General features: G+C 63.7%; 59 protein-coding genes, 1 tRNA gene and 1 pseudogene (2 of these 61 only partly in view). 36 read left to right on the top strand and 25 right to left on the bottom strand.

What is annotated here, in order from left to right:
• The 5 genes in view from AB2B41_RS03945 to AB2B41_RS03925 are tightly spaced (at most 5 nt apart) and all read left to right on the top strand, a layout consistent with a single transcriptional unit that may run on beyond the window.
• A protein-coding gene (locus tag AB2B41_RS03945) for an LPS-assembly protein LptD (RefSeq protein ID WP_367876441.1) crosses the window boundary here: on the top strand, positions 1-748 show its end. 1,400 nt of this gene lie to the left of the window's left edge; the window shows 748 of its 2,148 coding nt (coding positions 1,401-2,148); its start codon lies beyond the left edge, outside the window; it ends in the stop codon at positions 746-748.
• 5 nt (positions 749-753) lie between these two features.
• Positions 754-1,977, top strand: coding sequence for a peptidylprolyl isomerase (locus tag AB2B41_RS03940; protein WP_367876440.1), 1,224 nt, complete (start codon positions 754-756; stop codon positions 1,975-1,977).
• On the top strand, positions 1,974-2,945 hold the full coding sequence (pdxA, locus tag AB2B41_RS03935) for a 4-hydroxythreonine-4-phosphate dehydrogenase PdxA (protein WP_367876439.1): 972 nt from the start codon (positions 1,974-1,976) through the stop codon (positions 2,943-2,945). The genes AB2B41_RS03940 and pdxA overlap by 4 nt, the downstream gene beginning before the upstream one ends.
• A complete protein-coding gene (gene rsmA, locus AB2B41_RS03930; protein WP_367876438.1) occupies positions 2,945-3,787 on the top strand; it encodes a 16S rRNA (adenine(1518)-N(6)/adenine(1519)-N(6))-dimethyltransferase RsmA in 843 nt (280 codons plus the stop codon). The genes pdxA and rsmA overlap by 1 nt, the downstream gene beginning before the upstream one ends.
• A complete protein-coding gene (locus tag AB2B41_RS03925; RefSeq protein WP_367876437.1) occupies positions 3,784-4,365 on the top strand; it encodes a hypothetical protein in 582 nt (193 codons plus the stop codon). Before rsmA ends, AB2B41_RS03925 begins: the two co-directional genes overlap by 4 nt.
• A 63-nt stretch (positions 4,366-4,428) precedes the next feature.
• Here the strand turns inward: AB2B41_RS03925 and AB2B41_RS03920 are convergent, their stop codons facing one another.
• From AB2B41_RS03920 to prfA, 3 genes are all read right to left on the bottom strand, one after another.
• Positions 4,429-4,968: a DUF4167 domain-containing protein gene (locus AB2B41_RS03920; protein WP_367876436.1), complete on the bottom strand. Its 540-nt coding sequence runs from the start codon at positions 4,966-4,968 to the stop codon at positions 4,429-4,431.
• A gap of 210 nt (positions 4,969-5,178) precedes the next feature.
• Positions 5,179-6,015: a peptide chain release factor N(5)-glutamine methyltransferase gene (prmC, locus tag AB2B41_RS03915; protein WP_367876435.1), complete on the bottom strand. Its 837-nt coding sequence runs from the start codon at positions 6,013-6,015 to the stop codon at positions 5,179-5,181.
• Complete coding sequence (gene prfA, locus AB2B41_RS03910; RefSeq protein WP_367876434.1) at positions 6,012-7,067, bottom strand: peptide chain release factor 1; 1,056 nt, start codon at positions 7,065-7,067, stop codon at positions 6,012-6,014. Before prfA ends, prmC begins: the two co-directional genes overlap by 4 nt.
• Positions 7,068-7,130: 63 nt before the next feature.
• Between prfA and AB2B41_RS03905 the strand changes: the two genes are divergently transcribed.
• Positions 7,131-7,418, top strand: a complete 288-nt coding sequence (locus tag AB2B41_RS03905) for a hypothetical protein (protein WP_367876433.1) — start codon at positions 7,131-7,133, stop codon at positions 7,416-7,418.
• On the opposite strand, the gene AB2B41_RS03900 is transcribed toward AB2B41_RS03905, so the two are convergent.
• Genes AB2B41_RS03900 through AB2B41_RS03885 form a run of 4 tightly spaced genes read right to left on the bottom strand, consistent with a single transcriptional unit; the run spans position 7,359 to position 10,906 of the window.
• Positions 7,359-7,784 carry a DUF1499 domain-containing protein gene (locus AB2B41_RS03900; RefSeq protein WP_367876432.1) on the bottom strand — a complete coding sequence of 142 codons (426 nt, stop codon included), beginning with the start codon at positions 7,782-7,784 and terminating at the stop codon, positions 7,359-7,361. The genes AB2B41_RS03905 and AB2B41_RS03900 overlap by 60 nt on opposite strands.
• Before the next feature lie 39 nt (positions 7,785-7,823).
• The gene (gene speB, locus AB2B41_RS03895) at positions 7,824-8,771 is read right to left on the bottom strand and encodes an agmatinase (RefSeq protein ID WP_367876431.1); all 948 of its coding nucleotides are present in this window, start codon (positions 8,769-8,771) and stop codon (positions 7,824-7,826) included.
• Positions 8,768-9,733: an agmatinase gene (speB, locus tag AB2B41_RS03890; protein ID WP_367876430.1), complete on the bottom strand. Its 966-nt coding sequence runs from the start codon at positions 9,731-9,733 to the stop codon at positions 8,768-8,770. The genes speB (AB2B41_RS03895) and speB (AB2B41_RS03890) overlap by 4 nt, the downstream gene beginning before the upstream one ends.
• Before the next feature lie 3 nt (positions 9,734-9,736).
• Positions 9,737-10,906: a M20 aminoacylase family protein gene (locus tag AB2B41_RS03885; protein ID WP_367876429.1), complete on the bottom strand. Its 1,170-nt coding sequence runs from the start codon at positions 10,904-10,906 to the stop codon at positions 9,737-9,739.
• 63 nt (positions 10,907-10,969) lie between these two features.
• Here AB2B41_RS03885 and mazG point away from each other — a divergent pair, with 63 nt between their 5' ends.
• The 4 genes from mazG to AB2B41_RS03865 are packed head-to-tail and all read left to right on the top strand — an operon-like array spanning position 10,970 to position 14,653.
• Positions 10,970-11,797, top strand: coding sequence for a nucleoside triphosphate pyrophosphohydrolase (mazG, locus tag AB2B41_RS03880; protein ID WP_367876428.1), 828 nt, complete (start codon positions 10,970-10,972; stop codon positions 11,795-11,797).
• 56 nt (positions 11,798-11,853) lie between these two features.
• Positions 11,854-12,795: a nucleoside hydrolase gene (locus tag AB2B41_RS03875; protein WP_367876427.1), complete on the top strand. Its 942-nt coding sequence runs from the start codon at positions 11,854-11,856 to the stop codon at positions 12,793-12,795.
• Positions 12,792-13,244 carry a GNAT family N-acetyltransferase gene (locus AB2B41_RS03870; protein ID WP_367876426.1) on the top strand — a complete coding sequence of 151 codons (453 nt, stop codon included), beginning with the start codon at positions 12,792-12,794 and terminating at the stop codon, positions 13,242-13,244. The genes AB2B41_RS03875 and AB2B41_RS03870 overlap by 4 nt, the downstream gene beginning before the upstream one ends.
• A complete protein-coding gene (locus AB2B41_RS03865; RefSeq protein ID WP_367876425.1) occupies positions 13,244-14,653 on the top strand; it encodes a protein adenylyltransferase SelO in 1,410 nt (469 codons plus the stop codon). Before AB2B41_RS03870 ends, AB2B41_RS03865 begins: the two co-directional genes overlap by 1 nt.
• Before the next feature lie 3 nt (positions 14,654-14,656).
• Here the strand turns inward: AB2B41_RS03865 and AB2B41_RS03860 are convergent, their stop codons facing one another.
• Positions 14,657-15,547, bottom strand: a complete 891-nt coding sequence (locus AB2B41_RS03860; RefSeq protein ID WP_367876424.1) for a DMT family transporter — start codon at positions 15,545-15,547, stop codon at positions 14,657-14,659.
• 136 nt (positions 15,548-15,683) lie between these two features.
• Here AB2B41_RS03860 and AB2B41_RS03855 point away from each other — a divergent pair, with 136 nt between their 5' ends.
• Positions 15,684-16,508, top strand: coding sequence for a DUF533 domain-containing protein (locus AB2B41_RS03855; protein WP_367876423.1), 825 nt, complete (start codon positions 15,684-15,686; stop codon positions 16,506-16,508).
• Positions 16,509-16,561: 53 nt separating this feature from the next.
• Here AB2B41_RS03855 and AB2B41_RS03850 read toward each other — a convergent pair whose 3' ends face one another.
• Positions 16,562-17,878 (bottom strand): DEAD/DEAH box helicase, encoded by a 1,317-nt coding sequence (locus tag AB2B41_RS03850; RefSeq protein ID WP_367876422.1) that lies wholly within the window; start codon positions 17,876-17,878, stop codon positions 16,562-16,564.
• Between the two features lie 341 nt (positions 17,879-18,219).
• On the opposite strand from AB2B41_RS03850, the gene AB2B41_RS03845 reads away from it, so the two are divergent.
• Both AB2B41_RS03845 and AB2B41_RS03840 read left to right on the top strand, forming a co-directional pair.
• The gene (locus AB2B41_RS03845; protein ID WP_367876421.1) at positions 18,220-18,645 is read left to right on the top strand and encodes a Fur family transcriptional regulator; all 426 of its coding nucleotides are present in this window, start codon (positions 18,220-18,222) and stop codon (positions 18,643-18,645) included.
• Positions 18,642-19,346 carry an NYN domain-containing protein gene (locus AB2B41_RS03840; RefSeq protein ID WP_367876420.1) on the top strand — a complete coding sequence of 235 codons (705 nt, stop codon included), beginning with the start codon at positions 18,642-18,644 and terminating at the stop codon, positions 19,344-19,346. The genes AB2B41_RS03845 and AB2B41_RS03840 overlap by 4 nt, the downstream gene beginning before the upstream one ends.
• Positions 19,347-19,364: 18 nt before the next feature.
• Here the strand turns inward: AB2B41_RS03840 and AB2B41_RS03835 are convergent, their stop codons facing one another.
• On the bottom strand, positions 19,365-20,420 hold the full coding sequence (locus AB2B41_RS03835; RefSeq protein ID WP_367876419.1) for an AbrB family transcriptional regulator: 1,056 nt from the start codon (positions 20,418-20,420) through the stop codon (positions 19,365-19,367).
• A gap of 82 nt (positions 20,421-20,502) precedes the next feature.
• Here AB2B41_RS03835 and AB2B41_RS03830 point away from each other — a divergent pair, with 82 nt between their 5' ends.
• From AB2B41_RS03830 to AB2B41_RS03815, 4 genes are all read left to right on the top strand, one after another.
• Complete coding sequence (locus AB2B41_RS03830; RefSeq protein WP_367876418.1) at positions 20,503-21,372, top strand: DMT family transporter; 870 nt, start codon at positions 20,503-20,505, stop codon at positions 21,370-21,372.
• 87 nt (positions 21,373-21,459) lie between these two features.
• Positions 21,460-22,734, top strand: coding sequence for a phosphopyruvate hydratase (gene eno, locus AB2B41_RS03825; protein WP_367876417.1), 1,275 nt, complete (start codon positions 21,460-21,462; stop codon positions 22,732-22,734).
• Positions 22,735-22,804: 70 nt separating this feature from the next.
• Positions 22,805-23,320 (top strand): GNAT family N-acetyltransferase, encoded by a 516-nt coding sequence (locus AB2B41_RS03820; RefSeq protein ID WP_367876416.1) that lies wholly within the window; start codon positions 22,805-22,807, stop codon positions 23,318-23,320.
• A complete protein-coding gene (locus tag AB2B41_RS03815; protein WP_367876415.1) occupies positions 23,317-23,736 on the top strand; it encodes a cupin domain-containing protein in 420 nt (139 codons plus the stop codon). The genes AB2B41_RS03820 and AB2B41_RS03815 overlap by 4 nt, the downstream gene beginning before the upstream one ends.
• On the opposite strand, the gene AB2B41_RS03810 is transcribed toward AB2B41_RS03815, so the two are convergent.
• On the bottom strand, positions 23,733-24,848 hold the full coding sequence (locus AB2B41_RS03810) for an anhydro-N-acetylmuramic acid kinase (protein ID WP_367876414.1): 1,116 nt from the start codon (positions 24,846-24,848) through the stop codon (positions 23,733-23,735). The genes AB2B41_RS03815 and AB2B41_RS03810 overlap by 4 nt on opposite strands.
• Positions 24,849-24,935: 87 nt before the next feature.
• Between AB2B41_RS03810 and tyrS the strand changes: the two genes are divergently transcribed.
• A complete protein-coding gene (gene tyrS, locus AB2B41_RS03805) occupies positions 24,936-26,186 on the top strand; it encodes a tyrosine--tRNA ligase (RefSeq protein ID WP_367876544.1) in 1,251 nt (416 codons plus the stop codon).
• Between the two features lie 53 nt (positions 26,187-26,239).
• Positions 26,240-27,067 (top strand): GNAT family N-acetyltransferase, encoded by an 828-nt coding sequence (locus AB2B41_RS03800; RefSeq protein WP_367876413.1) that lies wholly within the window; start codon positions 26,240-26,242, stop codon positions 27,065-27,067.
• Here AB2B41_RS03800 and AB2B41_RS03795 read toward each other — a convergent pair.
• The 3 genes from AB2B41_RS03795 to AB2B41_RS03785 all read right to left on the bottom strand — a co-directional run bounded on the left by AB2B41_RS03795 (position 27,064) and on the right by AB2B41_RS03785 (position 30,193).
• A complete protein-coding gene (locus tag AB2B41_RS03795; RefSeq protein WP_367876412.1) occupies positions 27,064-28,875 on the bottom strand; it encodes an ABC-F family ATP-binding cassette domain-containing protein in 1,812 nt (603 codons plus the stop codon). The genes AB2B41_RS03800 and AB2B41_RS03795 overlap by 4 nt on opposite strands.
• Positions 28,876-28,939: 64 nt before the next feature.
• A complete protein-coding gene (locus tag AB2B41_RS03790; RefSeq protein WP_367876411.1) occupies positions 28,940-29,680 on the bottom strand; it encodes a GNAT family N-acetyltransferase in 741 nt (246 codons plus the stop codon).
• Positions 29,681-29,728: 48 nt separating this feature from the next.
• Positions 29,729-30,193: an outer membrane protein assembly factor BamE gene (locus AB2B41_RS03785; RefSeq protein WP_367876410.1), complete on the bottom strand. Its 465-nt coding sequence runs from the start codon at positions 30,191-30,193 to the stop codon at positions 29,729-29,731.
• A gap of 91 nt (positions 30,194-30,284) precedes the next feature.
• Between AB2B41_RS03785 and AB2B41_RS03780 the strand changes: the two genes are divergently transcribed.
• The 8 genes from AB2B41_RS03780 (at position 30,285) to AB2B41_RS03745 (ending at position 35,965) form a co-directional block, all read left to right on the top strand.
• A complete protein-coding gene (locus tag AB2B41_RS03780; RefSeq protein WP_367876409.1) occupies positions 30,285-30,836 on the top strand; it encodes a YceD family protein in 552 nt (183 codons plus the stop codon).
• 193 nt (positions 30,837-31,029) lie between these two features.
• The gene (gene rpmF / locus AB2B41_RS03775) at positions 31,030-31,236 is read left to right on the top strand and encodes a 50S ribosomal protein L32 (protein ID WP_367876408.1); all 207 of its coding nucleotides are present in this window, start codon (positions 31,030-31,032) and stop codon (positions 31,234-31,236) included.
• Between the two features lie 45 nt (positions 31,237-31,281).
• On the top strand, positions 31,282-32,373 hold the full coding sequence (gene plsX / locus AB2B41_RS03770) for a phosphate acyltransferase PlsX (protein ID WP_367876407.1): 1,092 nt from the start codon (positions 31,282-31,284) through the stop codon (positions 32,371-32,373).
• Positions 32,370-33,341, top strand: coding sequence for a beta-ketoacyl-ACP synthase III (locus AB2B41_RS03765; protein ID WP_367876406.1), 972 nt, complete (start codon positions 32,370-32,372; stop codon positions 33,339-33,341). Before plsX ends, AB2B41_RS03765 begins: the two co-directional genes overlap by 4 nt.
• Before the next feature lie 100 nt (positions 33,342-33,441).
• Complete coding sequence (ihfA, locus tag AB2B41_RS03760; RefSeq protein WP_367876405.1) at positions 33,442-33,744, top strand: integration host factor subunit alpha; 303 nt, start codon at positions 33,442-33,444, stop codon at positions 33,742-33,744.
• 4 nt (positions 33,745-33,748) lie between these two features.
• A complete protein-coding gene (locus AB2B41_RS03755; RefSeq protein ID WP_367876404.1) occupies positions 33,749-34,678 on the top strand; it encodes a MerR family transcriptional regulator in 930 nt (309 codons plus the stop codon).
• 66 nt (positions 34,679-34,744) lie between these two features.
• Positions 34,745-34,821, top strand: a tRNA-Pro gene (locus AB2B41_RS03750).
• A 70-nt stretch (positions 34,822-34,891) separates the two neighbouring features.
• Positions 34,892-35,965, top strand: a complete 1,074-nt coding sequence (locus AB2B41_RS03745) for a 2'-deoxycytidine 5'-triphosphate deaminase (RefSeq protein WP_367876543.1) — start codon at positions 34,892-34,894, stop codon at positions 35,963-35,965.
• 9 nt (positions 35,966-35,974) lie between these two features.
• On the opposite strand, the gene AB2B41_RS03740 is transcribed toward AB2B41_RS03745, so the two are convergent.
• From AB2B41_RS03740 to AB2B41_RS03710, 7 genes are all read right to left on the bottom strand, one after another.
• The gene (locus tag AB2B41_RS03740; RefSeq protein WP_367876403.1) at positions 35,975-36,238 is read right to left on the bottom strand and encodes a hypothetical protein; all 264 of its coding nucleotides are present in this window, start codon (positions 36,236-36,238) and stop codon (positions 35,975-35,977) included.
• A 78-nt stretch (positions 36,239-36,316) separates the two neighbouring features.
• Complete coding sequence (gene scpB, locus AB2B41_RS03735; protein WP_367876402.1) at positions 36,317-36,982, bottom strand: SMC-Scp complex subunit ScpB; 666 nt, start codon at positions 36,980-36,982, stop codon at positions 36,317-36,319.
• Positions 36,966-37,760 (bottom strand): segregation and condensation protein A, encoded by a 795-nt coding sequence (locus AB2B41_RS03730; protein ID WP_367876401.1) that lies wholly within the window; start codon positions 37,758-37,760, stop codon positions 36,966-36,968. The genes scpB and AB2B41_RS03730 overlap by 17 nt, the downstream gene beginning before the upstream one ends.
• Positions 37,753-38,757, bottom strand: a complete 1,005-nt coding sequence (gene nagZ / locus AB2B41_RS03725; RefSeq protein ID WP_367876400.1) for a beta-N-acetylhexosaminidase — start codon at positions 38,755-38,757, stop codon at positions 37,753-37,755. The genes AB2B41_RS03730 and nagZ overlap by 8 nt, the downstream gene beginning before the upstream one ends.
• Entirely contained in the window at positions 38,757-39,650 is an 894-nt protein-coding gene (locus AB2B41_RS03720; RefSeq protein ID WP_367876399.1) for an SPOR domain-containing protein, read from the bottom strand. Before AB2B41_RS03720 ends, nagZ begins: the two co-directional genes overlap by 1 nt.
• A gap of 173 nt (positions 39,651-39,823) precedes the next feature.
• Positions 39,824-41,569, bottom strand: a complete 1,746-nt coding sequence (gene argS / locus AB2B41_RS03715; RefSeq protein WP_367876398.1) for an arginine--tRNA ligase — start codon at positions 41,567-41,569, stop codon at positions 39,824-39,826.
• Positions 41,570-41,640: 71 nt separating this feature from the next.
• Entirely contained in the window at positions 41,641-42,801 is a 1,161-nt protein-coding gene (locus AB2B41_RS03710) for a deoxyguanosinetriphosphate triphosphohydrolase (RefSeq protein ID WP_367876397.1), read from the bottom strand.
• Positions 42,802-42,883: 82 nt separating this feature from the next.
• Between AB2B41_RS03710 and AB2B41_RS03705 the strand changes: the two genes are divergently transcribed.
• Positions 42,884-43,207: a HesB/IscA family protein gene (locus AB2B41_RS03705; protein ID WP_367876396.1), complete on the top strand. Its 324-nt coding sequence runs from the start codon at positions 42,884-42,886 to the stop codon at positions 43,205-43,207.
• 16 nt (positions 43,208-43,223) lie between these two features.
• Here AB2B41_RS03705 and AB2B41_RS03695 read toward each other — a convergent pair.
• Both AB2B41_RS03695 and AB2B41_RS03690 read right to left on the bottom strand, forming a co-directional pair.
• Positions 43,224-44,288, bottom strand: a pseudogene (locus AB2B41_RS03695) (DUF6902 family protein).
• A 73-nt stretch (positions 44,289-44,361) separates the two neighbouring features.
• Positions 44,362-44,649: a hypothetical protein gene (locus AB2B41_RS03690; protein WP_367876393.1), complete on the bottom strand. Its 288-nt coding sequence runs from the start codon at positions 44,647-44,649 to the stop codon at positions 44,362-44,364.
• Positions 44,650-45,014: 365 nt separating this feature from the next.
• On the opposite strand from AB2B41_RS03690, the gene xth reads away from it, so the two are divergent.
• Complete coding sequence (xth, locus tag AB2B41_RS03685; RefSeq protein WP_367876392.1) at positions 45,015-45,797, top strand: exodeoxyribonuclease III; 783 nt, start codon at positions 45,015-45,017, stop codon at positions 45,795-45,797.
• A gap of 59 nt (positions 45,798-45,856) precedes the next feature.
• On the opposite strand, the gene AB2B41_RS03680 is transcribed toward xth, so the two are convergent.
• Together AB2B41_RS03680 and dksA are read right to left on the bottom strand one after the other, a co-directional pair.
• A complete protein-coding gene (locus AB2B41_RS03680) occupies positions 45,857-47,041 on the bottom strand; it encodes an FAD-dependent monooxygenase (protein ID WP_367876391.1) in 1,185 nt (394 codons plus the stop codon).
• 154 nt (positions 47,042-47,195) lie between these two features.
• Positions 47,196-47,618, bottom strand: coding sequence for an RNA polymerase-binding protein DksA (dksA, locus tag AB2B41_RS03675; protein WP_367876390.1), 423 nt, complete (start codon positions 47,616-47,618; stop codon positions 47,196-47,198).
• Between the two features lie 180 nt (positions 47,619-47,798).
• Between dksA and AB2B41_RS03670 the strand changes: the two genes are divergently transcribed.
• The 7 genes from AB2B41_RS03670 to AB2B41_RS03640 all read left to right on the top strand — a co-directional run.
• A complete protein-coding gene (locus tag AB2B41_RS03670; RefSeq protein WP_367876389.1) occupies positions 47,799-48,638 on the top strand; it encodes an AAA family ATPase in 840 nt (279 codons plus the stop codon).
• 273 nt (positions 48,639-48,911) lie between these two features.
• Positions 48,912-50,270: a DUF2927 domain-containing protein gene (locus AB2B41_RS03665; RefSeq protein WP_367876388.1), complete on the top strand. Its 1,359-nt coding sequence runs from the start codon at positions 48,912-48,914 to the stop codon at positions 50,268-50,270.
• Positions 50,271-50,288: 18 nt separating this feature from the next.
• On the top strand, positions 50,289-50,468 hold the full coding sequence (locus AB2B41_RS03660) for an apolipoprotein acyltransferase (RefSeq protein WP_367876387.1): 180 nt from the start codon (positions 50,289-50,291) through the stop codon (positions 50,466-50,468).
• Complete coding sequence (locus tag AB2B41_RS03655; protein WP_367876386.1) at positions 50,468-51,655, top strand: vWA domain-containing protein; 1,188 nt, start codon at positions 50,468-50,470, stop codon at positions 51,653-51,655. Before AB2B41_RS03660 ends, AB2B41_RS03655 begins: the two co-directional genes overlap by 1 nt.
• A gap of 116 nt (positions 51,656-51,771) precedes the next feature.
• A complete protein-coding gene (locus AB2B41_RS03650) occupies positions 51,772-52,605 on the top strand; it encodes a HalD/BesD family halogenase (protein WP_367876385.1) in 834 nt (277 codons plus the stop codon).
• Between the two features lie 70 nt (positions 52,606-52,675).
• Positions 52,676-53,833 carry a cytochrome P450 gene (locus tag AB2B41_RS03645; RefSeq protein WP_367876384.1) on the top strand — a complete coding sequence of 386 codons (1,158 nt, stop codon included), beginning with the start codon at positions 52,676-52,678 and terminating at the stop codon, positions 53,831-53,833.
• A 26-nt stretch (positions 53,834-53,859) separates the two neighbouring features.
• On the top strand, positions 53,860-54,214 hold the 5' portion of the coding sequence (locus AB2B41_RS03640; RefSeq protein ID WP_367876383.1) for a M48 family metallopeptidase. Its footprint extends 335 nt past the window's final position; the window shows 355 of its 690 coding nt (coding positions 1-355); its start codon is at positions 53,860-53,862; the stop codon falls past the right edge of the window.

The following is a 54,214-nucleotide window of genomic DNA, read 5'->3' as shown; positions in this document are numbered from 1 at the left end:
GCAGGTGATCGAGCCTATCGCGCAGGTTGCCTGGACACGCGGTGAGAGACTGCTTGTGCCCAACGACGAAAGCACCAGGGTGGAATTCGACGAGGGCAACCTGCTGTCCTTGTCCCGGTTTCCGCGCCCCGACCGGCGCGAACGCGGCACCGTCTACGCGCTTGGCGTGAACTGGTCGCGCGTCAACCCCAACGGCTGGGACGCGAACGTGAGCCTTGGGCAGGTGTTCCGCAGCGATCCTGACGACGCCTTCTCGGCCTCTTCGGGACTGCAGGGCACGACCTCGAACTTCCTGCTTGCCGCACAGGTCGAAAGCAACAACGGCGTGTCGCTGACCGGCCGCAGCCTGTTTGACAAGGAACTCCGCTTTGCCAAGGCCGAGTTGCGCGGCAACTGGGGCTTCCGGCGCGGCAGTCTGGGCGGGTCCTACGTCTGGCTCGACGAGGATCTGGCTGAGGACCGGGCCGAGGCGGTCTCCGAAATCCTGCTCGACGGGCGCTATGACATCAACCGCCACTGGGCGGTGCGCGCGGACTGGCGTTTCAACGTCGCCGACGACCGGTCCGCGACAGCGGGCGTCGGGCTGAGCTACAACAACGAATGCCTTGCCGTCGATCTCACCGTCGCGCGCAGCTATTCTTCCTCCACGGCTGTTGAGCCCACCACCAATTTCGGCTTTAACGTGGGGCTGAGGGGTTTTGCCGCCTCATCGGGCAGTCAACGATACATTCGCTCATGTCAAAGGTGATCCAGATGAAAATTTCCGCCGTGATCCGTGGCCTAGCCGCCGCCTGCGTGATCGCCGTGACAGGGCAAATGGCCCAGGCCCAGAACCTCTTTGCCCCCGTCGCCCGCGTCGATGACGCGGTCGTCACGGAGTTCGAGGTGCAGGAGCGGCAGCGCTTCCTCCAGCTTCTGAATGCTCCGGATGCGGACCGCGAAAGCGTCATCGAAACCCTGATCGACGACCGCCTGCGCAACAGGGCGGTAGCGCAGGCCGGGATCGAACTGACCAGCGAAGGGCTGCAGAGCGGGCTGGAGGACTTCGCTTCCCGTGCCAATCTGTCGGTTGAGGAATTCTCCCAGGCGCTTGAGCAGTCCGGCGTCTCGCGCGAAACCTTCCGCGATTTCGTCGCCAACTCGTTGGGGTGGCGCGAACTGGTTCGGGGCCTCTACCTTAACCGCGTGCAGATCGGCCAGGACGAGATCAACCGCGCGCTGGCCGACACCGCCGCTTCGGGGTCCGGCATTCGCGTGCTCCTGTCCGAAATCATCATCCCCGCACCGCCCCAGAACCGCGCCCGTGTGAATGCGCTGGCGGACCGTATATCGCAGTCCCGAAGCGAGGCGGAATTCTCCGGCTATGCCCGCCAATACTCCGCCACCGCCTCGCGCGGACGCGGCGGCCGCATGCCATGGACACCGCTTGAGAACCTTCCTCCGCAGCTGCGCCCGCTCATTCTGGCGCTCGCCCCCGGCGAGGTGACATCGCCGCTCCCGATCCCCAATGCGGTGGCCCTGTTCCAATTGCGCGGGATCGAAGAGACCGGCACGCCGGCGAAGACCTACGCCGAGATCGAGTACGCGACCTACTACATCCCCGGCGGTCGGAGCGAGGCCGCTTTGGCCACAGCGGCCAGGGTCCGCGATAATGTCGACGTCTGCGACGACCTCTACGGCATCGCAAAAGGCCAGCCCGAGGAAGTGCTTGAGCGCGCGACCAGGAAGCCAGGCGAGATCCCGCAGGATATCGCTATCGAACTGGCGAAACTCGACGCAGGGGAAAGCTCCGTCGCGCTGACCCGCAACAACGGCGAAACGCTGGTCTTCCTGATGCTGTGTGGCCGCAAGGCCGAAGCCAATGCCGAAGCGACCCGCGAGGAAGTCGTGAACGCCCTGCGCCAGCGCAAACTGCAGGGCTATGCGGACGTGCTGATGACCCAGTTGCGCGCCAACGCCCGCATCATCAGGCAATGAGCCTGACCGCCCGGCCCGTCGCCATCTCCTGCGGGGAGCCTGCGGGCATCGGTCCCGAGGTCGCCGCGCGCGCCTGGACGGTTCTGGCGGGGGAAGTGCCGATGGTCTGGCTCGGCGATCCGCAACACCTTCCCGAGGGTACAGCCTACAAAGTCATCGAGAGGCCGGATGAGGCCGCTGCGCTCGACACCGACGTGTTGCCCGTCATCGCCCGCGACTTCGGCAGCCCGGCCGTGCCCGGCACGCCCGATCCCGGCCACGCACAGCACGTCATCGACATGATCGCCCTCGGGGTGTCCCTTGTCCGCGACGGCGCGGCCTCGGCCCTCTGCACCGCGCCCCTCAACAAGAAGGCGCTGAAGGACGGCGCGGATTTCCCCTACCCCGGTCACACCGAGTACCTCGCGGCCCTTGGCGGGGTCGAGGACGTGGTCATGATGCTGGCCTCCGATCAACTCCGCGTCGTGCCTGCGACGATCCACATCCCGCTCGAACAGGTTCCCTTGCAGCTGACACCCGCTCATCTGAGGCGTGTGATCGAGACCACGCACGAGGGACTGCGCGACCATTTTGGCATCGCCAGGCCGCGCCTTTCCATCGCCGGTCTGAACCCCCACGCTGGCGAAGGCGGGACAATGGGCACGCAGGAAGAGGAATGGATTGCCCCCCTGATCGACATGATGCGGGACGAAGGCTATGACCTTACCGGGCCCCTGCCCGCTGACACGATGTTCCACGCCGCCGCCCGCGCCCGCTACGATGCGGCTGTGGCGATGTATCACGACCAGGCACTGATCCCGATCAAGACGCTGGACTTTGACCGCGGGGTGAACGTGACGCTTGGCCTGCCTTTTATCCGGACGTCGCCAGACCACGGTACCGCCTTCGACATCGCGGGCAAAGGGCTGGCCAATCCCGGCAGCATGATAGAAGCGATCCGCCTCGCGCACCGAATGGCACGGGGCTGATGAGCGCCATCGACAGCCTGCCGCCCCTGCGCGAGGTGATCGCCCGGCACGGGCTGTCGGCACGGAAATCGCTGGGGCAGAACTTCCTCCTCGATCTCAATCTAACCGCCAAGATCGCCCGGCAGGCCGGCGACCTGGAGAATTGCGACGTACTTGAGATTGGCCCCGGACCGGGTGGGTTGACGCGGGGCCTTCTCGCGGAAGGAGCGCGGCACGTGCTGGCAATCGAGAAAGACAGCCGCTGCCTGCCGGCACTGGCCGAGATCGCCGAGGCCTATCCCGGGAGGCTCACGGTCATCGAGGGCGATGCGCTTGAGATCGACCCGCTGGCGCATCTGACGCCGCCCATCCGCGTGGCCGCGAACTTGCCTTACAACGTCGGTACCGAACTGCTGGTACGATGGCTGACGCCGCGGGACTGGCCGCCCTTCTGGGAAAGCCTGACGCTGATGTTCCAACGCGAAGTGGCCGAGCGGATCGTGGCGCAGCCCGGCTCTAAGGCCTACGGGCGTCTGGCGATTCTCGCGCAATGGCGCGCCGAAGCCCGCATCGCCATGCAACTGCCGCCCGGGGCCTTCACGCCGCCGCCCAAGGTATCCTCCAGTGTCGTGCACCTTACCGCTTTGCCCGAACCCCGCTTTCCCGCCGACCCCGACGTGCTTTCGCGGGTCGTCGCCGCCGCTTTCAATCAGCGGCGCAAGATGCTGCGCGCCTCGCTCAAGGGAGTCGCCCCGGACATCGAGGACCGGCTGATCGCCGCCGGGATTGCCCCTACCGACCGGGCCGAACAGGTGCCGCTTGAGGGTTTCTGCGCGCTCGCACGCCAGGTCGCCACCAGATGAGGCTTAGCTGGGTTCTCGCCCTGATGGCCGCGCTGCTTTTCGGCTGCGGAGCAAGAGCACCCACGCGCGGCACCGAGGCCGAGATCGCCGCCCTGGCGGCGGCATTGCAGCAAATGTCACCGGACATAGCCGCTGCAGAGGCAGCTGAAGCCGCGCGATTGTCCTTCCAGTCCACCTATGACCTGGCACTGGCCTACCAGATCACCGATCCCCCGCTGGTCCATAACGCCAAGGTCAACGCCGGGCGCAAACCGCGCGGTCTGTGCTATCACTGGGCCGAAGACATGCAGGCGCGGCTGGAGGCGGCGGGGTTCGCCACGCTTGGGACCGCGCGGGCCAATGCCGACAATCCCATCCTGATCGATCACAGCACCACCGTGATCGTGCCAAGGGGCGCGCCGATGGAGACAGGGGTGGTCGTCGATCCCTGGCGGTATGGTGGGCGGCTTTTCTGGGCACCCGTGGTAAAGGACAGCCGCTATGACTGGCGTCCGCGTGAAGACGTTTTGCGCAGGCACGGGCGCATCAGGTACATGCAAAGGCCCGAAGGGTCGCGGGCACCGCCGCCTGTCGAGTGAGGCATCCTCGCCCAGGGCCGCCTGTCCGAAAATGAAAAAGCCCCGCCATCTCGGGGCTTCCCATCACTCGGCCGCTTCCGGCTGGTCGCCGCCGCCGCCGTCGCTCTCTGCCTTCGGCTTGGGCTTGCGCCGGGGTGCGCGCTTGGGCTTGGCCTTGCTTTCCGGTGTTTCGACGAGGCCGCTGTCGCTGTCTTCGTCCTTGGCCTCTGCCGGGATATCGGGCTGCGGTGCACTCCCGGGATCGCCAGCGCTCTGGTTGCTTTCGCGCTCCTGACGCTCCGCGCGTTCGCGATCCCGCTCGGCCTGGCGCTCGCGGTTCTGGCGCTCCTGCTCCTCGCGGCGCTGCTCCTGCTCGCGCTGCGCCTCAGAGAGAAGCCTCAGGTAGTGCTCGGCATGCTGCTGGAAGTTCTCGGCGGCGACGCGGTCGTTCGCCAGCTGCGCATCGCGGGCCAGCTGGTTGTATTTCTCGATGACCTGCTGCGGCGTGCCGCGCACCTTGCCTTCGGGGCCGGAGCTGTCGAAGACGCGATTGACGACATTGCCGCCTTGCTGATTGCGGTTGCGGTTACTCTTCGACCGGGACCGTGATCTCGTGGATTTCATGAAAGGATATCAGCCTTCAGTGCTGGTTAGCTTTGATGAACCGATGCGCGACGCGCTGAAAGGGTATTCGGTTACCTGGATTGTTGGGCATAACGCCGCGCGGGACCGCCAAAGCATCCACCGCTGCAACGCCCCTGAATATGCACGCTTAGACCGTCACGGCAAGGGCAAATGCGCAATTTCCGGGCAAAAATGGTACAACTTGCAGATTTACGCTGGTTGTCCCGCGCAAACCACGCGCGCACGGCCGTCAAGATCATGGGCAAGTTCGACGCTGGCCCATCCCGCGGCGCGGAAGATGCCACACACCGCCTCACCCTGCTGCCAGCCGATCTCGACCAGCACGCGGCCCTGCGCAGTCAGGTAACCCTGAGCCTCTGACGCGATGATACGGTACGCGGAGAGCCCGTCGAAGCCGTCCGTCAGGGCCATATGGGGTTCGTGGTCGCGAAGTTCAGGTGCGACATCGGCCATTTCAGACTGGGCAAGGTAGGGCGGGTTGGACAGGATGAGATCAAAGCGGCCCTCCACCCTCTCGAACCAGTCAGATTGGAGGATCTCTGCCCGCCCGCCAACGCCCAGATGCACCGCATTGGCGCTGGCCTGAAGACAGGCATCCTCGGACAAATCGACCCCCGTGCCCCGCGCATCGGGCCGCTCTGCCAGCAGCGTCACGAGAATGCAGCCGGAGCCGGTTCCGAGATCGAGCACCGTGTTGAACGGCTGGCTCAGGGCCAGCTCGACAAGCGTCTCTGTTTCCGGTCTGGGATCAAGCACATGGCGGCTGATCTTGAAGTCGCGCCCGTAGAAGGCCCTGCTTCCGACCAGCTGCGAAACCGGTACGCGCACCGCCCGCAGCGCGATCAGGTGCTCGAAGCGTTCCGCGATCTCCGGTGCGATCTCCTCGGGCGCGATCAGCGTGACCCGCGCCGCATCGACCGAGGCCGCATGCGCCAGCAACAGCCGCGCATCGCGCGCGGGATCGGGCACCCCTGCCGCCCGCAGGCGTGCGGCGGCAGCGGCCATCGCTTCTCCAGCGGTGCTCATGACGCGATCTCGGCCATCTGCCGGGCCTGCGCGTCGGCGGTCAGCGCATCGACGATCTCATCGAGGTCCCCTTGCATCACCTGATCAAGCCGGTAAAGCGTCAGGTTGATCCGGTGATCGGTCAGGCGCCCCTGCGGGAAGTTGTAGGTCCGAATCCGTTCGGACCGGTCCCCCGATCCCACCTGTGCTGCCCGGTCGGCCGAGCGTTCGCTGTCCACCCGGCTGCGTTCCAGATCATATAGCCGTGCCTTGAGCACCTGCATCGCCTTCTCGCGGTTGCGGTGTTGCGACTTCTCGGAGGAAGTCACCACGATGCCGGTGGGAATATGCGTGATCCGCACGGCGGAATCGGTCGTGTTCACATGCTGGCCGCCCGCGCCCGAGGACCGCATGGTGTCGATGCGCAGATCGTTCGGGTTGATCTCGATATCGACGTCCTCAGCCTCGGGCAGCACCGCGACGGTCGCCGCCGAGGTATGGATACGCCCCCCGCTTTCGGTGCTCGGCACCCGCTGGACCCGGTGCACACCGCTTTCGAACTTCAGCCGGGCAAAGACATTCTGGCCGGTGATATGGGCCACGACTTCCTTGACCCCGCCAAGCTCGGTCATCTGTTCCTCGATCAGTTCGAAGCGCCAGCCCTTGGCCTCGGCATAGCGCTGGTACATGCGCAAAAGGTCCGCGGCGAAGAGCGCGGCTTCTTCCCCGCCCGTGCCGGGACGGATTTCCAGCATCGCGGGCTTGGCATCCGCTTCGTCCTTTGGCAACAGTGCGACCTGCAAAGCCCCTTCGGCCTTTGGCAGGGCCGCCTTGAGACCCGGCAGCTCCTCGCGCGCAAGTTCGGCCATCTCGGGATCGGCCAGCATCGCCTCGGCCTCGGCAATGTCCCGCTTCAGCTGTTTGTAGGCACGAATCTGTTCCACCACCGGCTTGAGATCGGCGTATTCCTTGGCCAGCGCCGCATAATCAGCCCCGCCCGAGCCAGCCGACATTGACGCCTCGATGAATTCGAAGCGCTGGCTGATCTGCTCTAGTCGGTCCAAAGGTATCATCGTGTCATCCTGTCGCTGATGGAAAGGCTTTGGTCAAGGGCGGCATCGTGCTATGAAAGGGGTATGAAAAAGACTGCGTTCCTTATGGCGCTTGTCGCCCTGCCCGCCACGGCCGATGTCACATCGCCCAGTGGCAAGACGGTCGATTGCTATTGCACCGACCGCAACCGCAACCGTGTCGAACTTGGCGAAATGAGATGCCTTCAGGTCGATGGCCGCATGTTCATGGCGCAATGCCAGATGTCGCTGAATGTGCCGATGTGGCGCGAGATCTCCGAAGGCTGCGTTTCCTCAGAGCTGCGCGGCGGCGATCCAGCCTTTGATCCGCTTGGCGTTCACCCCAAAATCTGACCGTCCGAAGCGCAAGCGCCCGTAGACCTCCAGATGTTTGTTCGCCCCGGCATCTATCACGCTGACCGTAGTATAGTCGGGAAAGCCGAACGCCAGCGACCGGGTGACATAGGTGACCTGTCCTTCCTCGATCGAACCGGCCAGCTTCTGTGTACGTGGCGTGGCAAGGATGACCTTTTCCATCGCCTCCATCTGCCCCGCACCATCCCCGGCGATTTCCTTGCGCCAGACATATCCGCCCTTGAGCTGCCTTGTCTCCACTCCCTTGACTGCCGCCTGCCGGTGCCAGCGCTGGGGATCGGACGGTGCCAAACGGATATAGACTAGCAACAGAACGAACAGCCCGATCACGATCCATGTCAGCATTTTCCACATCTCCCTTTTTCCTCTTGGCCCCTCTCAGGCTCAGCGATAGCTGACACCCGGCAGCACACATAGCATCTCGTACAGAATATTCGCCGCTGTCAGCGCGGTATTGCCGGTGGTGTCGTAGGGGGGCGAGACCTCGACAAGGTCGCCACCGACGATATTGAGCCCGCGAAAGGCGCGGATCAGGGTCAACGCTTGCGGTGTGGTCAGCCCACCGATCTCGGGCGTGCCGGTGCCGGGGGCAAATGCCGGATCGAGGCTGTCGATATCGAAGGTGATATAGGTCAGCGCACCGCCGATATCGCGCCTGATCTCGGCGCCGAGGCTGGCAAGATTGCGCCCCCAAAGCTCCTGCGCGGGGAACTGCTGGAACCCCCAGCCCGCCGCCTCCTTGAAATCCTCTGCGGAATAGCCGGTCCCGCGCAGGCCAATCTGGTAGGTTTTCGCAGGATTTATCAGCCCTTCCTCATACGCGCGGCGGAACACCGTACCATGGGCCTCGCGCTCACCGAACATCTCGTCGTTCACATCCGCATGGGCATCCACGTGCACCAAGGCGACAGGCCCGTGCCGCTTGGCCATCGCCCGAAGGATGGGGAGCGTGATCGAATGATCCCCGCCGATAGCCAGCGGCATCGCGTCATAGTTCAGGATCGCCTCGTAACTCTCCTGAATGATGCGCAAACTTTCGCTGAGAGAGAAGGTATTGATCGCCAGATCGCCGATATCCGCGACCTGCAGACTGTCGAAAGGTGCAGCGCCGGTGCCAAGGTTGTATGGCCGGATCATCGCGCTTTCGCTGCGCACCTGCTTGGGGCCGAACCGTGTGCCCGACCGCCAGGATGTGCCGATGTCAAGCGGGATGCCGACAACCGCCACGTCGAGCCCCTTGAGGTCATTCACGGCGGGCAACCGCATGAAAGTGTTCGGCCCCGAGAACCGGGCAAGGTCATTCCCGCTGATCGGCTGGTTCTTGTGACTCATTTGCGCCGCATCCGGTAGCCCAGTAGGCAGAGTATCTCCACCGCCACGTGCGCCCCGGCAATCGCCGTCGCCCCCGTGGTGTCAAAAGGCGGAGAGACCTCAACCACGTCGCCGCCCATGATGTTGATCCCCGCCAGCTCGCGCAGCATGATCGCCGCCTGCGCAGAGGTCAGACCGCCCCAGACCGGGGTACCGGTGCCCGGCGCATAGGCCGGATCAAGGGCGTCGATGTCGAATGTCAGGTAACAGGGATTGTCCCCCAGCACCTCCTTGATCCGCATGGCCGCCGCCTGCGGTCCGCGTTCATGCACCTCGCGCGCGTCGATGGTGGCCACGCCCATCGTGTCGGGATTGGTCGTGCGAATGCCCACCTGAACGGATGTTGCCGGGTCGATGATCCCCTGCTTGATGGCCTTGTAGACGAAAGTGCCGTGGTCGATCCGGTCCATATCGTCGTCAATCCAGGAATCGGAATGCGCATCGAACTGCAACAGGCTGATCGGACCGTACTTTTCGGCGTACGCCTTGAGGATCGGAAGCGTGATGAAATGGTCCCCCCCCAAGGTCACCGTCGCCACATCCGCCGAGAGGATCGTGCGGATATGCTCATTCAAAGTTTGAGGGAACTTCGCCACATGGCCGTAGTCGAATGCCACGTCTCCGTAATCGATGATCGCCCGCTCGCTCAGCACATCGAAGCCCCATCCATACGGGGGATCAGGCGTCTGCAAAGCACTCGCCTCGCGGATCGCCCTGGGCCCAAGCCGCGTGCCTGTCCGGTTCGTCACCGCCTGATCGAACGGCACCCCGGTAATGGCGATCTCCGCCCCCGCAAGGTCCTTGGTATAGCGCCGCCGCAAGAACGACGTCGCCCCGCCAAAGGTGTTCTCAAAGGTCAGCCCCCTGAGGTCCTCGCGCGTGAACGCCTGATCGACTTGTTTCGCCGCATCTTCCAGTGCCATGCTTCAGGCTCCCGTCACGGGCTGTGCACGTTCGACGATCCGGGCGAAGAATGACGCGCCAATGGGTGCGATCTCGTCGTTGAAGTTGTACTTGGGATGGTGGACGGAAGCGCCCTCGCCCTGTCCCAGCATCAGGTAAGCACCGGGCCGCGCCTCCAGCATGTACGAGAAATCTTCCGCCCCCATGACCGGTGGAAAGGCCGTCTCGACCCCCGCCTCTCCGGCGACTTCGCCCGCGACTTCCGCCGCGAAATCCGTCTTGGCCGCATCGTTGACCGTCGGCGGATAACCGAATTCGAAATCCAGCTCCGCCTTCAGATCGAAACTCGCCGCATGGCCATCCACGATGGCCTGCATGCGCCGCACCGCCATGGCCTGCACCTCCTTGCTGAAGGTACGCACGGTGCCGTTGATGTAGACCTCTTCGGGGATAACATTATCGGTCGTCCCGGTGTGGATCTGCGTGGTCGAAATCACAAGCCGTTCCTTGGGATCGAGGTTGCGGCTCACGATTGTTTGCAAGGACTGCACGATGGCGCAAGCCGCGACCACCGGGTCGATGCACTCATGCGGCCGCGCGCCATGCCCGCCCTTGCCCGTCAGGTTGATCGTAAAGGTATCGGCCGCGGCCATGATCGGCCCCGGCGTCGTGTGAAACCGCCCGAATTCGAGGTTCGGCGCATTGTGCAGCGCGTAGACCTGGGTGATGTCAAAGCGATCCATGACCCCTTCCTTCACCATGATCTCGCCCCCGCCGATGATCTCTTCGGCGGGTTGGAACAGCAGCGCCACCCGCCCCGAGAAATTGCGGGTCTCGGCCAGGTACTTCGCCGCCCCCAGCAACATCGCCGTATGCCCGTCATGCCCGCAGGCGTGCATCTTGCCCTCGTGGGTGCTGGCATAGGGCACACCGGTATCCTCGGTGATCGGCAACGCATCCATGTCCGCCCTGAGCCCGATGGTCGGCCCCGCTCCTTGCCCGTTGATGATGGCGACGATCCCCGTCTGTGCTACCCCCTCGTGCAGCTCATCCACCCCGAACTCCCGCAGCCTCTCAGCCACGAAAGCAGCCGTCTTGAAGCAATCCAGCCCCAGCTCCGGAATGGTGTGCAGATGCTGTCGCCAGGCGGCCATATCCGCGCTGAAATCGGCGATGCGGTTGACGACGGGCATGGGGTGGACTCCTCGGGTCAGAAAACTCAGGGTGCATCTGACACCAGACGGGACCGGGCTGCAATGGCGGATGATCTGATACACGACGAAGAGGCAGGGATTGAACGGCTGCTGGAAATCATGCGCCGCCTGCGCGACCCCGAGACCGGCTGCCCCTGGGATATCGAGCAGGATTTCGACACCATCGCCCCCTACACGATCGAGGAAGCCTATGAGGTCGCCGACGCCATCCAGCGCCGCGACTGGTCGGAACTTGAGGGCGAACTGGGCGATCTGCTGCTGCAATCGGTCTACCACACGCAGATGGGTGCCGAAGCGGGGCACTTCACCTTCCAATCCGTCGTGCGCAACATCTCCAACAAGATGGTCGCACGGCACCCCCATGTGTTCGGCGACGAATCCCGCGACAAGACCGCCGACCAGCAGACCCGCGACTGGGAGGCGATCAAGGCCGCAGAGCGCGCGGGCAAGGCTCAGAAAGGCACCCTCGATGGAGTGGCGATCGGGCTGCCCGCCCTGCTGCGCGCCTACAAGCTGCAAAAACGCGCGGCACGCGTCGGGTTTGACTGGCCCTCGACGGACGAAGTGATCGCCAAGATCACCGAGGAAGCCGCCGAACTGGTCGAGGCGCGCGATACGCTCAGCCACGCCGAGATCGAAGAGGAATTCGGCGACATCCTCTTCGTCATCGCCAACCTCGGCCGGCACCTCGGCATCGACCCCGAAGCCGCGCTGCGCGCAACAAATGCCAAGTTCACCCGCCGCTTCGAAGGGATCGAGGCACGGCTCGCCGCCATTGGCAAGACCCCTGCCGACAGCGATCTGGCAGAGATGGACGCGCTCTGGGATGCCGTGAAGGCGGATGAGCGTGCTGGTGCCGACAAGGGCTGAACCGCCCTTTCGTTCCGCCGGTCAATCCCCTATCTGTGGCTGCGAAAGGATACGCCATGCCGCCCAGAAAAACCATCATCGACACCGACCCAGGACAGGACGATGCCGTCGCGATCCTCCTTGCTCTTGCCAGCCCCGAGGAGATCGACGTGCTGGGCATCACCTGTGTCGCAGGCAACGTGCCGCTGCCCCTGACCTCCAAAAATGCGCGTATTGTCTGCGAGTTGGCAGGCAAACCTGATGTGAAGGTCTTTGCCGGATGCGACCGCCCCCTTGGCCGCGAGCTGGTCACCGCCGAGCATGTCCACGGCAAAACCGGCCTCGACGGCCCCGACCTGCCCGACCCGACGATGCCCCTTGCGGACGGCCACGCGGTCGACTTCATCATCGACACGCTCAAGTCCCACGAACCGGGCAGTGTCACCATCTGCCCGCTCGGCCCTCTGACCAATATCGCGACCGCCTTTCAGCGCGCCCCCGAAATCACCGAGAACGTCGCAGAGATCGTCCTGATGGGCGGCGGCTATTTCGAAGGCGGCAACATCACACCAGCAGCAGAGTTCAACATCTACGTCGACCCGCAAGCTGCTGACATTGTCTTCAAATCAGGCGTTCCGCTCGTTGTGATGCCGCTTGACGTCACCCACAAGGCGCTGGTGACGAAACCCCGTAACGACGCCTTCCGCACCCTTGGCACACCGGTGGGCATTGCGGTGGCCGAAATGACAGATTTCTTCGAACGCTTCGACAAGGAGAAATACGGCTCGGAAGGCGCGCCGCTGCATGACCCCTGCGTGACCGCATACCTCATCAACCCGGACCTCTTCAAAGGCCGCCATATCAACGTCGCAATCGAAACCCAGTCAGAACTGACCATGGGCATGACCGTCGCCGACTGGTGGCGGGTGACCGACCGGGCCCCGAACGCCCTGTTCATGGGCGATATCGACGCCGACGGGTTCTTCGCGTTGCTGACCGAAAGGCTAGCCCGGCTGTGAGCGCCGCATTGACCCTTGCCAAGCCCGAGCATCTGGATCGGCTGATCGCGCTCTGTGCCGCCTTTCACGCGGAGGAAGGCATCGTCCAGTCTGACGAGCAGCGCCGCGCCGCGTTGGCGCCCCTGCTCGAAGGTCAGCCCTATGGTGTCGCCTACCTGATCGGACCGCCCCGCGCGCCCATCGGGTATATCGTCGTCTGTTTCGGCTGGTCGGTTGAATACGGCGGCCTTGATGCGATCATCGACGAGCTCTACATCCGCCCCGGCGTGCGCGGTCGTGGTATCGCGAGCGAGGCGCTCATTTCATTGCCCAAGGCATTGTCCGGTGCGGGGCTGCGTGCCATCCATCTTGAGGTGGATCACACGAACGAAAAGGCGATCAAGTTGTATCGCCGCGCGGGCTTTTCCCCGCGTGATAACTACATGTTCATGTCAAAGCGGCTGGCCTGATGCACATTCCCTTCGACAACAGCTATGCGACCCTCCCCGAGACCTTCTACACCAGGCTCGAACCCACATCCGTTTCCGCCCCCAAGCTATTGGCGTTCAACAAGGAACTTGCCGCGCTACTGGGAATCGAAGCTGGGGACGTGGAAGAGCTTGCTGCCGTTTTTGGGGGTAACGAGATACCGCAAAACGCGGCCCCTCTCGCCCAGCTCTACGCCGGTCACCAGTTCGGTTCCTACAACCCGCAGCTCGGCGACGGGCGCGCGATCCTGCTGGGTGAGGTTATCGGCACGGACGGCATCCGCCGCGACATTCAGCTCAAGGGATCGGGCCGCACGCCCTATTCGCGCATGGGGGACGGCCGGGCCTGGATGGGACCGGTCCTGCGCGAATACGTCGTCTCCGAAGCCATGCACGCCCTCGGTATACCCACCACCCGCGCCCTGGCCGCCGTCTCCACCGGAGAGCCGATCTGGCGCGAACAAGGTGCCTTCCCCGGTGCAGTGCTCACCCGAGTGGCGCAAAGCCATCTGCGCGTCGGCACCTTTCAGGTCTTCGCCCACCGGGGCGAGATCGATAACCTGAAAACCCTCACCGACTACGCGATCGAAAGGCACTACCCGGAGGCCAACGGGCCCATGGACCTTCTGCGCGCCGTCTGCGCGGTACAGGCCGACCTGGTCACGCGCTGGATGTCCGTGGGTTTCATTCACGGCGTGATGAACACCGACAATTGCGCCATTTCAGGCGAAACCATCGACTATGGCCCCTGCGCCTTCATGGATGCCTTCCACCAGAACCGCGTCTTCAGTTCCATCGACCAGCAGGGCCGCTACGCTTTCGGCAACCAGCCCGGCATCGCCGTGTGGAACATGGCGCAGCTTGCGACAAGCCTCGTGCAGATGTTCGAAGACAAGGAAAACGCCGTGGCCGAGGCGACCGAGATCGTCCACGCGATGCCAAAACAGCTTGAGGACGGCTGGCTGAGGCGCTTTGCAGCCAAGATCGGCATCGCCAAGCCCACCAAGGAGGATACCGCGCTAATCGAAGGGTTGCTGGGCCTGATGCAGACGGACGGTGCCGATTTCACCAACACGTTCCGCGCCCTCGGTCGTCCGGAAGCGCGAGACCAGTTTACCGATCGCGAGGCCTTTGACGCATGGGAAGCCAAATGGCGGAGCCGGATCGCCACCGAGGCAGACACCGAGGGGACCATGGCCGCGGCGAACCCCGCCATCATCCCGCGCAACCACCGGATCGAACAGATGATCGAGGCCGCGGTCGCTGGTGACATGGCGCCCTTCGAAAGACTCATGCACGCGCTGGCCCGCCCTTTCGAGGAAACCGATGCAGACCTCATGCGCCCGCCCACGGAGGACGAAATCGTCCCCGCCACCTTCTGCGGCACCTAAGCGTCAGCGCGGCACGCGCGGTTTTCGATTGATCAGGAAAATACCGCTCGCCACCAGCACCAATGCGCCCCAGACCGTGGGTGCCACGTCCTCGGACAGCAACAGCCAGCCGAGGATCACCGAGAAGACGGGCGAGAGGAAGCTGAAGGACGCGACCGAGGACGACGGGTAGATCGACATCAGCCAGAACCACGCGAGAAACCCGAGGGTTGCCACCGCGATGATCTGGAACAGCAGCCCCGCCACGTGAATAGCAGCCACCTCGCGGACCAGCGGGCCGAACAGCGGCGCAAGGGGCAGCATCACCACCGCCGAGATCATCACCTGGAACATCAACTGCTGCGCGGGCGGCACCTGCGCCAGCGGCGTCAGCCGCACGCAAACCACGATCCCCGCCCAGCAGAAGGCCGCCGTCAGGGCCAAAAGGTCGCCGGCCCAGCTAACCGATCCGCCGCTGCGGTCAGCAAGGGCGATGGCAACGCCGGTCATGGCAAGGATCAGGCCAAGCGTCTTGCCGGGTGTCAGTCCTTCACCGGGGAAGAAGAAATGCGCGATCAGCGCCAGCCAGACCGGCATGGAGTAAAAGATCACCGAGGCACGGCTTACCGTCGTCAGATCAAGAGCGGTAAACAAACACATGAATTCCAAAGAGAAAAGAAGGCCCGACATGATCCCGCCAAGAAGCGCGGCCCGGGGAACGTGCAGGCTGACACCGCGCATCCGCATCCAGATCAGCAGCACCACCACCGCCCCGGCCGACCGTAACCCGGCCTGGAACACCGGCGCGAAACCGCCATTCGTGACCGCCACCACCACCTGACTGAACGACAGGTTCAACGCGAAGGTAATCAGCGCCACGGCACCGAACAGGTCCATATGATCCTTGCGTTCCACCGCCCGAAAGGTGCCGAGGTCAGCCGCCGAGTCAATGCGTAAATCACCGCCGATGAGCGCCGTTCGAAATTTTTCCCCTTTTGCGCGAGCGCATACATGGCATGGTGGTGCGGACCAGAACGAGGGGGATCGGGAAATGAGCTTGATGAAAACACTGGCCAAGGTGGCCGTCGGCGTGGCCGTGACCAAGGGCGCAAGTGCGATGATGCGACAGTCTGGCGGCGGCGCAGGCGGTGCCGGCGGTCTTGGCGGCCTGCTGGGTGGCCTTGCCTCAGGCGGCGGCACTGCGCCCCGGCGCGGCAGCACGCAGGCAGGCGGGCTTGAGGATATGCTAGGCGGTCTGCTCGGCGGTGCCGGAAGCGGCGCAGGCGACATGCCCGGCGGGCTTGGTGGCTTGCTGGAGCAGTTGGGCGGTGCCAAGGGCGGCGCGGGCGGTCTCGGCGGGCTTCTGGGCGGCCTGGCCGGTGCGGCCGGGGCTGGTGGTCTCTTGGGCGGCATGGGCGGCGCGGTACAGCGCCGACCAGAACGGAACGACCAGAGCTTCGGCGCGGTGCTGAACTCGCAATTCGACGCCACACCCGAGCCCGAGATCGAACCCTCGCAGGAGCAGGAGGCCGCGGCCGGTCTGATGATCGCCGCGATGATCCAGGCGGCGAAATCGGATGGGACCTTCGACGAGGCCGAAAAGGACAAGCTGCTGAACCAGCTGGGTGATGTCGATGCGGAAGAAGCGGCCTTTGTCCGTGCCCAACTGGCGGCACCTGTCGACTTCAACGCCATCGTGCGGGAAACACCGCAGGGCATGGGCCCGCAGGTCTACGCCATGTCCGTGCTGGGCATCGACCTCGACACCCAGCAAGAGGCGCAGTATCTCCACCAGCTTGCGCAGGGTTTCGGCATGAAACCTGCCGAAGTGAACAACATCCACGCCCAACTTGGCGTGCCGTCGCTCTACACCTGAGCCAACTTAACGCAGCGCCCTACGAGAGGGCGCTGCTTGCCATCCGTCAGAACTTACCCGTTCGCAGCGCGCGCCTTGTTGCCGCCACCACGACGCCGCCGCCGCGCGCCCGCGGGCTTGCCTGCAGCCGGGGCGCCACCGGCAGCCCCGCGCGGCCGGTTCGCACTACCACCGGGCCTGCCGCCTCTGCGGCGACCGGCGCCACCACCACGCTTCGGCTTCTCCTCGATCTCCGCCCCTTCCCAGGCACGGCCCGAGGCAACGGGGATGCGCAGCTTCATCACCTTCTGGATCGCGATCAGGTCCGTCATCTCGTCCGGCGCGCAAAACGCGACAGCCTTGCCATCTTTGCCAGCCCGCGCCGTGCGCCCGATGCGGTGCACGTATTGATCGGGCACATTTGGCAGCTCGTAGTTGTAGACGTATTGCACATCCGGAATATCCAGGCCCCGTGCGGCCACATCCGTGGCCACCAGCACCGTGATCTCGCCCGACTTGAACCCGGCCAACGCCCGGTCCCGCTGCCCCTGGCTCTTGTTGCCGTGGATCGAGGCCGCGTCGAAACCCGCCTTGACCAGAGTCTTCATCAGCTTTTCCGACCCATGCTTGGTGCGCCCGAACACCAGTGTCCGCTCGCCCTTGTGCGCGGCCAGAAGTTCGATCAGCAGATTGGTTTTCTCCGCCTTGGCGATGAAATGCACCTCCTGCGTGACCTTGTCCGCCGCCTTGCCCGGAGGCGAGACCTCGATCCGGATCGGACGGTTGAGATAGCTCTCCGCGATCTCGTTCATCAGCTTTGGCATGGTCGCCGAAAACAGCATCGTCTGACGCTCTTTCGGGATCACGGAGGAGATCTTCCGCAGATCGTGGATGAACCCCATGTCGAGCATCTGGTCCGCCTCGTCGAGAACAAGGAAAGTCGTCTCGTCCAGCCGCACCGCCTTGCGATCCATCAGATCCAACAGGCGGCCCGGCGTCGCGACCAGCATGTCCACACCGCGTTCAAGCCGCCGGATCTGGGTGTTGATGTTCTGACCGCCCACGACCATCTCGGCGCGCAGGGGTGTACGCTGGCAGAACCCCTTGAGGTTCTCCATGATCTGCTGCGCCAACTCCCGCGTGGGGGCCAGCACCAGCGCCCGCACCGAACGCGGCGAGGGTTTGCGCGGGTTCTCCAGCATCTGTGCGACCAGCGGCACGCCAAAGGCCGCCGTCTTGCCGGTGCCGGTCTGGGCCAGCCCCATAACGTCGCGCCCGTGCAGCGCGTGCGGGATGGCCTGTTTCTGGATCGGGGTGGGATCGGTGATCCCCATGTCGTTGAGACGCGCCACCAGCTTCGGCGGCAGGTCCATCATATCGAAATCGCTCATATATCGTCTTTCCGCGCCACGGCCCTTGCCACGACGCAATTATTCGTGGGCGCTAAATTGCGCCCTGTGGGTCACGCAACGCGGATCGCGGAGGCCGGCCAAATGCCGCGCAACCGTCCGGTGCGTCTGGCCCCACGCGTGATCTTGGGAACAATGGCGGGCCTTGCGGGCCTGTCGCTCCGGATGGTCCGGAACCGGCACTGCTCACGCGGCAGAAGGCATCGCCTGAGGGGCAGATGGGGCATCGGGCGGCACAAGTCAACCTCCCAGTGGAATTGCCGGGTGGCACCGCGCCCTAAAGGACGCTACATCAGGCCCACGTTTCGACCGAAGGGCAAAGGATGACACGATCCATCATCAAGCGTTGCGAGGACATGGGCCTGCGCATGACCGACCAGCGCCGGACCATCGCCCGCGTGATCGAGGACAGCGAGGATCACCCGGACGTGGAGGAACTCTTCAAACGCGCCTCCGCTCTCGACAGCGGCATCTCCATTGCGACCGTCTACCGCACGGTCAAGCTCTTCGACGAGGCGGGTATCCTCGACAAGCTGGAATTCGGCGACGGACGCGCCCGCTACGAAGACGCCGAGCGCGACCACCACGACCACCTGATCGATCTCAATTCCGGCGAGGTGATCGAATTCGTCGATGCCGAGATCGAGGCGCTTCAGGAAAAGATCGCCCGCAAGCTCGGCTACGACCTGCGCGGCCACCGGCTGGAACTCTATGGGGTGCCCCTAAAAGCACCGAAGGAACCGACATGAGCGATCGCGACCGCCCTCTTCTCGCCGTGCTGGTCGATGCGGACAACGTGCCCGCGCGCCACGCTGCCAAGATCATGCGTGAGGTCGCCGCGATCGGCGAACCTGCCTTGCGGCGGGTCTACGGCGACTGGTCGAACGAGGCCCTCAAAGGCTGGAAAGAACCGATCCACCAGCTTGGCCTTGTCGCGCATCAGGAAACCGCCAATTCGCGCGGCAAGAACGCCACCGACATCGGGCTGGTGATCCATGCGATGGACATTCTGCACTCGGGCCGCTTCGACGCCTTTGTGATCGTGTCCTCCGACAGCGATTTCACGGCCCTGGTGAACCGCTTGCGCGAGGACGGGTTAACTGTCATCGGCATCGGCGAGCGCAAGACGAACGAGGCGCTCCGCAACGTCTACAACCGCTTTATCCTGATCGAGAACATTCCCGATCCGGACGCCCCGGAACAGGTGGTTGAGAAAAAGACCGAAAAGGCGTCTAAGGCGCTTCCCTTTTTCCGAGAAGCTTTCGACCGGATCGACAGTGTCGACGACTGGTGCAATCTCGGCCAGATCGGTCAGGCCATCCAGGCCCGACACCCCGATTTCGACAGCCGGACCTACGGGTTTTCCAAGCTCTCCGCACTTGCGAATGCGCTGAACAAGCTCGAGACCAAGAAGACCGGAAATGCCCTGCTCGTGCGCTTGAAGGAGTAGGGCACCACCTGCCCGACACTATCCCTGCGGTTCATATGCGGGGCTGCGCGCCAGCATGAAAGGCAACAGAAAGGTAAGCAGGAACAGCCGCGCGATGTGGCAGGCAGCCACGAACCCCGGCACCACGCCCAGAACCGCGCCCATGGCGATCATCGTCTCAAGGCCGCCGGGCGCGAAGGCCACCAGCACATGGCCGACAGGCATGCCAAGCGCCAAGGCCACCGGCACCGAAGCGCCGGCGGCAAAAACCACCGCCACGAAAGTCACGGCAAGCCCGGCTGCCGCTCCGCGGCGCAGGTCTGCGAAGGTGATCCCGGAAAACCGCGTGCCGATCAGCGTCCCCAGCACGAGGTAGGCCGGCAGGATCAGCCATTCCGGCAGGACACCCGGTGCCCATTCCGTGAGATGCCCCAGCGCCGAGATCAGCATCGCCCCCATCAGAAGCGGCGCGGGCACACCGATCCGCATGAAGATGAGCCCTGCCCCCACCCCGAGAGAGACAAGGACCAGCAAATCGGCATAGCGCATCAGTTCGCCTTGGGGTGCGATGTTGGCTGCGACGTCGATCCCCAGAAGTAAGGCGATGAAGGGCACAAGGATGGTCAACGTCAGCAATCGCACCGACTGGGTGATCGAAATCCGCGCAAGGTCCATCCCCATGTCGGCCGCCATGGCCACGACGAAGCTCAGATGCCCGGGAGCGGCAGCCAGAAGCGCCGCGCGGGGCGCGAAATCGAAGGCGCGGACCAGCATGAAACGACAGGTCACAAGGATGCCCCACATCACCAGGGCCATGAAGGCAAAGGCCAGGGGCCAGCGGACCATCGCCGCCAGCGCATCCGCGTCGAACCCCGCCCCCACTGCAAGCCCAAGGATCACAAAGCACGTATCCCGCAACCTTGGCGCAACCGAAACCCGGAGCCCCGACAAGCCCGCGAGGGAGACCGCGATGGCGGGCCCGAGAAGCATGTAGACGGGGGCGGAGAGCAACCACGCGATCAGCGCGCCGAGAGCCCCCACCCCGATGGTCAGCGCGGTTGTCGTCAGTTCCTCGAAGGGTCGATGCGGTTTCATGCGGTCCCAGCTACCACCCGCTCTTGCCCTTGTCTGTCAAAACCGTCATGCCCGCGCCAAAGATCACCACATCGGGCAGAACATGGACAACTTTCGCGGCGCCGTGCTGATGGTCCTGGCGATGCTGGGCTTCGCGCTTGAGGACATGTTCATTAAACTGCTCGCAGGTGCGGTCAGCGTGGCACAGATCCTGATCATGCTTGGCGTCGGCGGCTCTGCCGTCTTTGGCTGCATCTTGCTGCTGCAGGGCAAGGCGCTCTTCTCGCGCGAGATGCTGGCAGTGCCCATCGCGCTGAGGGCGCTGGGAGAGATGGTCGGCACCCTCGCCTTTGTCTCGGCTATCGTGCTGACCCCGATCTCCAGCGCTTCGGCCATCCTGCAGGCTACACCGCTGGTCGTGACCCTTGGGGCCGCGCTGTTTCTGGGCGAACCCGTTGGCTGGCGGCGCTGGAGTGCGATCATCGTGGGCCTTTTCGGCGTCATTCTCATCATCCGCCCCGGCCTCGACAGTTTTGAGCCGCTGTCGCTCCTCGCAGTCCTCGCGGTCTTCTCACTGGCGACCCGCGATCTGGCGACCCGCAAGACACCGGCGCGCATCTCGACCATGCAACTGAGCTTCCTGGGATTTGTCTCAATCATCCCTGCGGGCGCGTTTCTGCTGCTCGCAACGGGCGGCAGAATGGTAAGTCTCGACGGGCTGGGCTGGAGCTATTTCGCCGGCGCGCTAGGCGTCGGTCTCTTTGCCTACTATGGCATCGTCGCGGCGATGCGGATGGGCGAGGTCAGCTTTGTCACGCCCTTTCGTTATTCCCGGCTGATATTCGCCCTGATCATCGGCATCGCCGTCTTCGACGAGTCCCCCGATGCGCTGACCCTCATCGGGGCGGCGATCATCGTCGCATCCGGCATCTACACCGTCTGGCGCGAGCGGCGCATCGGCGTGATAGCGTAAACGGTCGGAATTCGGCGCAACCCAGCCTTTTCCCCCGGCACGCAGCCGGGTATGAGACGGGCAACCAGACACCAAAGGATCAATTCCATGAGCACCATCATCGACATTCACGCCCGCGAGATCCTCGACAGCCGGGGCAATCCCACCGTCGAGGTCGATGTGACACTCGAGGACGGCACCATGGGCCGCGCCGCCGTGCCTTCGGGTGCCTCGACCGGTGCCTACGAGGCGGTCGAGCGCCGTGACGGTGACAAGAGCCGCTACATGGGCAAGGGCGTGCTGGAGGCCTGCGCGGCGGTGAACGGCGAGATCGCCGAAGCGCTTGTGGGCATCGACGCCACCGAGCAGGTCGAGATCGACGAGACCATGATCGAGCTTGACGGGACCGACAACAAGTCGCGCCTCGGGGCGAATGCGATCCTTGGCGTCTCGCTTGCCTGTGCAAAGGCGGCGGCGGATTACTGCACGCAGCCCCTCTTTCGCTACGTGGGCGGCACATCGGCGCGCGTGCTGCCGGTGCCAATGATGAACATCATCAATGGCGGGGAACATGCCGATAACCCCATCGACATCCAGGAATTCATGATCATGCCCGTCGCGGCGGACAACATCCGCGATGCCGTGCGCATGGGCGCGGAGGTTTTCCACACGCTCAAGAAGGAGCTTTCCGCCGCTGGTCTCTCGACCGGGATCGGCGATGAGGGCGGTTTCGCGCCGAACATCAACTCCACACGCGACGCACTTGATTTCATTCTGAAATCCATCGAGAAAGCAGGTTACGCACCGGGCGAGGATATCTATCTCGCCCTCGACTGCGCGGCAACCGAGTACTTCAAGAACGGCAAGTATGAGCTTGCCGGTGAAGGAAAATCCCTCAGCAGCGCCGAGAATGTGGGCTACCTTGCCGCGCTCGTGGCCGACTACCCGATCATCTCCATCGAGGACGGCATGTCCGAGGACGACTGGGACGGCTGGAAGGCCTTGACGGACGCGCTTGGCGGCAAGGTGCAACTCGTCGGAGATGACCTCTTCGTGACCAATCCGAAGCGTCTGGCCGAGGGCATTGCCAAGGGCAGCGCCAATTCCATGCTGGTGAAGGTCAACCAGATCGGCAGTCTGACCGAGACGCTCAAGGCCGTGGACATGGCCCACCGCGCGGGCTTCACCAACGTGATGTCCCACCGCTCCGGCGAAACCGAGGACGCCACCATCGCCGACCTCGCCGTCGCCACGAATTGCGGACAGATCAAGACCGGCTCGCTCGCCCGCTCCGACCGGCTGGCCAAGTACAACCAGCTGATCCGGATCGAGGAACTGCTAGGGGAAACAGCGCAATACGCGGGCCGCAGCATCCTGAAATGACGGTTGGGCGAAAGACAGGAGGGTTACAACCGTTTGTGGCACCGGGTCCCCTGCCCCTGTGGCGCGCCACATGACCGGCATCCGCATCCAGCCCGCCGAGGACCCTGCCGATATCGAGGCGGTCCGTAAACTCTGCTGGGCCTACCGCGATTTCCTTCTGGGAAACTCGCCAAGGGACCGCGAGATCACGGAGACCTTTTACCCGACGGAGAAATATCAAGCGCTGATGGCCGATCTGCCAAGGCTGCACGCACGCCCCAAGGGCATCATCCTTTTGGCCCGCGACGCGACTGGCACAGCTGTAGGCTGCGGCATGACCCATGCGCTCGCCCACGAGACTGCCGAGATCAAGCGTGTCTTTGTCACCGATGCGGCGCGGGGCAAGGGCATCGCGGCTGGGATTTGCGAGGCATTGATCGCACAGGCCCGCACGGATGGTTACAGCCGCATCGTGCTCGATACCTCCAAGAGCCTTGCCGCCGCGCAATCACTCTACAGCCGGCTTGGTTTCTCCCTGCGCGGCCCCTACCAACCCATCCCCGACGACGTGCTGCCAGACCTTCTGTTTTTTGAGCTGAAACTATGACCGCCGACGAAATCATCGCCCATCGTGACCTCGCCCCGCACCCCGAGGGCGGCCATTTTCGACAGACCTGGGTGGCGGAAGGTCCGGGCCGTCCCAGTGGCACGTGCATCTACTTCCTGCTCAAGGCGGGCGAGCAAAGCCATTGGCATCGGGTCGATGCCACGGAAATCTGGCTCTACCACGCCGGCGCGCCGCTGGTGCTGAGCCTGTCCGGGACAGAGAACGGCCCGGCAATAGACCACCTGCTCACCCCTGACCTGGAGAAGGGCGCGCCACAGATCATCGTACCGGAAAATCATTGGCAGGCCGCCCGCAGCACGGGCGATTTCACGCTGGTCAGTTGCACCGTCTCGCCCGGGTTCCATTTCGAGGGCTTCACCCTCGCGCCGCCGGGTTTCGACATCCCTCGCGGTTAGCGCGACTCAGACGGCAGGCTCACCGTGCCACCGCCCACCGCCGCGCGCACGCCTGTGGTCGTTGGGCAGGAGGTCGGCAACCCGCGCGCCACGCGCACCGCCAGATACCCGAAAGCCTGCGCCTCCAGCATGTCGCCATCGAGGCCGATCTCTTCGACAGGCGCGACCGGACAATCGAGGCTGACCGCCAGCATCTGCATCAGCACGGGATTGTGCCGCCCGCCTCCGGTGACGAACACCCGCGCGGGCGGGCTCGGACAATGCTCCATCGCCTGTGCCACCGCCGCCGCGCACATCGCCGTCAGCGTGGCCGCCGCATCCGCGTCAGACAGCTCGCGCACCAGCGACACCATCTCAGAAAAATCGTTCCGGTCCAGTGATTTCGGCGGGACCCGTGCAAAGTAGGGCTCGGCCAGGAACAGCTCCAGCGCCCCCTGCTCCACCTGCCCCCGCGCAGCCATCTTGCCGCCTTCGTCATACGCCTGTCCCAGACGCTCCTGCATCAGGTCGTTGAGGGGTGCATTCGCGGGACCGGTATCGAAAGCCAGCAAGGCACCCGCATCCTCTGGGCGGGCGATAGAGGGATCGACAAGGGTCAGGTTGCCGACGCCACCGAGGTTGAGAAAGCCGATCCGCTCGGTGAGCCCGGCAAAGCGCGCGCAGGCGTGATGGAAAAACGGCGCAAGCGGCGCGCCCTCCCCGCCAAGCGCCACATCGGACGAGCGGAAGTCCCAGACCACCGGGATCACGAGACGGTCGGCCAAGACCGCCCCATCGCCCACCTGAAGTGTCCCACGGGTACGCGGGGCATGGGCAAGGGTCTGTCCGTGAAAACCGATCAGATCGGCCCCGTCCCAGCCCTCCAGAAGTGCCAGATGTGCCGCCTCCACCACCTCTGCCGCCGCCCGCACCGCGTCGCCTTGCCATTGGCCAAGGGCCGCCGCGATCACCGCCCGTTCCTCAGGGCTGTATGGCCGATACCCGGTCTCGCCGAAAGACAGGATGTCATGGCCATCCGTCTCGACCATTGCGGCATCGACGCCGTCCAGAGACGTGCCCGACATTACGCCCAAGGCGCGCAGCGGACCCTTCTTGCCGATTGCCCTGCTCATTGCCTGCCCCCGGCCCTTTGCGGGCCTTCCCCTTCGCCATGCTTGCGCCTATAGATGCCCCGCGAATACCGGCTGAGGCAAGAGACCATGACCTACCACCCGAAATCGGATTTCATCCGCGTCATGATGGAACGCGGCTTTCTGGCCGATTGCACCGATCTGCAGGGGCTGGATGAAGCCATGCTGAAGGGCGGTCAGCCGGGCTATATCGGTTTCGATGCGACGGCCAAGTCGCTGCACGTCGGCTCGCTCATCCAGATTATGATGTTGCGCTGGCTGCAGAAGTGCGGCGGCAAGCCCATCACGCTGATGGGCGGCGGCACGACCAAGGTGGGCGATCCGTCCTTTCGCGCGGACGAACGCCCGCTGATGGGACCCGAGCAGATCGACGAGAACATCGCCGGAATCAAGCAGGTCTTCAGCGCCTACCTCACCTACGGCGACGGTCCATCGGACGCGATGATGATCAACAACGCGGAATGGCTGGACGGGCTGAACTACCTCGATTTCCTGCGCGACATCGGGCGGCATTTCTCGATCAACCGTATGCTGAGTTTCGAGAGCGTGAAATCGCGCCTCGACCGCGAGCAATCGCTGAGCTTTCTCGAATTCAACTACATGATCCTGCAGGCCTACGACTTTCTCGAACTGAACCGTCGTTATGGCTGCATCCTGCAGATGGGCGGTTCGGACCAGTGGGGCAATATCGTCAACGGCATCGACCTGACCCGCCGGGTGATCGACCACGAAGTCTTTGGGTTGACTTCGCCCCTTCTGACCACCTCGGACGGCAAGAAGATGGGCAAATCCCAGTCCGGTGCCATCTGGCTCAATGCCGACATGCTGAGCGCCTATGAGTTCTGGCAGTTCTGGCGGAACACGACGGACGCCGACGTGGGCCGGTTCCTGAAGCTTTATACAGAGCTGCCACTGGACGAATGCGAGCGGCTGGGCGCACTGGAAGGCGCCGAGATCAACGAGGCAAAGATCCGTCTGGCGAACGAGGTCACGACGCTGCTGCACGGGGCGGAGGCGGCTGCGGCTGCCGAGGCGACCGCACGCGAGGTGTTCGAGAAGGGCGGGATTGGGGACGATCTGCCAACGCTACACCTGTCGGAGAAAGAAATCGGCGACGGCATCTCGATTGTGCAGCTGATCGTGAAATCGGGTCTTGCGAATTCCGGCAAGGAGGCCAAGCGCCTCATCGCCGAGAACGGTGCGAAAATGGACGATGCGCCGCTGACCAATCCGGGGCTGATCATCGACAAGACCGCGCTGGCAAACCCGATCAAGCTGAGTGCGGGCAAGAAGCGGCACGCGCTGGTGCAACTCGGCTAGGGATAGCAGCCCGGTAACCCCGTCTTAACCATCGGGGGCCCTTGATGGCCCCCGTGTTCGATACGACGTGCGCCTCGCCCTCATCTGCCCTGATGCAGGATGCCGCCTTTGCCGAGGCGCTGAGGCGCTGCGGCCAGACCCCGGTTTCGCTGCCCTCCGGCCACCTTCTGCTCCGCCGCCGGGTCCTCGGTATTTCGGTGCTCATGCTGCCCCGCGCCGCACCGCCTGCCGATTTGCAGGAACAGTTGCACGGCATCGGTCTGCACCGCGCGCCCCTGATCCTGTCGCCGGAGCTGCCTTGCCCTCTCCCGCCCGCCTTGAAACTCATGGCGCCCCGCAATCGCGCGGTCTGGTCTATCAACCTTGGTAGAGAGGCGCTTCGACGGGGCCTGCACCCGAAATGGCGGAACCAGCTTCGCAAGGCCGAGAGGCAATCCATTTCCATTCGGCCTGCTCCCTTGCGCCTGCCAAAGGACCAACCGTTCCTCGACGCCGCCGCGCGTCAGGCCCGTGCGCGGCGCTACGCGGGTTGGCCCACGGCCCTGACCGCCTCCTTTGCCGACGTCTCCCCGAGCCAAACCCACCTGTTTCAAGCCCTTTGCGGAAAGCGCGTGCTTGCGCAAATGCTGTTTCTGACGCACGGGCAGCACGCCACATATCACATCGGCCTGACCAGTGATGCAGGACGACGGGTTTGCGCGCATAACCTCATTCTCTGGAAGGCCGCCCGGCACCTAGCAGCAAAGGGCTGCGAAAGCATTGACCTGGGGGTTCTGGATGACACCCCTGCGGCCCTTGTCCGGTTCAAATTGCGCACCGGCGCGGATATCTGCCCCACGGGCGGGACGCACCTTTATTGGCGACCATTGGCCAGAAGCTAGCATTCGGCCTTTTCCTCCAGTGTCAGCCATTCCTCTTCCGCGGCAGCCAGTTTTTCCTGCCGTTCGACCAGAGCCTTGGTTGCCTTGTCGAATTTCACCGGCTCGCGGTTGTAAAGCTCAGGATCGGCCAGCAATCCCTCAAGCTTCGCGATCTCCGCCTCCAGCCGCTCAAGCTCTGCCGGAAGTGCTTCAAGGCGGTGTTTCTCGGTGAAACTCAACCCCGGTTTCGCAGACTTTTTCTGCTCCGGCTTGCTCGTGGCCGCTGTTTTGGCTTCGCTTACCGGCGCGGGGACGTCCTGATCCCCGCGCTGGGACAGGTAATCGCTCCAGCCGCCTGCGTAGATCGTCGCCTTCCCATCACCTTCCATGGCGATGGTCGTGGCTGCCACCCGGTCCAGAAAATCCCGGTCGTGGCTGACGAGAATCACCGTACCGTCGTACTGGCCCAACAGGTCCTGCAACAGGTCGAGCGTCTCCACGTCAAGATCGTTGGTCGGTTCGTCCAGCACCAGCAGGTTGCTTTCCCGCGCCATGATCTTGGCCAGAAGCAGGCGCGCCTTCTCGCCCCCCGAGAGCGACCGGACGGGGGCACGGGCCTGTGCCTCGTCGAAGAGGAACTCCTTGAGATACCCCACCACGTGCTTAGGGCTGCCCCGCACCAGCACCTGGTCGGCCTTGCCAGACACCCGCATCTCGGGATCGCCGGTCAGCGAATCCCAGAGGCTCATATCGCCGTCGAGCTGCGCACGCGCCTGATCGAACAGCGCCAGTTGCAGGTTCGTGCCCAGTTGCACGGTGCCGCTGTCCGGCGCTTCAAGTCCGATCAGCATGTTCAGCAGCGTTGTCTTGCCCACGCCGTTCGGCCCCACAAGTGCGATACGGTCACCGCGCTGAACGGTCAGCGAGAAATCCTTGACGATCGTCTTGTCGCCGAAGCGTTTCGATATCTTCCGGGCGTCGATCACCTTGCGGCCCGATTTCGGCCCGGCCTCCAGCGCCATTGCCGCCGTGCCCTGCCGTTTGATCTGGGCTGCGCGTTCCGCCCGCAAGTCCTGAAGCGCCCGCACCCGGCCCATGTTCCGCTTGCGCCGGGCCGAAATACCCTCGACCGCCCACCGCGCTTCGGCCTTGATCTTGCGGTTGAGCTTGTGACGCTGCATGTCCTCGTCTTCCCAGACCTTGTCGCGCCATTCCTCGAAAGCGGCAAAACCCTTTTCCTGCCGTCGCACCATTCCTCTGTCGATCCAGAGGGTTGCACGCGTCAGTTCACGCAAGAACGCCCGGTCATGGCTGATGATGACAAAGGCGGTGCGCGTATCCTTCAGCTCGTCCTCCAGCCAGCGGATCGCCTCGATGTCGAGATGGTTCGTAGGTTCGTCGAGCAGCATCAGTTCCGGCTCTTCCGCCATCAGCCGCGCCAGGGCCGCCCGGCGCCGCTCGCCGCCACTGGCCGTGGCGACCGGGCGCGCAGGGTCGAATTTCAGCCCTTCGCCGGCGCGTTCGACCTTGTAAAGCTCGCCCGGATCAAGCGCGGCAGCGGCGAAATCACCCAGCGTCTCGTAGCCGGACAGGTCCGGGTCCTGCTCCATGTAGCCCACGGACACGCCGGGGCCGCGGATCACCTCCCCCCGGTCGGGTTCGACCAGACCGGCCATCACCTTCATCAGGGTCGATTTGCCCGACCCGTTGCGGCCGACCAAGGCCACACGGTCACCCGGCTGCACGACAAGCGAGAGGTCCTCGAAAACGGGATCGCCGCCGAAGGTCAGGGAAATGTCGTTCAGTTGCAGGATCGGAGTACGCGCCATGTGGCGCAGCTAATGCGCGCCCGCGCGAAGGTCAACGGACCGCCTTCATGGTGCCCGAAATATCTCAGACCAGCGCGCGCAGCAGCCGCTTGCGGCTGTCCGGGATCGCCCCGATCTCGAGCCCGGTAAAGACATGGAGCGTGTTCATCTGGCGGTCCACGACCGCGTGATCGCTGACCCACCCGCCCATCAGCAGGTAGGTACGCAACAGCGGCGGCATGCGGCGCATGGCTTTCTTAGCGTCCGGTTTGCGGCGCAGCCGCGCGGCGTAGCGGAAGACATCCGGTGCCTTGACCCGTGGCAGCCAGCGTTTCGGCCCCACGTGGCGGGCCCGCAGCATCGCGAAGGCATCGAGGTATGCGCTTGTCTCGATCCCGGCGAAGGACGAGCAGCCAAAAAGCATCTGCACGCCTTCGCGGTCCACCACATCAGTCAGCGCCGCCCAGGCGACGCGCAGGATGTCGGGATCACGGTGTTCCGGGGCGACGCAAAAACGGCCCAGTTCCAGCATCCGTCCCTCGTAGCTCTCCAGCGCGCTCAACTCGTAGTATTGTGCCGCGTAGGATCGTTTGAGGCTTGCACCGTCCAGCGCCAGCAGGCGGTAGCAACAGACAAGCGCGCCTGTAGCGAGGTCTTCCACAAGAATATGTGTGCTTTGGCGGTCGAATGAATCCCTGTCGATCGGGGTGTCGAGACCGAAGCAACGCGCACGCAGTCTCTGGGCCGCTTCGACATCAGCGGCGTCGGCAGCTTCTCTGGCCCGGTATTTGCCTTTTGTCAGGTCGATCCGCACGGCTGTCTCCATCCTCTTGCCGCGCTCTTCATGGCCGCAAAAGACGACAGGCTCATGACATCAGCCGCCAAGCGCAGCCGGGTTGAGCCGCCCGATGTTGCCAAGAAGCTGGCGCAGGAAGGAATTGTTGCTGACCGAGGATTCCGTGACCCGGCGGGAAATCGGCACGACCTGACCGCGCTCCAATCCGAAACGCTCGACGTTGGTGACGACACCGTTGTCGGCAAAACTGATCGCGACGACCTGCCGGTCGATTTCCTCCGGGGCAAGCGGGCCGACGGCGCGGGTGCGCATGCGAACGTAATAGTAGCCACTGTTGGTCAGAACGCCCGAGGACGAGGGCACGCCTACCTTCTCGGCCACGGTGTCGCGCGTATCGGTGCCGACTTCGATCAGTTCGAGGTCTTCCTCGGGGGGGATATAGCCATGGTTGCTGAACCGCGGAGAGCAGCCTGCCGTGGCCAGCACGATTGCAAGAGCGGCCACCTGAAACGCCCGAAGGCCCGCTCGTCTGGTGCTGCGCATCTTGTCTGCCCTCTTGCCCTTGGTACATCTGGCTTTTATTCCGCATACACCATGCAGCCCGTTGTATTCAAGAAACGAAAGCGAACGAGAAATGGCCCGTAACGCCCCAAGCGATACCGCGCTGCGCGTGGCGGATCTGTCCCAGAGTGCCGAACATGCCTTTGCCCTGAAACCCGATGCCGAGGCACTGGCCGAACTGGCGCGGGCGCTCGACGTGACTTCGCTGCGCAAGCTCCGCTTCGAAGGACGGCTCAGGCCGCTGGGCAAAAGCGACTGGATGCTCGAGGGCAAGCTGGGTGCTACGGTCGTGCAGCCGTGCGTGGTCACGCTGGAACCGGTGACGACGCGCATCGACGTGGATGTTACCCGCCGCTACCTGCGCGACTATAAGGATCCCGATGAGCCAGAGGCCGAAATGCCCGAAGACGATACCGCCGAGCCTTTGGGGGCCTGGATCGACCCCGGTCAGGTGATGGAGGAAGCGCTGGCGCTGGCGATCCCTGACTATCCGCGCAAGGACGCGGCTGAACTGGGGCAGATGGTCTATACCAAGCCGGGCGAGGCGCCGATGACAGGCGAGGATGCAAAGCCTTTCGCGGGCCTCGCAGCCTTTAAGGACAAGCTGGAAAAGGACAACGACTGAACCATCCGAACCAGGTTGAAATAACCGCTTGCGGTTCGCGTTTTTCACAGTATTTTGCCGCCCTCATCCCAATTAAGGTTGGACAAGGCACGCGGCTTTGCCTAAAGCGGCGGGACACCCGACCGGGGTAGAACGAAACATGGGGTTTGATGGCCTTGCGGCCCTTGCCCCCCGAACCACGAAGGCACCAGACATGGCTGTCCAGCAGAACAAAGTTTCCAAGTCGCGCCGCAACAACCGCCGCGCGCACGATTCGCTGAGCGCTGCGAACCCAAACGAATGCTCCAACTGTGGGGAGCTGAAGCGCCCGCACCACATCTGTGCGGCCTGCGGCCACTACGACGACAACGAGGTCGTGGCGCTGACGGAAGAAATCGACCTGGAAGACGACGCAGCCTAATTTAGGCGCAGGTTTTCGCAGTGATCATATGGGGCATTCGCACAAGTGACGGCTTTGACCGATCATAACAAAGCGAAGGCCAACGCCCAAAGCGAAGGGCGCACCCTGATATCCGTGGACGCCATGGGGGGTGATAAGGGCCCGGCAGCCGTGGTTGCCGGGTGTTCTTTGTCTGCCAAGGTCAATCCTGACATCGCTTTCGTGCTGCATGGAGACGCCGCGCAGCTCGAACCGCTTGTGGCCAAGACGCCCGAGCTGAACGGGCTCTGCGAAATCCGTCATGCGACGGATGTCGTCACCATGGACGACAAGCCAAGCCACGTTGTGCGCACCGGCAGGGACACCTCCATGTGGTCCGCCATTGAATCCGTGCGCACCGGCGAGGCCGCCGTCGCCGTCTCCTGCGGGAATACCGGCGCGCTCATGGCGCTGTCGATGATACGCCTGCGCAAGCTTGAAGGGGTGAACCGGCCCGCCATCGCGGTGCTTTATCCATCGTCCAATCCGCAGGGTTTCAACGTGATGCTCGACGTGGGTGCCGATGTACGCGCCGATGCCGACGACCTGATGCGCTTTGCCCTGATGGGCATTTCGTACGCGCGCAACGGGATGGACATCAAACGCCCCCGCGTCGGCCTGCTGAACGTGGGCACGGAGGAACACAAGGGCCGGACCGAGCTGAAAGAAGCCTACGACCTGATTCGTGCGCATGAGGACGACGCCGCCTTCGAGTTCGTCGGATTCGTCGAGGGCGGTGACATATCTGGCGACGTGGCGGATGTGATCGTCACCGACGGTTTCACCGGCAACGTCGCGATCAAGACCGGCGAAGGCACGGCAAGCCTGGTGGGCCACCGCCTGCGCGAGGCCTTCAGCTATTCGCTCTGGTCACGCATCGCGTCGGTGCTGGCTTATCCGTCGCTGCAACGCCTGCGGATCAAGATCGACCCCCGCCGCGTGAACGGCGGGGTTTTCCTCGGGCTCAACGGCACCGTGGTCAAATCACACGGGTCGGCGGATGCAACCGGGGTTTCGGCCGCGATCAAGCTGGCCGCCCAGTTGTCGCAGAACCAATTCAATGACAAGCTGGCCGCCCGTGTCGCCGCCACATTACCGGCAGAGGAGAAGGCCGAATGAATATCCGTGCCGTCGTCATAGGCTGCGGCCATTACCTGCCCACGCGCGTGGTCGAGAACGCCGAGTTCGAGAAAACGCTGGACACAAACGATGAGTGGATCCGCAGCCGGTCCGGCATCGAGCGCCGCCATTTCGCCGCCGAGGGGGAGACCACCTCGTCCATGGCGACCGCCGCCGCCCGGGCCGCGCTGGAAGACGCGGGCGTGTCAGTTGATGACGTGGATGCCATCATCCTCGCGACCTCTACCGCCGATCTGACATTCCCTTCGGCCGCGACCATGGTGCAATCACAACTGGGCATGTCCGGCGGCTTTGCCTTCGATGTGCAGGCGGTCTGCGCCGGTTTCGTCTTTGCCCTCAGCAACGCCAACGCGCTCATCGTCTCGGGCCAGGCCAGGCGCGTGCTGGTCATCGGGGCAGAGACCTTCAGTCGGATCATGGACTGGACGGACCGGACGACCTGCGTGCTGTTCGGCGATGGCGCGGGCGCGGTCCTGCTCGAAGCGCAGGACGGCAAGGGGACGCCCGAGGATCGGGGCATCCTCTCGACCGATCTCAATTCCGACGGACGCTACCGCGATCTGCTTTACGTCGACGGCGGCGTCAGCACGGGACAGACCGGCTATCTGCGGATGCAGGGCAACCAGGTGTTCCGCCACGCGGTGGGCAAACTGGCCGATACGGCAACCCGCGCGATGGAACGGGCGGGCGTTCAGCCGACCGACATCGACTGGATCGTGCCGCATCAGGCCAATATCCGCATCATCCAGGGCACCGCGAAAAAGCTCGATCTGCCCATGGATAAGGTGGTCGTCACCGTCCAGGATCACGGCAATACATCGGCGGCATCCATCCCGCTCGCACTCTCGGTCGGACGGGATCGGGGTCAGATCAAGAAGGGCGATCTGATCGTAACCGAAGCCATCGGTGGCGGGCTTGCCTGGGGGGCTGTGGTCCTGCGCTGGTGACCCCCACGGGCTGTGCATAAAGACGCCTGCCCAAGTCATTGATATTGACTCTGAAAATTCGTGCCGTCTAAGGTGTCGCAAAGGTTTTCGGGGGGACGGCATGGCGAACAAGACACTCACACGCATGGACCTGAGCGAAGCGGTGTTCCGCGAAGTCGGCCTGTCACGCAACGAAAGCGCACAACTGGTCGAGTCGGTGTTGGAACATATGTCCGACGCCCTGGTCGCAGGCGAACAGGTCAAGATATCCTCCTTCGGGACGTTCTCGGTCCGGGACAAGACGGCCCGCGTGGGCCGCAACCCCAAGACCGGAGAGGAAGTGCCGATCAACCCGCGCCGGGTGCTCACCTTCCGCCCGTCGCACCTGATGAAAGACCGGGTCGCCGACGGCAACAAGTCCTGATCCGATGGCCAAATCGCCGGACGCCTTCCGCACCATTTCCGAAGTCGCCGACTGGCTCGGTATCCAAGCGCATGTCTTGCGTTTCTGGGAAAGCAAGTTCAGCCAGGTAAAGCCGGTGAAACGCGCGGGCGGGCGTCGGTACTATCGGCCGAACGACATGCTTTTACTGGGCGGAATCAGGAAGTTACTGCACGAGGATGGGCTGACCATCAAGGGTGTCCAGAAGATCCTGCGCGAGGAAGGGATCAGCCATGTGATCGCGCTGTCACCGCCGCTCGATGACCAGACGGAGGTCGAGGAACAAGATGAGACGCCCTTCATCGAAGTTGTCCCCGAGGACACCGAGGAGACAGGGGTCGTCCTGAGATTCGACAGCGGTGCGCCGCAAACGGATACGGAAGAAGAAGAGGACGAAGGCGCGGCGCAATCCGTAACCGCCGCCAAAGCCGCGCAGCCAGAGCCGGAAACCCCGGAAACGGATGACGTTCCTGAACCCCAGGCCGAAGCATCGGGCTCCACCGAAGCCGATGAAAGCGCCGCACGGGCTGGCACCGAGGCCACGCCGGATACGGAAGATACGCCCGCGACCGCCGCGAAACTGCCCGCCTTCCTGCGTCGCCCCATGGCCGAACCTCCCTCGGAGACCGACAACCCGCCGCCCCCTGCGGCCGAGGAGCCGGTTTCAGCGGAGGCGGAACCGGTGGAGCCCGAGGCCCCAGCGCCTCCCAGGCCGCGCAATATTGACATGCCCCCGATCACTCCCGTCGCGGATATCGCGGTCTCTCCCGGCGCATTGACCTTCGCGGCGCGGACCCGCGGATTGACCCGGGCGCAGGCCGAGGAAATCGGCCCGCATCTCGAAAAGCTCACAGCCTTGCGGGACAAGATGGCCGCGCGCCGCAAGCCCGGCGCCCATCCGGGACCAATTGACTGAACCCATGCAAGGCCGGGCACTTCCCTCTTGCACACCTGACAAGATCAGGTATGTAACCGCTCATGTCGGGCTATGGCGCAGCCTGGTAGCGCGTCCGTCTGGGGGACGGAAGGTCGCAGGTTCAAGTCCTGCTAGCCCGACCAACCGACATTCCACAAACGCCCGCCGTCCAAATGGGACGCGGGCGTTTGGCTTTTGCAAAGGATGCCGATCATGCCGGGCGTGATCCCCAACCAACTGATTTCGCAGATGATCGATACCGGCGAGATCACAGCAGACCCGGCGGTAATTGCTGAGCAAATTCAGCCCGCAAGCCTTGATCTGCGTCTTGGCACCGTTGCCTACCGCGTGCGCGCCTCCTTCCTTGCCGGACACGGTGCAAAGGTCGCCGACCGACTACGCGAGTTCGAAATGCACCGGGTCGATCTGACCGGCGGTGCGGTACTGGAAAAAGGCTGCGTCTACGTCGTGCCTTTGATGGAAAGCCTCGCGCTTCCCGACGATATCTCCGCAGTGGCAAACGCCAAGAGCTCCACCGGCAGGCTCGATCTGCTGACTCGCACCATCACCGATGGCGGGGCCGAATTCGACCGGATCGCAGCAGGCTACGAGGGGCCACTCTACGCCGAGATCTGTCCACGCTCTTTCTCGGTGCTGGTACGACCGGGCATGCGGCTCAACCAGATCCGCTTTGGCAAGGGCAATGCCGTGCTGGACGATGCGGCCTTGAAGGCGCTTCACGCGGAGATACCACTGGTCGATGGTGAAGCGGTCATAGATGAGGGCCTCGGCTTTTCCGTCGATTTGCGGCTGCCGGATACGACGCTCGTGGGCTACCGGGCCAAACCGCACACCGGCGTGATCGACCTCGACAATATCGGGCACTACGAACCCGCCGAATACTGGGAAGAAGTGCACACGGCGAACGGCCAGATCATCCTCGATCCCGGCGCCTTCTACATCCTCGTCAGCCGCGAGGCGGTCACGATCCCACCCGGCTATGCCGCCGAGATGGCCCCCTACCTTGCCATGGTGGGCGAATTCCGCGTGCACTATGCCGGGTTCTTCGATCCGGGCTTCGGTCACGCCGCTGCTGGCGGCTCAGGCTCGCGCGGGGTTCTGGAGGTGCGGTGTCACGAGGCGCCTTTCGTGCTTGAACACGGACAGGTCGTCGGGCGGCTGGTTTACGAGCGCATGCTGGAAGAGCCCACGCAGCTCTACGGTGCGGAACTGGCATCGAACTACCAGGGACAGGGCCTGAAGCTGTCCAAGCATTTCAAGAGCTGAGCAAACCTGTCAGAAACGGGTAATCTTGCGCATCGCCTTCATCGACTGTTTCGCCCGCTTCGCCTGCTGGCGCGCGAGCTTCTGCTGACGGCGCTCCTCGCGGCTTATCTGCGGTTCCACCGGATTGCCATTCTCGTCCAACGCATCGGGCGGAAGATCCAGCGTTCGGCGTTGTGCATTCATCTGCCCCATCTTGTCGAAACCGGCATTGATGCCGCGACTGATCAACTGACGCGTCACCTGCCGGATAATCATGTTGATGATCTGGTTCATTGACTGATCCTTCTTGCCTCACGCGGCACCATAGCGAAAATTGAGGCGATTTTCAGGCGGCGGATGCGATCATCCGCATCAATCCTCGAAAAGCTCCGACTGGCCCTCGGTGCTTTCCTCCTCTTCCTCCCCTTCGCCCAAGATCGGCAGCGACCCCGGCGGCGGCCGGTTTTCGAGAAGGCCTGCTGCGCGCAATTCCTTGAGGCCCGGCAGGTCGCGCGCGCTTTCCAGGCCGAAGTGGTCGAGGAAGGGCTGCGTGACAACGAATGTGACCGGGCGGCCCGGGGTCATCTTGCGGCGCCCGAAACGGATCCATTCCAGCTCAAGCAGTTGGTCAACGGTTCCGCGCGACACGGAAACCCCCCGGATTTCCTCGATCTCTGCCCGGGTGACCGGCTGGTGGTAGGCGATGATGGCCAGCGTTTCGATCGCTGCGCGGCTCAGCTTGCGCACCTCGACCGTCTCTTTCTGCATCAGAAATCCAAGGTCAGGTGCGGTGCGCATGGCATAGCCGTCACCCACCTTGACCACCTGCACCCCGCGCCCTTCGTAGCGCTTGCGAAGATGCACGATCGCCTCGCCGGCATCACAGCCGTGTGGCATGCGCGCTTCCAGATCCCTCAACGTAATCGGTTCGGAAGTCGCGAAGAGCACCGCCTCGACCATGCGCTCCTGCTCGGCCATCGGGGGAGCTTCGAACAGGCTTTCTTCTTTTTCTTCAATATCTTCAGCCACGCGGCTCATCCCTTTTCCGCAATTGGATCGGTGCAAAGGTCTCGCTCTGCCTGATTTCCAGATGCCCTTCCTTGACCAGTTCGAGCGAGGCCGCGAAGGTCGATGCCGTGGCCGAGCGGCGCCGGGCCGGATCGGCTTCCCATCCTTCGGGCAGGAAGCTCATCAGATCGCCCCAGTCACCCGCAAAACCGATCAACCCCCGCATCCGCTCCAGCGCCTGCTCCATGGTAAAAACCGCGTCCCGGTCCATCACGAAGGGACGGAAGTCGTCCCGCGTCCTGATCCGCGCGTAGCCCTGCATCAGGTCCAGCAGCGTCGCCGTATAGGTCACGCGGCGAACCCGTTCGACCTCCCGGGTCTGGCCACGGGCAAAGAAGTCGCGGCCCAGTTGGTCACGCGCCATCAGGCGCGCCGCCGCATCGCGCATGGCCTGCAGGCGTTCAAGTTGAAAGGCCAGATGCGCGGCCAGTTCTTCACCGGAGGGGCCCTCCTCCTCGGGGTCAGGCGGCAGCAGAAGGCGGGATTTCAGGAAAGCGAGCCAAGCGGCCATCACGAGGTAATCGGCGGCCAGTTCGAGGCGAAGCGCCTTGGCCTTCTCCACAAAGGCAAGGTACTGGCGGGCAAGCTGCAGCACCGATATCTTTCGCAGATCCACCTTCTGCGTACGGCTCAGCGTCAGCAGCAGGTCCAAAGGCCCCTCGAAGCCGTCCACATCGACGATCAGCGCCTCGGCGGCCAGCCTTTCGGCGACCGAGACGGTGTCTTCCTCGAATGTGGTTTCAGCCATGTCCTGCCTCGCCCAAAAGCGCTTCAAATTCGCGCTCGAGTGCGGGAATGTCAACGTCATCGGGGGGCTGCCGCATCGCCAGAGCCCGCTCGGCACGTGCCTGTGCCATGGGTGTCATGCGACCTGCAGCCTCGGTGACCGCGCGGCGGTCCTTTAGCGGGGCGTTGCAGAAGAGGACCACGTCACAGCCTGCCGCGATGGCAGCACTGGCCTTTTCAGCCGGGCTGCCCGACAGCGCCTTCATCGAGGTGTCATCGGTCATGATGAGGTTGTCAAAGCCTATGTCCTCGCGAATGAGGCGCATCATCCTGGGTGACAGCGTGGCGGGCGCCTCGTCGATCTGGGAAAAGACCAGATGCGCGGTCATGCCCATGGGCATATCCCTCAGCGCCTTGAAGGGGGCGAAGTCGGTCTGGTGCAGTTCCGCCGGGGGGACATCCACGGTCGGCAGCTCGAAATGGGTGTCCTGGGTGGCGCGTCCGTGGCCGGGCATGTGCTTGATCACGGGCAGGACACCGCCTGCGAGCATGGCCTCGCCCACCGCACGGCCAAGGGCGGCGACGGTCCGGGGATCGCTGCCGAGGCAGCGGTTGCGCAGAAAGGGATGAGTTTGCGCGCAAGCCAGATCAAGCGTCGGCGCACAGTTGCTGTCGATGCCGAGGCGGTGCAATTCGTCGGCGATGATCCGGTACATCAGGTAGAGCGCGCGGGAGGCCTCCTTTCCCGCGCGGGCCACCAGATCAAGCGGCGGCAGCCATTCGCGCCAGTGCGGCGCACGCAGGCGCTGAACGCGCCCGCCTTCCTGATCAATCGTGATCACCGCCTCGCGCCCCACCGCGTCACGCATCTCGCTGCACAGCGCATGCACCTGTTCGGGCGTGTCGATATTGCGGGCAAAGAGAATGAAACCGAAAGGGTCGGCCTCACGAAAGAGCTTCTTTTCCTCGGGCGTAAGCCTCAGACCATCTGCATCGATGATCGTGGCGCCAAAGGTCATCAGCGGGTGACCACCGGGATGCAATCCTGGTTTTCGGCGACCAAGGCAGAGCAGAAGCGGCGCGCATCGGCGATATCTTCAAAGCCCATGGCGCGCAGGCGGTAGAAGGTGCGTCCGCCACTGCGGGCCTCCTGCACGATGCGCTTCTTGTCGGCAAGATAGGCATCGAACCGCGTCATCAGCTGATCCCACTGCTGCCGCGCCACCTCGGGGCTGTCAAAGGCGCCAAGCTGCGCCAGCCGCGTGCCCGCAGGCAGGCTGGCCGGATCGACCTCGACGCTTTGCGGCGTTTCGGCTGTCAACGCGGCCTGTGTCACTTCCGCGGGGATGGCAGGACGGATACGGGGCCGGACGGAATGACGAACCCCCGGCGCATCAAGAAGGGCGGCCACCTGCCGTTCAGCGGCACTGACTTCGGCCGCGACGGTCTCGGCCACGGTCGCGACAACCTTCTCCACCTCCGCTTCGGTCTCGGCGATGGGCGCGACACCGGCGGTCAGCTGGGCGACCAGCTCCTCGACGTTTCCGGTCTCCAGTGCCTCAGCGATCTCTGTCTGGTCCACCGGTGCGGGCGCAGCCTGGTCCTGTTGCGCTGTGGCAACCATCGCGGCGGGCGTGACATGGTCGTCCTCGGTCAGATCGAGCGGCTTGGGAGCAAGGATCAGACGGTCGGCAGGTTTCGCCGCAACGCCCTCCGCAGCCACGGCGTTCACCGACAGGCCCTGATGGCGCGCCAGTTCGCCGCCCGGCTCCTCGGGGCGCACGCGCATCTCGCCGCTGGCCGCGCGCACCACTGGGATGCCGCTTACGTCCCGCACCAGCAGTTTGTATCCCCAGATGCCGATCCCGATCACAAGTGCCAGCGACACCAGCGCACCCGAAATATTCGTCAATGTTACCAATTGGTTGGTCGCGGCATTCGGTTGCCGTGTCGGGACGGGATCATAGGAATGCGTCCCCGTCATGGGGGAAGAGGTTAAGTCTGCCATCGTTGCCTCGTCGCCCACCGGGTACATTGCCCTGCGGGTCTGGTCCGGAGTTGCCTGTGTGCGGCGCGGCCCGTGCGTTATCGCATCTCTTGCGCCGGAGTGACCCCGAGAATACCAAGACCCGCCGCAATTACAATCGCCGTGGCCCGCGCAAGCGCGATTTTTGCCTGAGAGGTCGCTGCATCGCCCTCCTGGATGAAGCGCAGCGAGGTGACCTCGTTGCCCTTGTTCCACAGGCCGTGGAAGTCGCCCGCCAGTTCGTAGAGGTAGAAGGCCACGCGGTGCGGCTCGTTCGTGCGCGCGGCGGTTTCGATCAGACGTGGCCATTCGGCAAGCTTGCGCAGCAGCGCCAGTTCCGCCTCGTGATCGAGCAGGCCGAGATCGGCCTTGGCCAGCGTCGCGTCATCTGCGGTGATCCCCGCCTCCTCTGCCTTGCGCAGGACGGAGGCCACGCGGGCGTGGGCGTATTGCACGTAGAACACCGGGTTCTCGCGGCTTTGCTCCAGCACCTTGTCGAAGTCGAAATCGAGCATCGCGTCGTTCTTGCGGGTGAGCATCACAAAACGGGTGACATCCGGGCCCACCTGATCGACCACGTCCCGCAGGGTGACGAAGGTCCCTGCCCGCTTCGACATCTTGAAGGGCTCGCCGTTCTTGAAGAGCTTCACCAGCTGCGTCAGCTTGATGTCGAGCGGCACCTTGCCGTCCGACAGCGCGCTTACGGCGGCCTTCATGCGCTTTACATAGCCGCCGTGATCGGCCCCGAAGACGTCGATCAGCGCATCGAAGCCGCGCTGCACCTTGTCGTAGTGGTAGGCGATGTCGGGGGCGAAATAGGTCCAGGAGCCGTCGGACTTCTTGACCGGACGGTCCACGTCGTCACCGTGGGCGGTGGATTTGAAAAGCGTCTGCTCGCGCGGTTCCCAATCCTCGGGGGTCTTGCCCTTTGGCGGCTCCAGCACGCCTTCGTAGATCAGGCCCTTGCCGCGCAGGTTATCAAGTGCGGCCTCGATCCGTCCGGTGCCGTAGAGGGACTTTTCGGAGAAGAACACGTCCATCTCGACACCGAGGGCCGCAAGGTCTTCGCGGATGAGGTCCATCATCCGATCCGTTGCGAATTCACGAATATCTTCAAGCCAATATTGCTCGCCCTTGTCGAGATACTTGTCCCCCACCTTGGCCTTCAGCGCCTCGCCCACTTCGATCAGGTAGTCACCCGGATAGCTGCCCTCGGGCCAGTCGACGGAGAGGTCATGCGCCTCCTGGTAGCGAAGGTAGACGGAGCGGGCGAGCACATCGACCTGCGCACCGCCATCGTTGATGTAGTATTCGCGGGTCACGTCGTAGCCCGCAAAGTCCAGCAGACTTGCCAGCGCGTCGCCAAAGACCGCGCCGCGCGTGTGACCGACGTGCAGCGGGCCCGTCGGGTTGGCAGAGACGTATTCGACGTTCACCCGCTTGCCCTGCCCCAGGGTCGCCCGGCCGAAATCGGTCCCTTGTGCCAGCACAGCTCCGACGATCCCCTGCCAGACAGATGGCGCAAGCCGCACGTTGAGGAACCCCGGCCCCGCCACTTCGGCGGAGGTGATCCGCGCATCCTGGGCCAGCCGTCCCGCCAGCGCGTCGGCAATGTCACGGGGTTTCATGGCTGCGGGCTTGGCCAGCACCATCGCGGCGTTGGTCGCCATGTCGCCGTGGGCGGCATCGCGGGGCGGTTCGGTGGTGATCGCGTCGGTGTTCAGCCCCTCGGGCAAATCGCCCGCGCGCACCATGTCATCGAGCGTGGCAAGGATCAGGTCGCGGATTTCGGCAAAGATGTTCATGGTGTCTTCCTTTGTTGCTGCCCATGTATCATCTGGTGGGGGGCAGTCAATCAGGCGGCGTAGCCGACCTGTCACGCGGACAGGGACGCGCCTCCACCGATGAGGCGCGCGTGCTCGGCATAGGCGAAACGGTCGGTCATGCCGGCAATGTAGTCGCTCACCATCCGCGCAAGCGTCGTGCGGTCCTGGGCCGCTTCGGCAATCTGTTTCGCCCAATGCCGCGGCAAAAGATCCGGCGTCTCAAGAAACAGCGGAAAGAGGTCCTCGACGATACGGGTGACTTCGGCCCGTTTCACCATGACCGAGGGCGCACGGTACATGCGTTTGAAGAGAAAACTTCGGATTTCGCTGATGTCCCGCCACATCTGGTCCGAGAAACGGATCACCGGCCGCCCCAGGTGCCGGATCTCGGATGCCGACGCCGCGCCGGAGCCTTCAAGCAGTCCCCGCGAGGTCTCGATCACGTCGGACACCATCATCCCGAAGACCCGTCGCAGCGCCTCGTGTCTGCGCCGGTAGCTGTCGGTCTCGGGATAAAGCCGGTCTACCTCGGCATAGGCTGGCCGCACCAGTGGCAGCGTGGCAATCTCGTCCTCGCTGAAGAGCCCTGCGCGCAATCCGTCATGCAGATCGTGGTTGTTGTATGCGATGTCATCCGAAAGGGCCGCCACCTGCGCCTCGGCGCTGGCATGGGTGTGCAACTCCAGATCATGCACCGCGTTGTACTCCGCCAGGGCATAGGGGAGATCGCCCGTCACGGGCCCGTTGTGCTTGGCTATACCCTCCAGCGTGTCCCACGTCAGGTTCAGCCCGTCGAATTCCGCGTAATGCCGTTCCAGAGAGGTGACGATCTTGATCGCCTGCGCGTTGTGATCGAAACCGCCATAGGGGGCCATGAGCGCGTGCAGCGCATCCTCGCCCGTGTGTCCGAAAGGCGTATGGCCAAGGTCGTGGGCCAGTGCCACCGCTTCGGTCAGTTCGCCATTCAGTCCCAGCGCCCCCGCGATCGTGCGCGCCACTTGGGCGACTTCGATTGAGTGCGTGAGCCGCGTGCGGAAATAGTCGCCTTCGTGCTCCACAAAGACTTGCGTCTTGTGCTTGAGCCGCCGAAAGGCGCTGGCATGAATGATCCTGTCCCGGTCCCGCTGGTAACAGGAACGGAAAGTGCTTTCCTCTTCCGGCACCCGCCGTCCCATGGCGGTGGCCGGATCCGAGGCATAAGGTGCGCGCATCGCGGCTGGTCCTTGTGGCCTGTCCCGCCGCTTTCTATATTAGGATCATCGAACGATTGAAACCGCAGGACCGGAGCCACGGATGAATCTCCCGCCCAAAGTCACCCCCCGCGCCTTTGAACGGCTGGCCGAGATCGGCGCCGCCGGACAGGGCAAAGCGCTGCGCGTCGCGGTCGAGGGCGGCGGCTGTTCCGGGTTTCAGTACGAGATCGACCTCGATGAGCCAAAGGATGATGACCTCGTGCTTGAGGGCGGCGGTGAGAAGGTCGTGGTTGATAGCGTGTCATTGCCGTTTCTCGCCAATGCCGTCATCGACTTCTCCGAGGAACTGATCGGCGCGCGCTTTGTCATCGACAATCCGAACGCCACGTCTTCCTGCGGCTGCGGCACGTCCTTCTCGATGTAGGCTTGCCCCCGGGCAACTATTCGCCCGAGGCGCGGGCGAAGTCGGCGAAAAAGCTGTCAAACCTCTCCGATGAAGCTTCCGCCTCCTGCAGGATCGCGCGACTTGTGGCATCGAGATAGGGCACCACCCTGCCCTTCATACCCGACCAGTCGCCTCTCCGCGCGCCCTTGAGATCTTAGAGGCATTCCGACAACGCACGCAGGACCCCCGAAGAGCGCGTGTCATCGACGAACCGAAAGGGCCCCGGGGTAATTTCCGCATCGAAACAACCTCCGCCAGAAACCGCCTGGGACCAGCCGGTGACGAGGTAGGTGTGATAGGCATCATGGGCCGCGGGTCCGCGCTCGGCGGCTTCGGGGCGGATGGCGACATGCGCGTCGGCCACGGCCTTTCGCCAGATCGGGCTGGGGGTACCGCCGGCAAAGTCGATCGCGGTGCAGATCTCGGCCAGCAGATCGTAATTCTGGTCGATAAAGGCAAGGATTCCGGTGAACTCAAGGCTGGTCAGCGCGGCTTCACTCAGGCCGGGATCGGTTCGCCCGTATTCCGAAAGGTAATAGACGATATGCGTCAGCTCGTAGGCGGCTTTCTTGTTGGGGATCGCGAAGGTCTGGGAGCGTTCCACGAAACGCCGCAGCCGCTCTCCGAGGGCACCTGCCGATACCGGCTCAGCTTCGCCGCGCCGCGACAGCAGACGCCGCGCCTCGGCACGTTGCAAATCCGACAGCTCCGCACCCGCAAGGCCGGATGCGGCCGCCCAGAGGCAGAGGCTCTTGCCCTTCTCCCCCCTCAGGCCGAGGTCCTCAAGATCAAGACAGATCGACAGGAAGAAACGGTAGTACTGCGGATAGAACCTCAGACGCTCCTCGAGCCCCTCGTAGAAACCTTCGAAAGGTGAGAGGGCGGCAGGCGCGACCGGCTCATTGATCGAGACGAGCAGGTTGAGAAGCTCTGCGTTCTCCTTCAGCCAGAATACATCGTCCGGCGAACGACGGTTGAGACAGACGTTTTCGAGCAAGGCCGCGATGTTCTGCTGCCGATCGGGTGCAGCCCTTCTTGGAAATGCGACGACATTGGACACGGGAATTCCCCCTCAGTTGGCTGAAATCAGGTCCGGGCCAAAGCACCGGACCCAATGGCGGTCACTTGGCGGCTCAGACGCTCTGCATGAAAAGCCCGGTATGGTCGCCGTCCGACTGGCTCCGGGTCTGCTCGAGCACGCTTTGCATGAACATGCCGGCCCCTTCACCGGCCTTCATATCAGTACCCGCCGGGGCGGAACCGGAGATGAACAGCCCGATGCTGTCGCCGGCCATCATGTCGGCACCCGCCGGGGCCGACCCCGAGATAAACAGGTCGGTGCCCGCGCCCGCGTCCATGCTGTCATGATCAGCCGTCGGCATTGCGGTTTCAATCGTCTCGATACGTGCAAGTGCAGTCATTTCAGTTCCCTTTCGTTTTGTTGGCAGTGCAATTTGAAGTTGCATTCAGAAAACGATTACCCGCCGAAAGGGTCCCCACAAGTGGATTTTTTGGCCCCTGAAGCTATCCAGAAAGCCGCCCACAGGAGGGTCGGGAAGCAATGCGGCGCGGAAAAATGGGAAACGGGGATATCCACACAAGACTAAAATTCTTTTAAACAGGCCCGATCTGGATAAGATATCGGGTAAATCCTTGCCCGATAGTGGAGATATTCAACTATAGATTGATTAAATGTGGATCGAATCGCCTTTAAGTTCAGGCGTCGCCAGGTTGCCCTGACCGACCATTTGGGCGATACCGGGGGCGCAGGATCGGGGGGCACACCATGAAGATCGCAACCTTCAACATCAACGGGATCAAGGCGCGGATAGACGCCCTGCCAGCGTGGATGGCAGATGCAGAGCCAGATGTCGTTGTCCTGCAGGAAATCAAGTCGATGGATGAGAATTTCCCGTCGGAGATTTTCGAGGAACGCGGCTATAACGTGGAAACCCACGGCCAGAAGTCTTTCAACGGCGTTGCCTTGCTATCGAAGTATCCGCTTGAAGATGTCAGCCGCGGTCTTCCGGGCGATCCCGACGACGACCAGGCGCGCTGGATCGAAGCGACCGTGACCGGAGAAAAGGACGCCTTGCGTATCTGCGGTCTCTACCTGCCCAACGGCAATCCCGCGCCGGGGCCCAAGTTCGACTACAAGCTGGACTGGATGGCGCGGTTGGAGGGACGTGCACGGGCCCTGTTGGACGAGGAGACACCTTTCCTGATGACAGGGGACTACAATATCATTCCGCAGGCCGAAGACGCTGCCCGCCCCGATGCCTGGCGGGACGACGCTCTCTTCCGGATGGAGGCCCGCACCGCTTTCAGGCGGATCGTCAACCTAGGTCTGACCGACGCCTTTCGCGCCCGCACGCAGGGTCCAGGACACTACAGTTTCTGGGATTATCAGGCAGGCGCCTGGAACAAGAACGACGGCATCCGCATCGACCACTTCCTGCTCAGCCCTGCCTGTGCGGACCGGCTCAAGGACTGCCAGATCGACAGGGACGTGCGCGGCAAGGAGAAGCCTTCGGACCACGTGCCGGTCTGGATCGAACTGGATATCTGAGCACTGCAAGCGATCCCCGCGCGCGCCGTCTGCACGAAACCTGTCTCCTCTTTCGCGGTCTAACGACCCGCCTTATGCGCCTTGTCTCGGGTCACATCATGACCGTAGAGCCAATCGTAGGCCCCCACCAAGCGGCCCGGCGCCAGGCGACTAAGGGTGCGCAGGCCAAGGTGCGCCACCGCACGAGCCGGTCCGGGACGGAGATGGTAGCGCCAGGCGTTCCGTGCCGCCGCTGCAATCACCCGCCGTGCACGTGGCAACCGCCGCGCCTGGTAGGCGGTCAGCCAATCCCCCTCCCCTTCAGCGGCAAGCGCGGCGAGGCACCAGGCGTCCTCCAACGCGAGGTTCGCCCCCTGCGCGAGAAAGGGCAAGGTGGGATGGGCAGCGTCCCCCATCAGCGCAACGCCATCCTGCACCCAGGTTCCCGCGACCGGATGAAGGTGCAAGCCCCAGAGCGTGACGTTCCTTACCGCCGCAATCATATCGCCGGCGACCCCCCCGAACCCTTCGAATGCCCCGCGCATGTGCTCCGGGTCGTCCGCGTGGTGCCAACCTTCCTCGGCCCACTCAGCCCGCTCTGACACGCCAACAAGATTGACCAGGGCACCGCCCCGCAGCGGATAGCTGACCAGATGGCAACCCGGCCCCATGTGCACATGTGCCTCCGGCGGATGATCGAAGGTGTTCGGGACCACCGCACGCCAGGCGACCTGTCCCGAGAAACGGGCATTGTCGGGTCCATTCAGAACCGGCCGGGCCACGGAGTGGATGCCGTCTGCCGCGACGACAAGCTCGGCCCGCCGTGTTCCGCCATCGGCAAGCTGCACTTGGGGCACGGCACCGGGACGGATGCTCGCGACCTGCGCACCAAGCTCGATGGTGACGTTCTCGCGCTTGGCCGCTTCGGCCAGAACGTCGACCAGATCGGCACGGTGCATGAAATAGTAATGCTGGTCAGGCCGTAACCGACGCAGGTCGAGCCGCGCCACCTGCGCGCCCTGTGCGTGATCGCGCAACACGACCGCCCGCGCCGCCACCGCGCCCTTTGCCTTCAACCGATGTTCGAGCCCAAGGGTACGTAACACGGCTAGACCATTGGGACTGATCTGCAGTCCCGCGCCGATCTCCTCGAAAGCGGGGGCGCGTTCGATCAGGGTCACGGCGACCCTCTTGCGCGCAAGGGCGGTGGCAGCGGCCAACCCGCCGATACCGCCGCCGACGACAATAGCGTTCGAGATATTCATGGCTGCTCCATGCCTGTGACGCGACAGCACTTCAGGTGCTTCGGCCCCGCCCCGTGCCCGCTCCGATTATGGCGCCTGGACTTGTCCTGAACAAAAAGAAAAGCGCCAAAGACCGTTCTCTGGCGCTTCTCGAAATCTGCTGCCTCAGAATTGATCAGTCGTCGCGGTGAACCTTCTCGCGACGCTCGTGCTTTTCCTGTGCTTCGAGGCTCATGGTTGCAATCGGGCGCGCGTCCAGCCGCTTGAGCGAAATCGGCTCGCCGGTAACCGAGCAATAGCCGAATTCGCCATCGTCGATGCGACGAAGCGCCGCGTCGATCTTGGCGACCAGTTTGCGCGCGCGGTCACGGGTGCGCAGCTCCAGCGCGCGGTCGGTTTCCTCGGACGCCCGATCGGCTACATCGGGAATGTTCCGGGTTCCGTCCTGCAGCCCTTCGATGGTATCGCGGCTGCCTTCGATCAGTTCTGCTTTCCAGTTCAACAACTTGCGGCGAAAGTATTCCAGTTGCCTGTCGTTCATGAACGGTTCGTCCTCAGCCGGCGAATAATCGTCCGGCAGGAAAACTTCCTGCTTCATCTCTTGTCCCTCAACAGTTTTCAGTCCTGGCATTCGAGACCCCTCTCCCCGAGTCCGCCCCTTGCGGCTGCGTCTACCCTAGCGACTTTGAATTGTCACTACACAATCCCTTTGATTTTTGGTTAAAGGCGGCGACGCGCATCCCCGCGCACCCCGTTGTGACAGAAGGTAAATTCGCAGATGAAGTTCCAAGGCACCGCCGATTACGTCGCCACCGACGACCTGACCATCGCCGTCAACGCCGCCGTGACGCTTGAGCGGCCGCTGCTCGTCAAGGGCGAGCCAGGTACCGGCAAGACGGAGCTGGCCAAGCAGGTGTCGAACGCGCTGGGGCTGCGGATGATCGAGTGGAACATCAAGTCCACGACCCGCGCGCAGCAGGGGCTATACGAGTACGATGCGGTGAGCCGGTTGCGCGACAGCCAGCTGGGTGAAGAGCGGGTGCACGACGTCAAGAACTACATCCGCAAGGGCAAGCTCTGGGAGGCGTTCGAGTCCGACGAAAAGGTCGTTCTGCTGATCGACGAGATCGACAAGGCGGACATTGAATTCCCCAACGACCTCTTGCAAGAGCTTGATAAGATGGAATTCTTTGTCTACGAGACCGGCGAGACCATCAAGGCGAAACAGCGGCCCATCGTCATCATCACCTCCAACAACGAGAAAGAGCTGCCCGACGCCTTCCTGCGCCGCTGTTTCTTTCACTACATCCGCTTTCCCGACATGGAAACGCTCAAGCAGATCGTCGAGGTGCATCATCCGGGCATCAAGGAGCAGTTGCTCACAACGGCGCTGACGCAGTTCTACGAGATCCGAGACCAGCAGGGCCTGAAGAAGAAGCCGTCGACCTCGGAAGTGCTCGACTGGCTGAAACTGTTGCTGGCCGAGGACCTGGACGCGGCCGATCTCAAGAAAGACGGGGCCAGCGCCCTTCCCAAGCTGCACGGGGCGCTTTTGAAGAACGAACAGGACGTGCACCTCTTCGAGCGGCTTGCCTTCATGGCCCGCGGACAGCGCTAAGCACCTGAAGTCGAACACGCTTTCGTGATGACGGGGTCCGGTAGCGGGCCTTCGCCCGGTACAACTGCCAGTTATGCGGCCATTGCCCCAAATTTGCCTTAATTGCTCCCTACTGTGGACCGGATGGACGGCGACAAGACCTGAAATCCAAAGCTCATAAAAGGGCAGGCAGGCAGTTATGACATCCCGGACCGCAGGTTCTGCGCGCGCATCTCGCGCGGGCAAGGCTTATCCATTTCACCCTTTTTTCAATGGCTTGGCAGAGGTTTCTGCATGAGAGGCCGCGTCGTTCTGCCTCTGGTGATGCTGCTGAATGCCTGTGTCCCCGCCTCCCAGCCCGAGGTCGCGACCCGCGCCAGCATCGCGGCCAGCGACCTGCCCCCGATGAAGAATTTCGGCGCAAGCCGACCAGTCGCCCCGACCCGGTCGAACAATGATCTGGCCTTCGATTTCATCGAACTGTCTTTCCAGATGGAAAGCGGCCGGAAGCTGCCCGTCCTCACCCGCTTCGAAACACCGATCACGGTGCGCGTCACCGGTCGCCCGAGCGCGACACTTGGTTCCGATCTCAAGCGGCTGATCTCTCGCCTGCGCAGCGAGGCGCGGATCGACATCAGCTACACCGCGGACCCCAACGCAAACATCACGATCAACGCCGTCAGCCGCGCCGACATCCGTCGTGTCCTGCCCCAGGCCGCCTGCTTCGTGGCCCCGAATGTCAGCACGCTGAATGAATTCCGTGCCGCCAGGCGCAAGCCAGCAACTAACTGGACCCTCCTGAAAGAGCGCAAGAAACTTGCGATCTTTCTGCCCAATGACGTGAGCCCGCAAGAGGTTCGCGACTGCCTGCACGAGGAACTGGCGCAGGCGCTCGGCCCCCTGAACGATCTCTACCGCCTGCCGGATTCGGTCTTTAACGACGACAACGTGCACACGGTGTTGACCGGCTTCGACATGCTGATCCTCCGGACGTACTACGACCCCACGCTCCGCTCGGGCATGACCCGTGGCCAGGTCGCCGCCGCCCTGCCCGGCATCCTTGCCAGAACAAACCCGGCCGGTGTGGGACGGCCCGCACAATACGCCACACGCACCCCACCCGCCTGGACCACTGCCATTCAGACCGCACTCGGGCGGTCCATCTCGCTCTCGGGACGGCGTGCAGCTGCTCAAGATGCCGTTCGCATCGCGACCGCCATGGGCTGGGAGGACCACCGCCGCGCCTTTGCCCATTACGCCATGGGCCGCGTTCTGCAGACAGAGGAGCCGGAAACGGCCTACCGTCACTACCTGACCGCCGACAATTATTACGCCCGCAGCCCAGGCACCGCACTGCACCGCGCCTATGTCGCGACCCAGCTTTCGGCTTATGCCGTAACCCGCGGCGACGGGGCCGAAGCCCTGCGGCTTATTGCCCCGCATATGGAGAATGCCCGCAGCAGCGAAAACGCCGCCCTGCTTTCGACCCTCATGCTTTTGCGCGCCGAAGCGCTTGACCTTGAAGGCCGCTCAGCCGAGGCGCGCAGCGTCAGACTGGACAGTATCGGCTGGGCGCGGTACGGGTTCGGCCCAGACTGGGCTGTGCGGGCGAAGCTGCGCGAGATTGCATCGCTGAACCCGCTCAAAGGATAACGCGGGGCGTGCAAACGCATGATCTACATCGTTCTTGGCATCATCGGCGCCGTGATCGGCGGCACGACCGCGCGAAAGCGTGGCGGCAACCGTAAGGACATCGCCCAATACGCGGCAAGCTACGGGATCGCCTTTGCGCTGCTGGGCTTCGTGCTGACCGTGCTCATCGACCGCTGGTTCATCTCCGGGGCGGGCTGATGTTCCTGCCGTTCTTCGAACAGCTGCGCGCGCACAAGGTTCCCGTTTCCATGCGTGAATTCCTGTCATTTCTCGACGGGATGGCGGCCGGGATCGCCACTTATGATGTTGAGGCGTTCTATTACCTCGCCCGGATCGCGATGGTGAAGGACGAGCGCAACATCGACAAGTTCGATCAGGCCTTCGCCGCTGCCTTCAAAGGCTTGGAGAACATCACGCTAAACGACGTTCTTGAAGCGGTTGAGATTCCCCGCGACTGGCTTGAGAAGATGGCCGAGAAGCATCTGACCGATGCCGAGAAGGCCGAGATCGAGGCGGCGGGCGGGTTCGACAAGCTGATGGAAACGCTGAAGAAGCGTCTCGAAGAACAGAAAAAACGCCACCAAGGGGGCAACAAGTGGATCGGCACGGCCGGGACCTCGCCCTTCGGCGCCTATGGCTACAACCCCGAGGGCGTGCGCATCGGCCAGAAGGAAAGCCGCCACCAGCGCGCGGTCAAGGTCTGGGACAAGCGTGAATTCAAGAACTTGGACGACACGGTTGAACTGGGCACGCGCAACATCAAGGTGGCGCTGAAGCGCCTGCGCCGCTGGGCGCGTGACGGTGCGCAGGAGGAGCTTGATCTGAGTGGCACAATCCGTGCCACGGCAGAGCACGGCTATCTCGACGTGAAAACCCGCCCCGAGCGGCGCAATGCCGTGAAGTTGCTGCTGTTTCTCGACGTGGGCGGATCGATGGACCCGCATGTGAAGGTGGTGGAGGAGTTGTTTTCCGCTGCAACTGCGGAGTTCAAGCATCTGGAATACTTCTATTTTCACAATTGCCTCTATGAGGGCGTGTGGAAGGACAACCGCCGCCGCTGGGACGCGCAGATCCCCACCCACGAGGTGCTGCGGACCTACGGGCCGGATTACAAATGCATCTTCGTCGGCGATGCCTCGATGTCGCCCTACGAGATCGCCTATCCCGGTGGGGCAAATGAGCATTGGAACCCCGAGGCGGGCTCCGTCTGGCTGTCGCGCGCGCGCGACCAGTGGCAGTCGAACCTCTGGATCAACCCGGTGCCCGAGAAATACTGGCCCTACACCCAGTCCATCGCCATGATCCGCGAGATTTTCGGGCCGCAGGCCATGGTGCCCATGACGCTGGAAGGGCTGTCGCGCGGGATCAAGGAACTGACGCGCTGAGGGCGCCAATGTGACCCCCGCCGCCGAAAACCGACGCGCCCTGTCGTCCCGGTGTTAGATGCCCTGCCCCCCGCGTTGTTCGCTTCTTTGCAGGAACATGCTGCGAGGGTGAAGAGATGCCGCTTCAGGCGAGCGACCTCATCGACCTTGAGACCTACCCGATCTCGGAGCCGGGTCCCCGCCGCGACGCCATTCTCAAGACGGTTCGCGGAGACCTTGAGGCGAAGGGCTGCGCGGTACTGAAGGGCTTCCTGAGGCCCGAGGGCGTCGGCGCCGCCGTCGCCGACAAGGGGCACCGCAGCTATTCCCGCACGAACCCCTACTTCACGAAGGACGACCCCAGCTTGCCGGAGGCGGACCCGCGCCGCCGCTTCTACGACCGCTCCAACGCCTTTGTTCCCGCTGACAACTTCGCGCCCACTGGTGCGCTGCGGACCATATTCGACAGCGAGGGCTTCGACGATTTCATCCGCGACTGCCTCGGGGAGCCAAAAGACCGCTTTTTCCGCTACGCCGACCCGCTCGCCGATGTCATCGTCAACACGGCGACCGAGGGCAACGGGTTTCCCTGGCACTTCGACACCAACAACTTCACCGTGACCCTCGCGCTGCAAAACGCCGATGAGGGTGGTGCCTTTGAGTACGCCCCGATGATCAGAACCAGCACGGACGAGCATTTCGAGGACGTCGCCGAGGTGCTCGATGGCACGTCGACCCGTGTGATCTCGCTCGCCCTGCAACCCGGCGACCTGCAACTGTTCAAAGGGCGCTACTCCCTGCACCGTGTCGCGCCGCTGAAAGGGCCGACGCCGCGCTATGTCGCCATCTTTTCTTATGTCGATGCGCCGGGGATGGTGGGGAGCGTCGAGCGGACACAGCAGCTTTATGGCCGGACCTTGCCCATCCATCACGCGCGGGCCAAAAAGCGGTCCGACGCGCTGATCGACTGACCCCCCCGGCTAGACCAATCGCTTGTCGACAGGGCTTGGCCATCGCGATGCCGACCCCTATCGTCACCCCATGTCAGACGCGACCGTCACCCATATCGATCCCGCCGCCTTCGCGGCCGATCCCTATCCGGCACTCGCGGAGATGCGCCGGGATGCGCCCATCACCTATCTGCCCGAACTCGGTGCCACGCTGATCACCCGGCGCGACGATATCCACCGCGAGGAAAAGCGGATCGACGTTTTCTCTTCCCGCCAGCCGCAGGGGCTGATGACCGTGCTGATGGGCGAAAACCTGATGCGCAAGGATGGCGAGGCGCATATGGCCGAACGCCGCGCGCTTTTCCCAGCACTCAGTCCCCGCACGGTGGCCGAGCATTGGAAACCGGTCTTCGAGGCCGCCGCGCGGCAGGTCATTGCGGACCTGAAACCGCGCGGGGAATGCGACCTGGTCAAGGATTACGCGATGCCCGTCTCGGCGTCTGCGCTCATCGCCATCACGGGCCTTGCGGAGATGACATGCGCAGAGATGGACCGCGTCAGCCAGCACATGATCGACGGCTGCGCCAACTACCTCGGCGATCCGACAATCGAGGCGCGCTGCCATGCCGCGACCGCGCTGATCGACGCCCATATCGAACGGATGATCAATAGCCCCCCGCCGCGCAGCGCGCTTGCCGTGATGAGGCACGCCGGGCTGCCCATGGATAGCATCCGTGCCAACATCAAGCTGGTGATCTCGGGCGGCCAGAATGAGCCGCGCGATGCGATTGCTGGTGCCGCCTGGGCCCTGCTGAGCCATCCCGACCAAATGGCGCTGATCCGCGAAGGAAAATCTGGCTGGGCCGATGCTTTTGCGGAGTACGTCCGCTGGATCAGCCCAATCGGCATGTCCCCGCGCGAGGTGGCCCGGGCCGATACCGTCAAAGGCGTGCGCTTCGAAAAGGGCGACCGCGTGTTCCTGATGTTTTCCTCGGCAGGCCGGGACGAGGCGCATTTCGACGCCCCCGATGCCTTTGACATCACCCGCGACACCGGCCCCGCGATCCCCTTCGGCGCGGGGCCGCATTTCTGCGCCGGGGCCGCCGCCTCGCGTTGCCTGATTGCAGAGATCGCGCTGCCGCTGCTTTTCGATGCCCTACCCAACCTGCGGCTGGACGGCGAGGCCCCGTTTCGCGGCTGGGCGTTTCGCGGACCGACCCGCGTTCCCGTGCGCTGGTCGCTTGCCTAAGCGCCCGCGCTCCCCATATTGAGGGCATGATCCGCGTCCTGCCCATCCTCCTTGTCGTTGCCTACGGGCTGGTGATGTACCACTTCTCCGCCTGGCGGACGAAGAAAGAGTTGGATGCACGCTCGACCGTGCTCGCGGACCCGACGCTCAAGGACATCAGCGACCGGCTGGCCAAGGCGCTCGATCTGCCGCGCATCAAGGTCCATATCTACGAAATCGACCCGGTGAACGGGCTGGCCGCGCCGGACGGGCGGATCTTCATCACGCGCGGTTTCTACAACAAGTTCCGCGCGGGCGACGTGACGGCAGAAGAGCTTGCCAGCGTTATCGCGCATGAACTGGGGCACGTGGCGCTGGGGCATTCCCGCCGCCGGATGATCG

It is taken from the genome of Sulfitobacter sediminis, from assembly GCF_040811725.1.
In the GTDB taxonomy this organism is placed as follows: Bacteria; Pseudomonadota; Alphaproteobacteria; order Rhodobacterales; family Rhodobacteraceae; genus Sulfitobacter; species Sulfitobacter sediminis.
Note: the sequence above shows the minus strand (reverse complement) of the source record. Positions and strands in the feature narration are given on the sequence as shown.

Excerpts from the sequence above, each read along its gene's own strand:
- mazG (WP_367876428.1), top strand. The coding sequence starts at position 10,970 with ATGGCGGATGATCTGATACACGACGAAGAGGCAGGGATTGAACGGCTG.
- AB2B41_RS03855 (WP_367876423.1), top strand. The coding sequence starts at position 15,684 with ATGAGCTTGATGAAAACACTGGCCAAGGTGGCCGTCGGCGTGGCCGTG.
- argS (WP_367876398.1), bottom strand. The coding sequence starts at position 41,569 with ATGAACATCTTTGCCGAAATCCGCGACCTGATCCTTGCCACGCTCGAT.
- AB2B41_RS03815 (WP_367876415.1), top strand. The coding sequence starts at position 23,317 with ATGACCGCCGACGAAATCATCGCCCATCGTGACCTCGCCCCGCACCCC.
- AB2B41_RS03785 (WP_367876410.1), bottom strand. The coding sequence starts at position 30,193 with ATGCGCAGCACCAGACGAGCGGGCCTTCGGGCGTTTCAGGTGGCCGCT.
- dksA (WP_367876390.1), bottom strand. The coding sequence starts at position 47,618 with ATGAAGCAGGAAGTTTTCCTGCCGGACGATTATTCGCCGGCTGAGGAC.
- AB2B41_RS03765 (WP_367876406.1), top strand. The coding sequence starts at position 32,370 with ATGAATATCCGTGCCGTCGTCATAGGCTGCGGCCATTACCTGCCCACG.
- prmC (WP_367876435.1), bottom strand. The coding sequence starts at position 6,015 with ATGAGCACCGCTGGAGAAGCGATGGCCGCTGCCGCCGCACGCCTGCGG.
- AB2B41_RS03905 (WP_367876433.1), top strand. The coding sequence starts at position 7,131 with ATGAAAAAGACTGCGTTCCTTATGGCGCTTGTCGCCCTGCCCGCCACG.
- AB2B41_RS03690 (WP_367876393.1), bottom strand. The coding sequence starts at position 44,649 with ATGACTGCACTTGCACGTATCGAGACGATTGAAACCGCAATGCCGACG.
- tyrS (WP_367876544.1), top strand. The coding sequence starts at position 24,936 with ATGACCTACCACCCGAAATCGGATTTCATCCGCGTCATGATGGAACGC.
- nagZ (WP_367876400.1), bottom strand. The coding sequence starts at position 38,757 with ATGACCTTTGGCGCCACGATCATCGATGCAGATGGTCTGAGGCTTACG.
- pdxA (WP_367876439.1), top strand. The coding sequence starts at position 1,974 with ATGAGCCTGACCGCCCGGCCCGTCGCCATCTCCTGCGGGGAGCCTGCG.
- AB2B41_RS03645 (WP_367876384.1), top strand. The coding sequence starts at position 52,676 with ATGTCAGACGCGACCGTCACCCATATCGATCCCGCCGCCTTCGCGGCC.
- AB2B41_RS03705 (WP_367876396.1), top strand. The coding sequence starts at position 42,884 with ATGAATCTCCCGCCCAAAGTCACCCCCCGCGCCTTTGAACGGCTGGCC.
- xth (WP_367876392.1), top strand. The coding sequence starts at position 45,015 with ATGAAGATCGCAACCTTCAACATCAACGGGATCAAGGCGCGGATAGAC.
- AB2B41_RS03840 (WP_367876420.1), top strand. The coding sequence starts at position 18,642 with ATGAGCGATCGCGACCGCCCTCTTCTCGCCGTGCTGGTCGATGCGGAC.
- ihfA (WP_367876405.1), top strand. The coding sequence starts at position 33,442 with ATGGCGAACAAGACACTCACACGCATGGACCTGAGCGAAGCGGTGTTC.
- AB2B41_RS03795 (WP_367876412.1), bottom strand. The coding sequence starts at position 28,875 with ATGGCGCGTACTCCGATCCTGCAACTGAACGACATTTCCCTGACCTTC.
- AB2B41_RS03810 (WP_367876414.1), bottom strand. The coding sequence starts at position 24,848 with ATGAGCAGGGCAATCGGCAAGAAGGGTCCGCTGCGCGCCTTGGGCGTA.
- AB2B41_RS03885 (WP_367876429.1), bottom strand. The coding sequence starts at position 10,906 with ATGCCCGTCGTCAACCGCATCGCCGATTTCAGCGCGGATATGGCCGCC.
- AB2B41_RS03850 (WP_367876422.1), bottom strand. The coding sequence starts at position 17,878 with ATGAGCGATTTCGATATGATGGACCTGCCGCCGAAGCTGGTGGCGCGT.
- AB2B41_RS03660 (WP_367876387.1), top strand. The coding sequence starts at position 50,289 with ATGATCTACATCGTTCTTGGCATCATCGGCGCCGTGATCGGCGGCACG.
- AB2B41_RS03790 (WP_367876411.1), bottom strand. The coding sequence starts at position 29,680 with ATGGAGACAGCCGTGCGGATCGACCTGACAAAAGGCAAATACCGGGCC.
- AB2B41_RS03665 (WP_367876388.1), top strand. The coding sequence starts at position 48,912 with ATGAGAGGCCGCGTCGTTCTGCCTCTGGTGATGCTGCTGAATGCCTGT.
- AB2B41_RS03680 (WP_367876391.1), bottom strand. The coding sequence starts at position 47,041 with ATGAATATCTCGAACGCTATTGTCGTCGGCGGCGGTATCGGCGGGTTG.
- AB2B41_RS03920 (WP_367876436.1), bottom strand. The coding sequence starts at position 4,968 with ATGAAATCCACGAGATCACGGTCCCGGTCGAAGAGTAACCGCAACCGC.
- AB2B41_RS03670 (WP_367876389.1), top strand. The coding sequence starts at position 47,799 with ATGAAGTTCCAAGGCACCGCCGATTACGTCGCCACCGACGACCTGACC.
- AB2B41_RS03845 (WP_367876421.1), top strand. The coding sequence starts at position 18,220 with ATGACACGATCCATCATCAAGCGTTGCGAGGACATGGGCCTGCGCATG.
- speB (WP_367876430.1), bottom strand. The coding sequence starts at position 9,733 with ATGGCACTGGAAGATGCGGCGAAACAAGTCGATCAGGCGTTCACGCGC.
- AB2B41_RS03650 (WP_367876385.1), top strand. The coding sequence starts at position 51,772 with ATGCCGCTTCAGGCGAGCGACCTCATCGACCTTGAGACCTACCCGATC.
- eno (WP_367876417.1), top strand. The coding sequence starts at position 21,460 with ATGAGCACCATCATCGACATTCACGCCCGCGAGATCCTCGACAGCCGG.
- rsmA (WP_367876438.1), top strand. The coding sequence starts at position 2,945 with ATGAGCGCCATCGACAGCCTGCCGCCCCTGCGCGAGGTGATCGCCCGG.
- AB2B41_RS03730 (WP_367876401.1), bottom strand. The coding sequence starts at position 37,760 with ATGGCTGAAACCACATTCGAGGAAGACACCGTCTCGGTCGCCGAAAGG.
- AB2B41_RS03940 (WP_367876440.1), top strand. The coding sequence starts at position 754 with ATGAAAATTTCCGCCGTGATCCGTGGCCTAGCCGCCGCCTGCGTGATC.
- prfA (WP_367876434.1), bottom strand. The coding sequence starts at position 7,067 with ATGATACCTTTGGACCGACTAGAGCAGATCAGCCAGCGCTTCGAATTC.
- AB2B41_RS03740 (WP_367876403.1), bottom strand. The coding sequence starts at position 36,238 with ATGAACCAGATCATCAACATGATTATCCGGCAGGTGACGCGTCAGTTG.
- AB2B41_RS03900 (WP_367876432.1), bottom strand. The coding sequence starts at position 7,784 with ATGCTGACATGGATCGTGATCGGGCTGTTCGTTCTGTTGCTAGTCTAT.
- AB2B41_RS03865 (WP_367876425.1), top strand. The coding sequence starts at position 13,244 with ATGCACATTCCCTTCGACAACAGCTATGCGACCCTCCCCGAGACCTTC.
- AB2B41_RS03710 (WP_367876397.1), bottom strand. The coding sequence starts at position 42,801 with ATGCGCGCACCTTATGCCTCGGATCCGGCCACCGCCATGGGACGGCGG.
- AB2B41_RS03835 (WP_367876419.1), bottom strand. The coding sequence starts at position 20,420 with ATGAAACCGCATCGACCCTTCGAGGAACTGACGACAACCGCGCTGACC.
- speB (WP_367876431.1), bottom strand. The coding sequence starts at position 8,771 with ATGAGTCACAAGAACCAGCCGATCAGCGGGAATGACCTTGCCCGGTTC.
- AB2B41_RS03755 (WP_367876404.1), top strand. The coding sequence starts at position 33,749 with ATGGCCAAATCGCCGGACGCCTTCCGCACCATTTCCGAAGTCGCCGAC.
- scpB (WP_367876402.1), bottom strand. The coding sequence starts at position 36,982 with ATGAGCCGCGTGGCTGAAGATATTGAAGAAAAAGAAGAAAGCCTGTTC.
- AB2B41_RS03820 (WP_367876416.1), top strand. The coding sequence starts at position 22,805 with ATGACCGGCATCCGCATCCAGCCCGCCGAGGACCCTGCCGATATCGAG.
- rpmF (WP_367876408.1), top strand. The coding sequence starts at position 31,030 with ATGGCTGTCCAGCAGAACAAAGTTTCCAAGTCGCGCCGCAACAACCGC.
- AB2B41_RS03925 (WP_367876437.1), top strand. The coding sequence starts at position 3,784 with ATGAGGCTTAGCTGGGTTCTCGCCCTGATGGCCGCGCTGCTTTTCGGC.
- AB2B41_RS03745 (WP_367876543.1), top strand. The coding sequence starts at position 34,892 with ATGCCGGGCGTGATCCCCAACCAACTGATTTCGCAGATGATCGATACC.
- AB2B41_RS03780 (WP_367876409.1), top strand. The coding sequence starts at position 30,285 with ATGGCCCGTAACGCCCCAAGCGATACCGCGCTGCGCGTGGCGGATCTG.
- AB2B41_RS03875 (WP_367876427.1), top strand. The coding sequence starts at position 11,854 with ATGCCGCCCAGAAAAACCATCATCGACACCGACCCAGGACAGGACGAT.
- AB2B41_RS03655 (WP_367876386.1), top strand. The coding sequence starts at position 50,468 with ATGTTCCTGCCGTTCTTCGAACAGCTGCGCGCGCACAAGGTTCCCGTT.
- AB2B41_RS03830 (WP_367876418.1), top strand. The coding sequence starts at position 20,503 with ATGGACAACTTTCGCGGCGCCGTGCTGATGGTCCTGGCGATGCTGGGC.